This is a genomic window from Streptomyces sp. NPDC048604 (assembly GCF_043199435.1).
Lineage (GTDB): Bacteria > Actinomycetota > Actinomycetes > Streptomycetales > Streptomycetaceae > Streptomyces.
This window is the reverse complement of sequence record NZ_JBICVX010000023.1, coordinates 1-55,082: the sequence shown is the minus strand read 5'-3', so window position 1 is coordinate 55,082 and position 55,082 is coordinate 1. Positions and strand designations below refer to the sequence as shown.

The following is a 55,082-nucleotide window of genomic DNA, read 5'->3' as shown; positions in this document are numbered from 1 at the left end:
GCCACCACCCTAGGCAAGCGCTTCGCCACCGCCGCGGACGAGCTGCTCGTCGCGTACGGCCGCCTGGAGGACCTCCTCGGCCGCTACCCGCTGCGCGGCATCAAGGGCCCGGTCGGCACCGCGCAGGACATGCTGGACCTGCTCGGCGGCGATGCGGACAAGCTGGCGGACCTGGAGCAGCGGATCGCCGGTCACCTCGGCTTCGCGCACGCCTTCACCTCGGTCGGCCAGGTCTACCCGCGCTCGCTCGACTACGACGTGGTCAGCGCGCTGGTGCAGCTGGCGGCCGCGCCGTCCTCGGTCGCGAAGACCATCCGGCTGATGGCCGGTCACGAGCTGGTGACCGAGGGCTTCAAGCCCGGCCAGGTCGGCTCGTCCGCGATGCCGCACAAGATGAACACCCGCTCCTGCGAGCGCGTCAACGGCCTGATGGTCATCCTGCGCGGCTACGCGTCGATGACCGGTGAGCTGGCCGGCGACCAGTGGAACGAGGGCGACGTGTCCTGCTCGGTGGTCCGCCGGGTGGCGCTGCCGGACGCCTTCTTCGCGCTCGACGGTCTGCTGGAGACCTTCCTCACCGTGCTCGACGAGTTCGGCGCGTTCCCGGCCGTCGTCGCCCGCGAGCTCGACCGCTACCTGCCGTTCCTCGCCACGACCAAGGTCCTCATGGGCGCGGTGCGTGCCGGCGTCGGCCGCGAGGTCGCCCACGAGGCCATCAAGGAGAACGCCGTCGCCTCCGCCCTCGCCATGCGCGAGCAGGGCGCCGAGCGCAACGAGCTGCTCGACAAGCTGGCCGCCGACGAGCGCATCCCGCTGGACCGGGCGCAGCTCGACGCGCTGATGGCGGACAAGCTGTCCTTCACCGGCGCGGCCGCGGGCCAGGTGGCCGCGGTGGTCGCCCGGATCGAGGACCTCGTCAAGCAGCACCCGGAGGCCGCGGGCTACACCCCGGGCGCCATCCTCTGACCCGGTCACCCCGGCGGAGCTGAGAAGGCCGCTCGCGCATCGCGTCGTCCCGACGTGGTGGCGGGCGGCCTTAACGTGTCAGGGCGGATCGACCGTGGTGACCAGCAGGAGCAGTTCGAAGGGCAGCTCGTCGTCCCACTGGGAGATCCCGAGCCCTATCCAGCGGTCCCCCGCCCGCCACAGGTAGAGGTCGGGCGTGTGGTTGCTGACGGCGTGCCACGGCTCGGGTATGTCCTCGCCGTCCATGGCCCGCGACAGCACGGAGAAGAGCGAGACGTGCTGGTGCGCGCCCCAGCGCGAGGCGAGCAGCTCGCCCAGCGCGTCGCGTTCCGCCTCGTACTGCTCTTCCACCTCTAAGCGGCGGGTGCCGTCGTCCTCCCAGAAGTCCTCGCTGCGGGCGAGCGCGACGACGTGGAAGCCGGGGCCGCTGTCGCACGGCCCGGATCTGGCCGGCGTCTCGGGAAAGGGGCGGAGACAGAGCCGGTCGATCGTCGCGAGATGGCCTGCGCTGGTCATGGATCAAGTAAAGCGAAGCCCACTGACAGTCTGCCGCCGGCCGAGGGTCCGTCAGACGCGCACTCGCCTCGCCGTCCTGGAGAACCATTGAGTACCATCCGGCAGACACGCGCTGCGAGCTGGGAGGACACACTGTGGGGCGGCTGACCGGCGGGGACCCGTCGCTGCTGCGGCGGATCAATTCCGCAGTGGTGCTCCATGCGCTGCGCGGATCCGGCGCGCTGACGCTCACCGACCTCACCCGGGTCACCGGCCTGTCCCGGCCGACCGTCGAGGGCGTGACCGAGGGGCTGATGGCGACCGGTCTGGTCGTCGAGGCCGCGCCGGAGGAACGCGAGACGCGGCGGCAGGGCCGGCCGGCCCGGAGGTTCCGCTTCCGCGCCGAGGCCGGGCATCTGCTGGGCGTCGAGATCGGCCCGCACCGGGTCGCGGCGCTGCTGTCCGGGCTCGACGGCCGGATCATGATGGCCGGTTCACGTGAGGTGTCCGAGACCGCGTCGGCGGACGAGCGTCTGGAGCGGGTGCGCGCGGTGGTCGCGGACGTGCTGCGGCGGGCCGGGGTGCCGCGGAGCAATCTGCGCGCGGTCGGCGTCGGCACGCCCGGGATCGTCGAGGCGGACGGCACGGTCCGGCTGGGCACCGCGCTGCCGGGCTGGACGGGTCTGGCGCTGGGCGAGCGGCTGCGCCGCTCGTTCCGCTGCCCGGTGCTGGTGGAGAACGACGCCAACGCGGCGGCCGTCGCCGAGCACTGGAAGGGCGCCGCGACGGACTCGGACGACATCGTGTTCGTGCTCGCGGGTCTGAGCCCGGGCGCGGGCTCGCTGATCGGCGGGCGGCTGCACCGCGGTTACGGCGGCGCGGCCGGCGAGATCGGGGCGCTGCATCTGCTCGGCCGCGAGGCCACCCCGGAGACGCTACTGTCCACGACGGACGAGCCGCTGCACCCGCTCGACGAGCAGGCGGTGGCCGAGGTGTTCGCCCTGGCGCGGAGCGGGGACGCCCGGTCGCAGGCGGCGGTGGACCGGTTCATCCAGCGGCTCGTCCATGATGTGGCGGCGCTGGTCCTCGCGCTGGACCCGGAGTTGGTGGTGGTCGGCGGCTGGGCGGCCGGTCTGGACGGGGTGCTGCAGCCGCTGCGCGAGGAGCTTGCCCGGTTCTGTCTGCGACCGCCGAGGGTGGCGCTGTCCCTGCTGGGCGAGGCGGCGGTCGGGACGGGCGCGCTGCGCCTCGCGCTGGACCACGTCGAGGAGCAGTTGTTCGCCGTGGACGGGGCGGCGACGTCCCGGCGTTGAGCGGGACCCACGCGAACGGCCCCGGCGTTCGGTGAACGCCGGGGCCGTTTCGTGTAGTCGAAGCCGTTGGGGCCGCTGGGCTCGTCGGGACGTCAGGAGGCCATGACGAGGTCGCCCGAGTCGCCGAAGGTGAGGCGGCAGGTGTCGGCGCGGTAGGTGGCCACCGAGACGGCGGCGGTGCGGCCCTCGGAGAGGTAGCGGGTGGTGACGACGAGCACCGGCGCACCGGGCAGCCGGTCCAGCTCCTTGGCGTCGTCGGCGCGCGCGGAGCCCAGCTCCACGGAGCGGTCCTGGCCGTCGAGGACGAGGCGCTGCAGCTCGCGCAGGACGGCGCGGGCGCGGGCGGGGCCGGCCGAAGCGTCGGCGGCGGGCGGCTGGGGGACGCGGCCGGACGGCACGTACAGCAGCTCGGCGGCGACGGGCTGGCCCTGGCTGACGCGCAGTCGGCGCACCACGTGGACGGGCTCGTCGGGGCCGATGTCGAGCTGGCGGGCGACCGCGGCGGGCGGTACGTCGGTGGCGGAGTCGAGGGACTGCCAGACGTCCTCGCCGGCGCCGGGCCAGGCCTGCTGGGCGGTGGAGACGTCGACGCCCATACGGGGCGGGGCGACGGTCGTGCCGACGCCGCGGCGGCGCTGCAGCCGGCCCTCCAGCTCCAGCTGTTCCAGGGCCTGGCGGAGCGTGGCACGGGCGACGCCGAAACGGGCCGCGAGCTCGCGCTCGTTCGGCAGGATCTCGCCGACCGCGAAGTCCGAGTCCAGCGCCTCGCCGATCACGGTCTTGAGGTGCCAGTACTTCGGCTCCGGCACCGAATCCAGCTGCGTGGTCCCCACCCTGATCCTCCGCAAGATCCGTGTCCTCGGCGGCTTTTCCGCGCCCTTGTTTATTAAAGGTTCCTGCACTAACTCTGCGACCATAGGACGGCGCTTCTCCTTGGTCAAGACCAATCCTGCGTCGGGTCCGCTCAGTCCCGGCGTTCCGGCGGGGATGTTCACAGGACGTTCGCGCCGCCGTGAGCCCTGCGCAGCAAACCGCCCCGGGTCCGGGCGGACTCGGGGCGGCTCAGTAAGCAGCGGGGACGGGGATCAGGCGGGCACGGCCTGGAGTTTGTCCGGGTTACGCATGATATAGACGCATTGGATCGCGCCGTCGGCGCTCTCGATCTGGAAGACCACGTCGACCCGGCCGTCCACGGTTCCGACCAGCGCCGGAGCGCCGTTGATCTCGTCGATGCGGTACGTGTAGTCCGCGACCTCCGACTGCGCGACGGCGAACAGGAACCGGCCCACCTTGTCGGCGCTCTCCACGACCCGCAGCGGGCTCTTGGACTTGCCGCCGCTGTCGCCGACGAGCCGGACGTCCGGCGCGAGCAGCGCGAGCAGCTCCGCCAGGTCCCCGCCGGCCGCCGCCTCGAGGAACCGCTCGGTCAGCGCGCGCCGTTCGCCGGGGTCGACGTCGTACCGGGGCCGGCCCTCGTCGACGTGGCGGCGGGCGCGGCCGGCGAGCTGGCGCACGGCCGGCTCGGTGCGGTCGAGTACGCCGGCGATCTCGGCGTACGGGAAGCCGAAGGCCTCGCGCAGCACGAACACCGCGCGCTCCAGCGGGGAGAGCGATTCGAGGACCACGAGCACGGCGAGCGAGACGGACTCGGCGAGCACGGCCCGCTCGGCGGTGTCGGGCACGGCGGGGCCGAAGTCGGTGACCACGGGTTCGGGCAGCCAGGGGCCCACGTACGCCTCGCGGCGCGACTGGACCTGGCGCAGCCGGTCGACGGCGAGGCGGGTGGTGACCCGGACGAGATAGGCGCGGGGCTCGCGGACGTCGGCGACGTCGGCGGCGGACCAGCGCAGCCAGGCCTCCTGGACCACGTCCTCGGCGTCGGCCGCGCGGCCCAGCATCCGGTACGCGACGCCGGTCAGCAGCGCGCGGTGTTCTTCGAACAGATCGGTCGGGGTGTCGGTCGCCACTCCCCCATCCCAGCCCAGGGGCCCGGGCCGTGTCCAGTTTCACCCGCCTTCCCTTGAACTCGCCCCTACCGGTGGACAATTCTTCCTGACAGGGTGTCTAAGGACGATGGGACGTCCGAGACAGGGAGCACGCGCATGTCCGCACAGATCGAGTTCACGATCGACACGCCGCTGGGGCCGGGCGAGGTCTCGGTGACGTACGACCGGCGCGGCACCGGCGAGCCCCTGCTGCTGCTCCACGGCATCGGCCACCACTGGCAGGCCTGGGAGCCGGTGATCCCGGTCCTCGCCGCCGAGCGCGACGTCATCGCCGTGGACCTGCCGGGCTTCGGCGCGTCCGCCCCGCTGCCGGACGGCTGCGGATACGACCTGGCGACGGTCGTGCCGGTCCTGGGCGCGCTGTGCGAGGCCCTCGGGGTCGACCGGCCGCACGTCGCGGGCAACTCGCTCGGCGGGCTCCTCGCCCTCGAACTGGGCCGGCAGAAGCTGGTGCGCTCGGTGACCGCGCTCTCCCCCGCCGGCTTCTGGTCCGAGAGCGAGCGGCGGTACGCCTTCGGCACCCTGCGCGCGATGCACGCGGCCGCCGGCGCCATGCCGCTGCCGCTGATCGAGCGGCTGTCCCGCTCGGCGGCCGGCCGGGCCGTACTCACCGGCACCATCTACGCCCGGCCCGCGCGCCGTTCGCCCGAGGCGGCGTTCGCGGAGGCGCTCGCCCTGCGCGGGGCGACCGGCTTCCGGCGGACGCTGGAAGCGGGCCGCGGCATCGCGGTCACCGAGGACGTCGCCGGGCTGCCGGTCACCATCGCCTGGGGCAGCCAGGACCGGCTGCTGCTGCGCCGGCAGGGCGTCCGCGCCAAGCACGCGATCCCGGAGGCCCGGCTGGTCCGGCTGCCGGGCTGCGGCCACGTGCCGATGAACGACGACCCGGCGCTGGTCGCCCGCGTCATCCTCGACGGCAGCCGCTGACAGCCGCTGACGGCACGCCACCTCGCGGGCCCCGCAGCGTTGTTCACGCGGGGTTCGCGCGGTCGCCGCCGCCGGGCGTTAGGCATGGGTCGGCACACCGGCCCGCCCGACCCGCCTGGAGGCGACGATGTCGTACGGCACACCGAGTCCGAACCCCGCCCGGCGCAGCGTGCTGCGCGGCTCCCTGGCCGCGACGGCGGCGCTCTCGCTGGGCGGCGCCGCCCCCGCGCTCGCGCTGTCGGGACGGCCCCGCGCCGCCTGGGGCGTACAGGCCGGGGACGTCACCGCGACGTCGGGCCTGGTCTGGGTGCGGTCGGACCGGCCGGCCCGGATGCTGGTGGAGACCGCGGCGACCGAGTCGTTCCGCGGCGCGCGCCGCTGGTACGGGCCGCTGCTCGGCCCCGGCAGCGACTTCACCGGGACGAGCGCGCTGCGCGGACTGCCGCCGGGCGAGCAGATCCACTACCGGGTCACCCTGGCCGACCCGGACGACCCGCGCCGTACCGGCGAGACGGTGACCGGCACCTTCCGTACCGCTCCGGCGCGCCGCCGGGACGGCGTGCGGTTCCTGTGGTCGGGCGACATCGCCGGACAGGGCTGGGGCATCAACCCGGACATCGGCGGCTTCCGCGCCTTCGAGGAGATGCGCCGGCTGAACCCGGACTTCTTCCTGTGCAGCGGCGACACCGTGTACGCGGACGGCGTGCTCCAGCCGAGCGTGACGCTGCCGGACGGCCGGGTCTGGCGCAACCTCACGACGCCGGAGAAGTCGAAGGTCGCCGAGACCCTCGACGAGTACCGCGGCAACTTCCGCTACAACCTGCTCGACCACAACGTCCGGGCGTTCAACGCCCAGGTGCCGTCGGTCATGCAGTGGGACGACCACGAGGTGCGCAACAACTGGTACCCGGGCCAGATCCTCGACGACGCCCGCTACACCGAGAAGGACGTGGACGTGCTCTCCGCCCGCGCCGTGCAGGCGTTCGGCGAGTACTTCCCGGTCTCCACGCTCCAGCCGCGCGGCGCGGACCGGCGGATGCACCGCGTGGTCCGGTACGGCCCGCTCCTTGACGTGTTCGTCCTGGACATGCGCTCGTACCGGAACCCCAACTCGCCCGGCCGGCAGGCCGACGACACCACCGGCATCCTGGGCGCGGAGCAACTGGAGTGGCTGAAGCGGGAACTGAGCCGGTCACGCGCGGTGTGGAAGGTACTGGCCGCGGACATGCCGCTCGGCCTGGTCGTGCCGGACGGCGCGGCGAACATCGAGGCGATCGCCCAGGGCGACCCGGGCGCCCCGCTGGGCCGCGAGCTGCAGATCGCGGAGCTGCTGCGGTTCGTCAAGCACCGCCGGATCACCGGGACGCTGTGGCTGACGGCGGACGTGCACTACACCTCGGCGCAGCACTACGCCCCCGAACGGGCCGCCTTCCAGGACTTCGCGCCGTTCTGGGAGTTCGTCTCGGGCCCGCTCGCGGCGGGCGGCTTCCCGGCGAACGCGCTGGACGCGACCTTCGGCCCGGAGCGGGTCTTCGTGCGCGCACCGCAGCGCGCCAATCTGTCGCCGATGGAGTCGCCCCAGTACTTCGGCGAGGTCGACATCGACGGCGACAGCGGGGAACTGACGGTCCGTCTGCGTGTCGAGGGCGGTCTGGTCCTCTTCTCGAAGGCGCTGCGGCCGGGGCTGGTGGGCCAGTAGAACGCCGAACCCTCCCTTCCAACTTGCCCTCTCAGCAACGACTTGCCATAGTGGAAAGTAGTTGCTGGTCGACACAAGGGGGAGAGTCATGGCCGAATTCGCCGATGCGGCAGAGGCGTTGACGCGTTCGCGTGCGATGGAGGAGAAGGTGCGGGGGCGCAGCCGCTGGTACGTGCGGTACCTGGTGGTCTACGGGCTCGCGCAGGCGGTGCTGGTGCCCGCGGTCCTGCTGTGGCACGGGCCGGTGGCCGTCGCGGTCTCCACGACGCTGTTCGCGCTGTGCATCGCGGGGCTGAGCGCCTTCGCGGCCAGGCAGCGAGCGGTGCGACGGGGCTTCGGGACACGTCACGTGCTGATCATCGTGAGCTGGGGCGTGCTGTACGCCGCGGCGCTGCTGATCGGACCTCAGGTCGCGAGGGACAGCGTGCCGTTCGCCATCGGCGCGGCGCTGTGCTGCGCCGTGCCGATCGCGGTCGGCGTCCGCCTCGAACTGCGGGACGGGGCGGCCGCGTGAGCGACGGCGCGAAGGCCGGTTCCCATCCCCGGCACGATCTGGAGCCGCTGCTGACCTCGCCGGTGCGGCTGTCCGTCGTCGCGGCTCTCACGCCGCTGGACAAGGCCGAGTTCGCGTTCGTGCGCGACCTGGTGGAGGTGACCGACTCGGCGCTGTCCAAGCAGGTCGCGGCGCTGGAGGAGGCCGGCCTGGTCTCCGTGGACAAGGGCCGGGTCGGGCGGCGCACCCGGACCTGGCTCAAGCTCACGGAGGAGGGCCGGGCGGTGTACCGACGGCACCTGGAGGCCCTGCGGGCGATCGCGGGGGCGTGACGGGGGCTCACGCGTCGATTGTCAGTGCGAGGGCCTACGGTTTTCGGCATGACGCGATCCGTACAGGCGCTCGCCTACGCGCGCCCGTCCGCCCTGGAGTCGTCCGGGGGCGGCCGGGTGCTCGGCCTCGAGACCTCCGGGGGGCTCACGCCCCTCGGGGCCGAGGCGCATCCCCGTTTCTTCGCCGGGTTCCTCAGCTCGCCCCAGGTCGCCGCCCGGGGGCTGCTCGCGGTGGCGGACGTGGCGGTCGCGCGATACCACCGCAGACCGGGTCCGGGCTCGCTGGATCCGGTGGTGACGGGCAACGGCGACCGGCTGCGGTTCGAGTCGTTCTCGGGCTGCGGCGGCGTGTACGCCCGTCTGGACGTGCTGAGCGAGGGCCTGGACGGGGCCGGCACCGGGCATGGCACGACGAACGTCGACGTCAACAACCCGCTGCGGGAAGCTCTGTCCCGGATGACCGGGGAGGAACCGCTGCATCTGCGGGTCGGCCCGGAGGAGCTGGCGGTGACCACGCTCGGCGGGCGTGTGGTGGAGAAGAAGGTGCCCCTGCCGGACCGCTGGCTGCGCGGCTTCGCCGAGGCGCAGGTGGTCAGCGCCGGGTTCGACCTGCGGGCGGAGCTGCCGGGAGCGGAGGCGGTGCGGTTCCTGCGCGGACTGCCGCGGGCCGGGGGCCGGGGGCGAGGGCCGCTGTGGGTCGTGCCGGCCGGGCGGACGCTGCGGCCGACGACCCGGCCGGGCCCGGGCGCGGTCTGCCTGCCGGGGCCGGAGCGGCTGGTCGCCCTGGAGCGGGTGCTGCGGGCCGCGACGGCGCTGCGCGTGTACGGGCCGGCGCCCGACGGCGCCCCGACCGCGAGCGCCTGGGAGGTCGTCCTGCCGGGCATGCGGCTGACGCTCACGCTGTCGCCCGACGCCTCGCGCGGCTTCTCCGGCGAGGGCGGCGTGCTGGAGGCGCTGGCCGGCGAGGAGGCCGCGCAGGACGCGGAGCTGCTGGCCGTACTGCTCGCCTGGGAGCCGCGGATCGAACCGGCCGACCTGGCCGAGCGGTCCGGGCTCTCCGTGGCACGGGTGCGCGCGGCGCTGACCCGCCTCGGAACGGCCGGCCGCGTCGGGTACGACGTGGCGGACGCGGCGTACTTCCACCGCGAACTGCCCTACGACGCCGACCGCGCCGAGCGGCACAACCCGCGGCTGGTGGCGGCACGGGCGCTCGTGGCGGAGGGGGCGGTGACCTTCGACGGCGGGCCGGCGTCCGCGCTCCCGGCGGCCTCGATGGCCCCGGCCTCGGTGGTCTCGGGTGAACAGCGGTACCAGGTGCGGGAGTCGGGCGGGGCGCTGAGCTGCACCTGCTCCTGGTGGGCCGACTACCAGGGCCGGCGCGGCCCCTGCAAGCACGCGCTCGCGGTGCGCCTGGCGCGCCGCGACGGACAGACCGGAGACAGTCGATGATCCTCACACGCGATCCGGCCGAGCTGCTGCTGAAGACCGTCCGCAGGGGCGCGTCGGACGAGGTGCCGGCCCTCCTGAAGGCCCTGGACGCGGCCGAGCGCAAGGCCGTGCTGGTCGAGCTGAAGGAGCTGCGGACCGGGCTGCTGCGCGGCCGCCTGCGCTGGCGGGACTGGCGGCGCACGCTGTGGGCCCTCCGTGTCGCGGGCGCCGGCTGCCAGACGGGCGCGGCGGCCGTTGCGACCTGGCTCGCCGCGCGGGACACGGAGGACTGGAGCGGCGAGTCCCACGCGGCCACGCTGGAGGTCCTGGCGGACCGCGACCCGGCCTGGCTCGGCGACGTCGCGCGGCGGCTCGCGGACCGGCGGGCCTTCGTGGAGGCCGAGTTCCGGCTCGTCCAGGAGCTGGTGCTGCGCTCCGGCGGTGAGGTGCCCGCCACGGACGGGTACGTGGCCGGGTGGACGGAGTCCCTCGACCACACGAACCTGGCCGATGAGCTGCGGGCCCACCCCCACACCCGGCTGCTCGTGCGTCGGCTCTTCGAGCTGACGGAGACCCCCGGGCCGCTGAGTCGGAACACCGCCCGGTGGGACGTCGAGCCCGCCACCCACACGACCTGGCAGGAGGCCCTGGGCCTGCTGGCGACGGAGGGCGTACTCGACCGGCGGGACCTGCTGGAGGGCTGCCTGGCCCGGCTGGTGCGCGGGGGACGGGCGCACGACCTGCGGTTCCACCTTGCGCTGCTCCAGCGGCTCGCGCCGACACAGGAGGAACTGCGGGCGCACACCGCCGACCTGCTCGGCATGGCCGCCGACGGCCCGTCCACCGTGGCGGGCCACGCGCAGGAGGCGCTCGCCGTGCAGGCTCTCGCGGGCGAACTCCCGGACGCGCTGCTGGCGGAGATGTCCGGCGCGCTGCTGTTCCGTACCGAGAAGAAGCTGGTGCGGGCTCAGCTGACGCTGCTCGGCAAGGTCCTGAAGCAGCGGCCCGCGGCGGTCCCGGAGCTGTTGCCGGTGGTCGCGGAGGCGTTCGGTCACGCGGACAGCGACGTGCAGTTGCGGGCGCTGAGACTGGTGGGCGCGCATCTGTCCGCCGTGGACGGGGCGGTGCGGGAGGAGCTGGCCGCGGCGGCGGAACTGCTGAGTGCGGTCCACCGGCCGGCGGCCGTCGAGCTGTTCGGTGCGGCCCTGCCGACGGAACCCGGCCTGCCGTACGAGGAGTTCCTGCCTCCGGTGCCGGAGCGGCGCAGGCTCGCCCCCGCCCCGGGCACGCTGCCGGAGCTGCTCGAGGACCTGGTCCCGCTGGTCAAGGGACGCCGCAGGGCGGCGCCCGGGGCTCTGGACCGGGTGCTCGACGGTCTGGTCCGGCACGCGGCACGGGACCGGGAGGCCCTGGCGGAGGCGGTACGCGGACCGGTCGCCGACGCGTGGTGGCTGAGGGAGGGCGACCGCCGCAACGACAACTACTTCCGGCACTCCGCGCAGGGCATCGAGGTCGTGCTCGCGGCGCTGTTCGGCAGGGTGCCGCGGGAGTTCCTCGACGCCGGCCGGGCGCGGCGGCACGTCCACCCGGACTGCGTCCGGCACGTCCCGGAGGCCGTCCTCGAACAGCGGCTCTGGGAGATCGCGGATCTGATCGGCACGCCCGCGCTGCCGTTCCTGCTGGCGACACCCACCTGGCACACCGGCGCCCTCGACGCGGCCGAGCTGGTGGAGCGCCTGCGGCTGTACCGGGACGCGGGCCGCGAGCCCGCCCCGGCGGACTTCGCGCAGGCGCTGCTGCGGGTACGGACCTCCGGTCCGGAGGCCGCCGGCTCGGCCCGTGCGGCGCTGGCCCTGGGCACGGCGGCCGGCGACCGGCTCGCGGCCCGCCTGACCGACCCGGCGCCGCTCGCCCCCGTGCTGCGGCTGAAGGACCCGGTCCCGCCGCGGGCCAACGGGTACCTGTACTGGTCGGAGCGGATCGAGCTCACCGCCCGTGAACTCCCCCAGGGGCAGCCGGAATTCCCCGGTGCGTTCCAGTTCCTGGTCCGTACGCTCGACACGCAGCCGGGGCAGTGCCGGCTCTGGGGCAACGAGCGGGAGTCCCTGCCCCTGGTCCTGCCGGTGGACGGCGAGGCTCTGGCGTCCTGGCTGCTGCCCAGGCTCGCGTCGGGCGTCGAGTGGGGCGAGCGGGGCGCGACGTGGTGGCTGACGGCGCTCGCCGAGACGGAGGGCCGGCTCGGCGCGGCGGGGCGGCTCGCCCTGGCGTGCGGCATGACGAGCGCCCACGCGGCGGACCGGCTGACGGCGGTGGACGCGCTGCTGGTGCTCGCCGCCCGCGGGGAGCTGGACGCGGCCGGCGTCGGGACGGCGCTCGCCGGGCTGGTCCTGGACGGCTACGCCAAGCCCAACCGGGCAGCGGACGCGGCCCGTACGGCGGCGGTGACCGGCGCGTACGGCACCACCTGGTCGCTGCTCGCCGCGCTGCTGCCGCCGCTCCTTCAGGAGGCGAAGCCGGTACGCGGGCTCGGCGAGGTCCTCGCGGTGGCCGCGGACTGCGCCGAGCAATGCCGGCCCGGCGGTGCGCTGACGGGGCTCGACCGGGTGGCGGGGCGCGGGGGTTCGTCACAGCTCGTGGTGCAGGCGAAGCGCCTGGCGATCGCACTCGCACACGAAGCCGGTCAGGAGGTGTCGGAACCGGTGGAAAACCATCAGTAATCCACCAGATTGGGGTTTAACCCGTCAGTCACAAAGCGTTCGTGATCACGCAACACCGCTCGGCCACAGTGAGTGCATGACTGATGTGACTTCTGCGAAGAGTGCCCGCCGTCCCCATCACTGGCGGCGGGACCTCATCGAACTGGCCGCGCTGTTCACGGCCGTGGTGGTGGCCGACACGATCGCGAAGACCGTGGTGAAGGGTCCTGACGGACCGTACCTCCTGGTGGCCTCCGCGGTGGCGCTCGCCGCCACGACCGCGTTCCACACATGGTGGGCACGAAGGCACAGCCATGCGCCGCCCGCCGGCGATCCCGGCGGCGGCGGGACGTCCCCGCTGCCGCCGCAGCGCGCCGGCGCCCGGCCCGCCGGGTCCGCGACCGGGACCGGGACCGAGTCCGAGACCGTACTGTGGCGGATGCGGACCACGGTCCGGGACGCCCCGGGCAGCCTCGCCGCGCTCTGCACGGCCCTGGCCCGGCACGGCGTCGACATCCTCACCCTGCAGACCCACCCCCTCGCCGAGGGCACGGTCGACGAGTTCCTGCTGCGCGCCCCCGCCGGCCTCCAGGCCGACCGGCTCACCGGCGAGATCGCGGCGGCGGGCGGCCACAGCACCTGGATCGAGCGCGCCGACGCCCACGACCTCGTCGACACCCCCACCCGGCTACTCGGCCTCGCCACCCGCACCGCCCTCGACGCCGCCGAACTGCCGCTCGCGCTGCGCCAGCTCCTCGGCCGCTGCACCATCCACTCGCTGCCCGCCGTCTCCCCCACCGGCCGCCCCAACCGCGAGTCCGCGCCCGTCGAGGGCGTCCTGGAGGAGACGGTGATGCGGCTGCGCGACCCCAACGGCGGGGTGATCACCGTGGAGCGGCCGTACCTGCCGTTCACGCCCACCGAGTTCGCCCGAGCCCGGGCGCTCGTCGAGCTGGACGCCCGGCTCGGCCCGCGCGTCCCGCGCAGCCGGGACGTGCTCACCCTCCCCGAGGGGAACGAGATCACCGTCCGCCGGGCCGACCAGAGCGACCTCGTCGCGGCCCGCGCCATGCACGACCGCTGCTCCGACCGCACCCTGGGCCTGCGCTACCACGGCCCGGTGGCCGACGCCGACCGCTATCTGAACCACCTGCTCAGCCCCCGCTTCGGCCGCACCCTCGCGGTGCTGACCGCCTCCGGCCGTCTCGTCGCCCTCGGCCATCTGCTCTGGGACGGCGACGAGACGGAGGTCGCCCTGCTGGTGGAGGACGACTGGCAGCGCCGCGGCATCGGCTCGGAGCTGCTGCGCCGGCTGATCGCGCTCGCGGTGGAGGCCGGCTGCGGCAGCGTGTACGCGGTGACACAGTCGTCCAACACGGGCATGGTGGCGGCGATGCGGGCGCTGAACCTGCCCCTCGACTACCAGATCGAGGAGGGCACCCTGGTGATCACCGCACAGCTGGACGCGGCGCCGGCGCGCCGTCTGCTGCCGGACGAGGCGTACCGACGGCAGGAGCGCTGAGCGCCTGCGTCAGGTCCTGCCACAGGTCCTCGACGTCCTCCAGGCCCACCGACATCCGCAGCAGCCGGTCGCTGACGCCGGCCGCGCGGCGGTCCCCCTCGGCCACGATGCGGTGGCTGATGGAGGCGGGGTGCTGGATCAAGGTGTCCACGCTGCCGAGGCTGACGGCCGGGGTGATCAGCCGGACCCCGGCGGTCACGGCGTGCGGATCGCCGCACACCTCGAAGGCCACCATCGCGCCGCCGATGCGCGGATAGTGCACCCGGGCGATGCGGGGGTCGGCGGAGAGCCGCCGGACCAGTTCCGCCGCGGTCGCCGAGGCCGCCCTGACCCGTACCGGCAGCGTCGACAGGCCGCGCAGCAGCAGATAGCCGGCCAGCGGATGGAGCACGCCGCCGGTCGCGAACCGCACCTGGCGCAGCGCGCGGGCGAACTCCTCGTCGCAGGCCACCACGCCGCCGAGCACGTCGCCGTGGCCGCCGAGGTACTTGGTGGCGCTGTGCAGGACGATCCGCGCGCCGTGCCGCGCCGGCTGCTGCAGCACCGGGGTGGCGAAGGTGTTGTCGACCAGCAGCGGCACAGCACCGCAGGAATGCGCCAGTGCGTCGAGGTCGACCTCGGCCAGCGTCGGGTTGGCCGGGGTCTCCACCATGACCAGGCCGGTGTCGGGACGGATCGCGTCCGCGACGCCCGCCGGGTCGGTCCAGGTCACCTCGGTGCCGAGCAGCCCCGCGGTGAGCAGGTGGTCGCTGCAGCCGTACAGCGGCCGGACTGCGACCACGTGGCGCAGGCCGAGGCTCGCCCGGACCAGCAGGACGGCGGTCAGGGCCGCCATGCCGCTGGCGAAGGCGACGGCGCTGTCGGTCCCCTCCAGGCGGGCGAGGGCGTCCTCGAAGCGGGCGGTGGTGGGGTTGTCGAGGCGGGCGTAGACCGGCGGGCCGTCCGGGCGGGCGCCGGTGCCGGCGAACGCGTCGATGCGGGCGGCCTCGGCCCGGGTGTCGTACGAGGGGTAGGTCGTCGACAGGTCGAGCGGCGGGGCGTGCAGGCCGAGGGAGGCGAGGTCTTCGCGTCCGGCGTGCACGGCTTCGGTGGCGAGAGCTCTGGGGGTGGTGGCCGTAGCTCTGGGGGAGACGTCGTTGTCCATGGCGGCACCCTGAACGGATACCGGGGAGTAGCGAAAAACCGGCGTGTTACGTTCGCCGCATGGCCGAATCCGTCGTACTCGATCCGATCGATCTGCACATTCTTCGCCTCTTGCAGAACGACGCCCGGACCACGTACCGGGAACTCGCGGTCGAGGTCGGGGTGGCCCCGTCGACCTGCCTCGACCGGGTGGCCCGGCTGCGGCGCACCGGAGTGATCCTGGGCAACCGGCTACGACTGGATCCAGCCAAACTCGGCCGGGGTCTCGAGGCGCTGTTGTCGGTCCAGGTTCGGCCCCACCGTCGTGAACTGATCGGTCCGTTCGTCGAACGGATTCGCGCCCTGCCGGAGTCCCGGGCGCTGTTCCATCTGACCGGACCGGATGACTACCTGGTTCACGTGGCCGTTTCGGACACCGCTGACCTGCAGCGACTCGTCCTCGACGAGTTCACCTCACGGCGCGAGGTGGCGCGCGTGGAGACCCGGCTGATCTTCCAGCAGTGGGAGTGCGGCCCGATGCTGCCGCCCGGAGCCGGCGCTCATTTGTCAGCCGACTGAGTTCGGATGAGGGTGACGCGGGGGCGCCGGAGAGGCCAGGATGAGCCGCATGCCAGAGACTTCCAGCAGCCCGCTGCCCCGCCAGGTCGCCGACACCTACGTCGACGAACTCATCGCCCTCGACCCGATCACCGGTACCTACCTGGGAGTCAACGAGAGCGCCGGACGCCTTCCGGACTTCTCCCCCGCCGGACAGGAGCAGGTGGCCGAACTCGCCCGCCGCACGCTGGCCCTGCTCGACGAGGCCGAACGCCGTCCGGGTGCCGACAGCGACGCCGAACGCCGCTGCGGCCGGCTGCTGCGCGAGCGGCTCAACGCCGAACTCGCCGTGCACGAGGCCGAGGAGGGGCTCTGCGCGGTGAGCAATCTGCGCTCCCCCGCGCACAGCGTGCGGATCGTCTTCACCGTGATGCCGACGGAGACGCCCGAGGACTGGGCGGCGGTCGCCGAGCGGCTGCGCGCGGTGCCGGCCGCCTTCGAGGGGTACCGTGCCTCGCTCGAACTGGGCCTGGAGCGCAAGCTGTTCGCCGGCCCGCGGCCGACGGCCACGTTCGTCGGGCAGCTCACCGAGTGGGCGGGCGACGCAGCGGAGCGGGGCTGGTTCGAGGAGTTCGCCGCCGGCGGTCCGCAGGAGCTGCGCGCCGAACTGGACGAGGCGGCGCGCGGTGCGACGGCGGCGGTGGCGGCGCTGCGGGACTGGATGCGCGAGGTGTACGCGCCGGCCGTCGCCGACGCCCCGAACACCGTGGGCCGGGAGCGGTACCGGCGCTGGTCGCGGTACTTCAACGGCACGGACTTCGACCTGGACGAGGCGTACGCGTACGGCTGGGCCGAGTACCGCCGGCTGCGCGGCGAGATGCGGGCCGAGGCGGACAGGATCCTGCCGGGCTCGGACCCCTGGGAGGCGCTGGCCCACCTGGACGTGCACGGCACGCACATCGAGGGCGTGGAGGAGGTGCGGGTCTGGCTGCAGCAGCTGATGGACGAGGCGATCGAGGCGCTGGACGGCACGCACTTCGAACTCGCCGAGCGGGTGCGGACGGTGGAGTCGCGGATCGCCCCGCCGGGGGGCGCGGCGGCCCCGTACTACACCGGCCCGTCGGAGGACTTCTCCCGCCCCGGCCGCACCTGGCTGCCCGTGGACGGGGAGACCCGCTTCCCGGTCTACGACCTGGTGTCGACCTGGTACCACGAGGGCGTGCCGGGCCACCACCTGCAGATCGCGCAGTGGGCGCACGTCGCGGACACGCTCTCGCGCTACCAGGCCACCATCGGCAGCGTCTCCGCCAACTGCGAGGGCTGGGCCCTGTACGCGGAGCGGCTCATGGACGAACTGGGCTTCCTGCCCGACCCGGAGCGGCGGCTCGGCTACCTGGACGCGCAGATGATGCGCGCCTGCCGGGTGATCGTCGACATCGGCATGCACCTGGAGCTGGACATCCCGGCGGACTCGCCGTTCCACCCGGGCGAGCGGTGGACGCCGGAGCTGGCGCAGGAGTTCTTCCAGCAGCACAGCAGCCGTCCGGCGGCGTTCGTGGAGAGCGAGCTGACCCGCTACCTGTCGATGCCCGGGCAGGCGATCGGCTACAAGCTGGGCGAGCGGGCCTGGCTGCTGGGCCGCGCGAACGCGCAGGCCCGGCACGGTGACGCGTTCGACGCGAAGGCCTGGCACATGGCGGCGCTGTCCCAGGGCCCGCTCGGTCTGGACGACCTGGTGGACGAGATCTCGAAGCTCTGACCCACCCTGCGAGGATCCCCGGGCGCGGCTTGATCGCCCGGGGATTTCCCTGTTGTGTGACGCCCATGACGGGATACTCACCGGACGCCACCGACCGGCGCATCATCGAAGCCCTGCAGAACCAGGGCCGGGCCAGCTTCACCGAACTCGCCAAGTCGGTGTCCATGTCGGCCTCCGCGGTGACCGAGCGGGTCCGGCGTCTGGAGGAGGCCGGCGTGATCACCGGCTACACCGCCGTGATCGATCCCGAACGGCTCGGCCTGCCGATCCTCGCCTTCGTCCGGCTCCGCTACCCCAACGCGAACTACAAGCCGTTCCACGACCTCCTCGACACCACCCCGGAGATCCTGGAGGCCCACCACGTCACCGGGGACGACTGCTTCGTCCTCAAGGTCGCCGCCCGCTCGATGAAGCACCTGGAACAGGTCTCCGGCAAGGTCGGCGCACTCGGCTCCGTGACCACCAGCGTCGTGTACTCGTCACCGCTGTCCCGCCGCCCGATCAGCCAATGACAGGAGCCGATGCCCCATGTCCCCGCACCCGCTGCTGAACGCCGGATCCGTCGACGGCCTGGAGACATACCTGCAGGAGGTGGGCACCGTCTTCCGAGCCTTCCGGGAACAGGACTCGGGCTGTGTCTCCTTCGGGGTCGCCATCGCCGACGAGCGGTGGTTCGTGAAGGGCGCGACCACGACGCCGGCGACGACATCACTCAGCCGCGCCATCGCCGTGCACGACGCGGTACGGCACACGGCGATCGTGCCGCTGCGTCACCGCTTCCGGCTCCGGGACGGACTGGCGCTGGTGTACCCGTGGGCCGACGGCGAGGTCCTGTACCACCCGACCGCGGCCGGCCACGGCGGGCGGTCGGCTCCGGACAGTCCGACGGCCCGCTTCCGCGCTCTCCCGGTCCCCGAGATCCTGCGGGCCCTGGACCGGATCCTCGACGCGCACCTCGCGGTCGAGCAGGCCGGTTTCGTCGCCGTCGACCTGTACGACGGATGCTTCCTGTACGACTTCGCAGCGCGCCGCATGCAGCTGTGCGACCTGGACGAGTACCGCCCCGGACCGTTCGTACTGGAAGGCGACCGCCTGCCCGGCTCACGGCGCTACATGGCACCCGAGGAGTTCGTCGAAGGCTCCACCATCGACGCTCGCACGACCGTCCACGCACTGGGCCGGACCCTGCGCCTCCTCCTGGACGCCGGCGACGAGGAGCAGCAGTGGCGGGGCTCCGCCTCCCAGCTGGCAGTCGTCGAAGGCGCCACCGCCCCCGCCCCGCACCACCGCTTCCCCACCATCAAGGCCCTCGTCCAGGCATGGCACGCCGCAAGCGGGTTCTCCGCACCCCCCTCGTCGTGAGCCGCTAAATGCGCTGCCGCCGGTCCGGCCCCGTCGCTACGCTGACGACGGCCCGCCTACGAAATGGAGCATCCGAGAATGACTCGACACCTGGTGACCAGCGCGCTTCCCTACATCAACGGGATCAAGCACCTGGGCAACATGGTCGGGTCGATGCTTCCGGCGGACGTGTACTCCCGGTACCTCCGCCTGCGCGGTCACGACGTCCTCTACATCTGTGCCACCGACGAGCACGGCACGCCGGCCGAGCTGGCCGCCAAGGAGGCCGGGCTGACGGTCGCGGAGTTCTGCGCGAAGGCGCACGACGCGCAGAAGGCCGTGTACGAGGGGTTCGAGCTGGCCTTCGACCACTTCGGGCGCAGTTCCTCGCCGCAGAACGTCGAGACCACCCAGCACTTCGCGCGGAAGCTGAACGAGAACGGCTTCATCGAGGAGCGGGCGATCCGGCAGGTGTACTCGCCGGTCGACGGCCGCTTCCTGCCGGACCGGTACGTCGAGGGCACCTGCCCGCACTGCGACTACGACAAGGCCCGAGGCGACCAGTGCGAGAACTGCACCCGCGTCCTCGACCCGACCGACCTGATCGAGCCGCGCTCGGCGATCAGCGGTTCCACGGACCTGGAGGTCCGCGAGACCAAGCACCTCTTCCTGCTGCAGTCCAAACTCCAGCACGAGGTCGAGGAGTGGATCGCCGGCGTCAGCGCCGAGTGGCCGCACCTGTCCACGTCCATCGCCCGCAAGTGGCTGACCGAGGGCCTGAACGACCGCGCCATCACCCGCGACCTGGACTGGGGTGTGCCGGTGCCGGCCGACACCTGGCCTGAGCTGGCGGCCGAGGGCAAGGTCTTCTACGTCTGGTTCGACGCGCCGATCGAGTACATCGGCGCGACGAAGGAGTGGGCCGACGCGGCTTCCGACGGTGGGACCCGGGACTGGAAGTCGTGGTGGTACGAGGCCGACGACACGGTCCGCTACACGCAGTTCATGGCGAAGGACAACGTCCCCTTCCACACCGTGATGTTCCCGGCCACCGAACTCGGCGTGCGCGAGCCGTGGAAGAAGGTCGACGTCGTCAAGGGCTTCAACTGGCTGACGTACTACGGCGGCAAGTTCTCCACCTCCCAGAAGCGCGGCGTCTTCACCGACGCGGCCCTGGAGATCCTGCCCGGCGACTACTGGCGCTACTTCCTGATCGCCAACGCCCCCGAGTCCGACGACTCCTCGTTCACCTGGGAGCACTTCACGGCCACCGTCAACAAGGACCTCGCCGACACCCTCGGCAACTTCGTCAACCGCGTGCTGACCTTCTCCCGCAAGCGGTTCGGCGACGAGGCGCCGGCCGGCCGCGCCGCAGGAGAGGCGGAGACGAAGCTGGGCGAGGAGATCGCGCGACTGCTCGCCGAGTACGAGGAGCAGATGGAGGCGCTGCAGTTCCGCAAGGCCGCTGCCGCACTGCGCGCGCTGTGGTCCGCGGGCAACGCCTACCTGGGCGAGAAGGCCCCCTGGCAGGAGATCAAGACCGACCCCGAGGGCGCCGCGCTGACCCTGCGCACCGCGATGAGCCTGATCCACCTGTACGCGGTCGTGTCCGAGCCGTTCATCCCGGCCTCGGCCGCCGCCATGCGCGGGGCTTTCGCCCTGGAGAACGACACCGCGACGTGGGTGACCGCCGACCGGGCCAAGGCCCTGGACAGCGTCCCGGCCGGCACCGCGTTCACCGTTCCGCCCGTGCTCTTCGCGAAGCTCACGGAGAAGGACCTGGAGTCCTACCGCGCCCGCTTCGGCGGCGCGCCGGGCGCCTGAGCCGGCGGGTCAGGCGCCGGTCCCTCGCTGTCGCACGACCGATCCCGTCCGGGCCTTGAGGATCTCCAGTTGGGCGGGGATCCGGCGGCGGAGGTCGGGGACGTGGCTGACGATGCCCACGGTGCGGTCGCGTTCGCGGAGGGAGTCCAGGACGTCGAGGACCTCGTCGAGCGTCTGGTCGTCGAGGCTGCCGAAGCCCTCGTCGATGAAGAGGGTGTCGAGGCGGACGCCGCCGGCCTCGTCGGAGACGACGTCGGCGAGGCCGAGGGCCAGGGCGAGGGAGGCGAAGAACGTCTCGCCGCCGGAGAGTGTGGCGGTGTCCCGTTCGTTGCCGGTCCAGGCGTCGACGACGTGCAGGCCGAGTCCGGCGCGTTTGCCGCCGGTGCGGGCGTCGGAGTGGACCAGCGTGTAGCGGCCGGACGACATCCGCTGGAGGCGGGCGGTGGCGGCGGCCGCGACCTGCTCGAGGCGGGCGGCGAGCACGTACGACTCCAGGCGCATCTTGCGCTCGTTGTCGGCGGAGGTGCCGGCGGTGAGCCCGGCGAGCCGGGCCACCCGGTCGTACTCCTCGCGGAGCGGGCCGAGCCGGCGGACCTCGTCGTCCGCCTGGCGGGACAGCCGGTCGAGGGCGGCGCACCGGTCCCGTACGGCCGCCAGCGCGGCGTCGGCGGCGCGCAGCGCCCGCTCGGCCGCGGTGTGCGCGGTCTCGGCGGCGGCGGTGTCGGCGGGCGGGAGTGCGGCCGCGGCGCGGGTCTCCGCGTCGCGGAGCCGGTCGGCGACCGCGGCGTCCTCGGCCTGCCAGGCGTCGAGGCGGTGCTGCAGCTCGCGGTGGCGGGCGTCGTCGATGCGGGCGGCCGCGGCCGCGGCGGGCGTCTCGAAACCGGCCCGGAAGGCGGCGTCTGCGAGCCGGCCGTCGGCCTCCTTCAGGCGCTGGGCGGTCTGCTCGACGGCCCGTACGGACTCGGCGGCGGCGACCAGGATGGCGATGCGCTGTTCGAGCAGGGTCGCGTGCCGGGCGACGCTCGGCGACTCGCCGCGCCCGCGGGCGACCTCCTCGTCGAGCACCGCGCGCTCCCCCTCCAGGGTCTCCCGCCGAGAGCTCCGCCCGGCCGCCCGCCGTTCGGCCTGCTGCCGGGCCGTGAGCCGTTCGTCGTGTTCCCGTTCGGCCCGGGCCTTGGCCTCGCGCGCGGCGTGGGCCCCGGCCGCGAGGGCGCGGGCTTCGGCATGGTCCGCTTCCAACAGCCGTACTTCGGCGGTGAGTTCGCCCACCGTGGGTTCCGTCCCGGCCGACGTCGTGCCCACCTCGGCCGCGGCCGTCCGCCACGACTCCTCCGTGACCGCAAGGTCCCGTTCCGCCGTGGCGTGGGCCTGTTCCGCCTGCGTGTACACGGTGTACGCGGCGTCCTCCGTGGCGCGGTCGACGTGGTCGGCGCCGGTGCGGGCGGGGGCCGGGTGGGTGGCCGAGCCGCAGACCTGGCAGGGTGCGCCGTCGGTCAGCGCGGCGGCCAGCTCCGCGGCGATGCCCTGCAGGCGGCGGGACTTGACGTCGAGCCAGGTCTCCTTCGCCGTGTTCCGTTCCTCGCGCGCCTCCGTGACGCGGGCCTCGCCCTCGGTCACCCGCGCCGCGAGGTCGTCGCGCCGGCGAGCGGCGTCGAGGCGGTGGCGCGCCGGGCCGAGCCGGCCCGCGAGGTGTTCCGCGCGGGTCGCCGCGTCCTGCGCGGCGTCGATCCGCTCGTCGTGGGCGGCGCGGCGGGACTCCCAGCCGGCCAGCCAGGCGTCCGCGTCCAGGATGATCTCGTCGTCCGCCCGGGACTGCCGGTCCAGGGCGGCCAGTTCCTCGCCGAGCTCGGCGCTGCGGCGCTCCGCGCGGCGCGCGGAGTCGAGCCGGGCGAGCCGGTCCCGCAGCTCCTGCTCCAGTCGGCTCAGCGGCTCCGCGCCCGCGTCGGCGAGGTCGGGCGGCAGGTCGGCGCGGGACCGCTCGCGAGCCCCGGTCGCCTCGGCGTGCGCCCGTTCCGCGTCGTCGCGCAGATCGAGCGCGGGCGCGACGAGGTCGGCCTTGCGGGACCGGTCCAGGGCGGCCTGCCAGGCGTCGCGCTCGTCGCGCCGCGCGTCGAGGTCCGCCCGCCGGCGCAGCGCCTCGGCGTGCCGCTGCTGCCGGGCGGCGAGCTCCCGCTGGTCGTCGAGCCGCCGGCGGGCCGCGGCGCGGCGGCCTTCGGCGGCGAGCAGCGCCAGGTCGGCGACGTCGAGCGCCTCGCGTGCCTCGGAGCGGGCCACGGCGGCCCGTACCTGCACGGCTTCCGCGAGCCCGGGTTCGCCGGGCCGCTCCTCGACCGCGCCGCCCCCGGTCGGCCCGCCCCCGGTCGCGCCGCCCGCCGCGGCCTCGGCCATCCGCTGGGCGAGGCCGAGCAGTCGCTCGTCGCCCTCCCGGACCCGCTGTTCCGCGCCGCGCCGCAGTTCGGCGAGGCGTTCCTCGACGGCGGCGAACCGCCGGGTGTCGAAGAGCCGGCCGAGCAGTTTGCCGCGCGCCTCCGCGTCGGCGCGCAGGAAGCGGGCGAAGTCGCCCTGCGGCAGCAGCACGACCTGGCAGAACTGCTCGCGGCTCATGCCGAGGAGCTGGCTGAGTTCCTCGCCGATCTCCTGGTGGGAGCGGCTGAGCGCCTGCCAGGCCGCGGTCCCCGCGTCGTACTCGCGCAGCCAGCTCTGTGCCTTCTCGGTGGTGAAGCCGCCGCCGCGCTTCTTGGGGCGCTGTTGCGCGGGGCGTCGGGTGACCTCCAACCGCCGTTCGGCCACGGTGAGTTCGAGGATGACCTCGGTATACGTGCCGGCCGGCGCGTGGTCGCTGCGCAGCGAGGCGCCGGGGCTCTGCCGGGCGCCGGGCACCGCTCCGTACAGCGCGTAGCAGACGGCGTCGAGCACGGACGTCTTGCCCGCGCCGGTCGGCCCGTGCAGCAGGAAGAGCCCTGCGGAGGAGAGCGCGTCGAAGTCGATCTCCTGCGTGCCGCCGAAGGGGCCGAAGCCGGTGACGACGAGACGGTGCAGCCTCACCGGGCCACCTCGCGCTCCGCCGCGTCCACCCGGACCGCCTCGAACGCGCCGTGCAGCACCGTGCGTTCGGCGCCGTCGGGTCCGGCGCCGCGCACATGGGCCACGAAGTCCTCCGCGATCTGCTGGTCAGTGCGGTCCCGGAGCCGCCGGCCGTACGAGGCGTGCGGCGCGTCCTCGGTGCGCTCGGGCTCGAACACCAGGTTGAGGGTGTGCGGGAAGCGGGCGGCGAGCCGGGCCATGGGGTCGGCTGGCCGCACCGGGTCGGTGAGGGTCGCCTCGACCCACGCCTCTTCGTGCCGGGCGAGGGCCGGGTCGGCGAGCAGGTCGTCGAGCCGGCCCCGGATCCGCGCGAGCGGCCGCGGCACGGGGCAGTCGACGCGCTCGGCGGTCTCGATCGCGCCGTCGGCGCCGAGGTCGATCAGCCACATGGTCTTGCGGTGGTGCACTTCGGAGAAGGAGTACGCGAGCGGGGAGCCGGAGTAGCGGACCCGCTCGTCGACGGTCTGGCTGCCGTGCAGGTGGCCGAGGGCCACGTAGTCGACGCCGGTGAACACCCCGGCGGGCACGGCGGCGACGCCGCCGACGGTGATGTCCCGCTCGCTGTCGCTGGGTTCGCCGCCGGCGACGAAGGCGTGCGCGAGAACGACGGACCGGGTGCCCGCGGGCCGCGCGGCGAGGTCGGCACGGACCCGGTCCATGGCCGCGGACAGCACCGCCTCGTGCCCGGCCTTCGCGGCGCCGAGCTGCTCGCGGACGAGGGAGGGCTCCAGATAGGGCAGCCCGTACAGGGCGACGTCGCCGTGCGCGTCGGCGAGGACGACGGGGACTCCGGCGCCGGCCGGGTCGGTGCGCAGATGGATCCCGGCGCGCTCGATGAGCCCCGCGCCGACGCCGAGCCGGCGGGCGGAGTCGTGGTTGCCGGAGATCATGACGGTCGGCACACCGGCCTCGGCGAGCCGGTGCAGGGCGCGGTCGAACAGCTCGACGGCGGCCAGCGGGGGCACGGCCCGGTCGTACACGTCCCCGGCGACCAGCACCGCGTCCACCTCGCGGGCGCGCACCGTCGCGACGAGGTGGTCGAGGAAGGCCGCCTGGGCGTCGAGCAGGCTCACCCGGTGGAACGACCGTCCCAGGTGCCAGTCCGACGTGTGCAGGAGTCTCATGATCCAGGAGCGTATCGGCAGGCTCGGACAACGGCGGCGACTTCGGAGATACCGGACTCCGGGCGCACAGCGGGGCGCACAGCGCGGGGTACGAGTGTGGCGCGCTCAGGCATCGCCGTAGGCCTCGCCGCCCAGCTCGAACCCGGCGGTGCCGGCCGTCGCGTCGGCGAGCCAGGCCCGGAAGCCGTCGACGTCCGCGTCCGGCAGCCCGATCTCGATCGTCACCGCGTCCGCGTACCGCACGTCGCGCACCGCGCGTCCGGTCGCCCGCAGGTCGTTCTCCAGCTTGCCCGCGCGCTGGTGGTCGACGGTCACGGTGGCCAGCCGGAACCGCTGCCGGGTGATCGTGCCGAGCGCGTCGAGCGCCTCCCCGACCACGCCTCCGTACGCGCGGATCAGCCCGCCCGCGCCGAGCTTCACCCCGCCGTAGTAGCGCGTGACGACGGCGACCACGTACCGCACCTCGCGCCGCATCAGCATCTGCAGCATCGGCACCCCGGCGGTGCCGCCGGGTTCCCCGTCGTCGCCGGCCTTCTGCACGGAGGCGTCGGCCCCGACGACGTATGCGAAGCAGTTGTGCGTGGCGGTGGGGTGCTCCTTGCGGATGCGTGCGAGGAAGTCCTGCGCCTCCTGCTCGGTCGCGGCGGGCGCGAGCGCACAGATGAAGCGCGAACGGCTGATCTCGATCTCGTGCACGCCCTCCCGGGCCACCGTGCGGTACTGCTCCTTCATCCCGCTACCCTATGCCGCCCGGCGGGCCCGGGAATCCGGCGGGCCCGGGAATCCGGCGGGCCCGGCGCGGGTTCTTGCGGGGGACGAACGAACGCAGCGGTACGAGGCGCCGGAGGCAGCGCATGAGCATCGACACGGGCATCGAGCGGGACACGGTCCGCCGGATCCTGACCGAGAGCGGCGACACCTGGGCCGTGGTGGGCCTGTCCAACAACCGTTCGCGCGCCGCCTACGGAGTCGCGGCCGTCCTGCAGCGCTTCGGCAAGCGGATCGTGCCGGTTCATCCCAAGGCGGAGACGGTGCACGGCGAGCAGGGGTACGCCTCACTCGCGGACATCCCGTTCCCGGTCGACGTCGTGGACGTGTTCGTGAACAGCGAGCTCGCCGGTGCGGTCGCGGACGAGGCCGCCGCCGTCGGCGCCAGGGCCGTCTGGTTCCAGCTCGGCGTCGTCGACGAGGCGGCGTACGAGCGGACCCGCGCCGCCGGCCTCGACATGGTCATGGACCGCTGCCCCGCCATCGAGATCCCTCGACTGGGATAGCCCCCGGCCGTCAGGCGACGCCGAGGCCCTCCAGGACCACCGCGCCGGGGAGCTCGGCGAAGGCCTTGCCGGGGAGGATGAGCTTGCCGCGGCGGCGTCCGCTGCCGACGAGGACCCAGTCGGCGTCGACGACGGTCGCGTCGACGAGGACCGGCCAGCCGGCCGGGAGTCCCAGCGGGGTGATGCCGCCGTACTCCATGCCCGACCCGCCGGTCGCGGCGTCCATGTCGGCGAACCGCACCTTGCGCGCGCCGAGGTGCTTGCGGACGAGGCCGTTGACGTCGACCTTGGTCGCGGAGCGCACCACGCACGCGGCCAGGGTCGTCGTCTCGCCCCGCCGGCCCGCGACGATCACGCAGTTCGCCGACTGGTCCAGGAGCTGCGCCCCGTGGTGCTCGACGAAGACGGCGGTGTCGGCGATGGACGGGTCGGTGTCCACGTACACGAACTGTTCGGCGGGGACGGCGCCCTGCCAGGCGCGGACGGCGGCGGCCACCGGATCGATGAGCTCGTCGAGGCAGTCGGGGGCGGGCCTGGCGTGGTCGAAGTCACCGATGGGTGCGCGCATGCGCGCACGCTAACAGGGCGCGGACGGCGGCCGGTCGGACGTCTCAGCGTACGGGCGGGACGGAGACGGCCATCGTCAGCTCGACGGGGACGTCGCCGTCGTTGCGGTACTCGTGCGCCACGTGGGCCTCGAAGGAGGCCGAGGTGCCGGCCGGCACGGCGTGCGGCTGGCCGTCCACGACGAGGGTGAGCTCGCCGGCGGTGACGTGGAGGAGTTCCGTGGTGCCCTCGGGGTGCGGGTCGGAGGCGCTGCCGTCGCCGGGCATCAGCGTCCAGGACCACAGCTCCAGCGGGCCGCCGGACTCGCTGCCGACGAGCAGGGTGGTGTGGCTGCCGGCGTCGGTGGACCACATGCGGACGGCCTGCTCCGGCGGGACGAGCCGGACGTGGGGGCCCTGCTCGTAGTCGAGCAGCGTGGTGATCGAGACGCCGAGCGCGTCGGCGAGCTTCACCGTGGTGCCCACGCTGGGGTTGGTCCGGGCCTGCTCGATCTGGATGATCATGCCTCGGCTGACGCCGGAACGGGCGGCGAGCGCGTCCAGCGTGAAGCCGCGTTCGCCCCGCCACCGCTTCAGGTTGCGGGCGAGCGACTGCGTGAGCTGATCGAGGTCCGACACGTTCCGTCCATTATTGTGGATGACAGAGTTCAACAGACTGCACTATCGTCCGGTGCACCCCGATGTTCACCGCACTGTACTGCGAGGATTCGATGACAGCACTGCTCGCCCTGGCCACCGCCCTCCTCTGGGGGCTGGCCGACTTCGGCGGCGGGCTGCTCACCCGGCGCATGCCCGCGCTGACCGTGGTGGTCTCCTCGCAGATCATCGCGGTGGTCGTGCTCGGCGCGGTCGTCGTGGCGACCGGCGGCTGGACGGAGGCCGGACCGAAGCTCTGGTACGCGGTGGCGGCCGGCGTCGTCGGCCCGGCGGCGATGCTCTGCTTCTACAAGGCCCTCGCCCTGGGCCCGATGGGCGTCGTCTCGCCGCTCGGCTCGCTCGGGGTGCTCGTCCCGGTGTCGATCGGGCTGCTGCTCGGCGACCGGCCGGGGCTGCTGCAGTTCGCCGGCATCGGCGTGGCGATCGTGGGCGTGCTCCTCGCAGGCGGCCCGGAGCTGAAGGGCGCTCCGGTCCAGCGGCAGGCCGTCCTGCTGACCCTGGTCGCGGCCTTCGGCTTCGGTTCGGTGATGGCGCTGATCGCCGAGGCGTCCACCACGCTGACCGGGCTGTTCCTGGCGCTCTTCGTCCAGCGCGTCACCAACGTGGCCGTCGGCGGCGTGGCCCTGTACGCCTCCGTCAAGCGCGGCGGCCGCGCACTGCCCGAGGAGGGCGGCCTGAAAGTCATCACGGCCGCGCTCCCGGCGCTGGCGTTCGTCGGCCTCGCCGACGTGGCCGCCAACGGCACGTACGCGCTGGCCGCGCAGAACGGGCCCGTGACGGTGGCGGCGGTGCTCGCCAACCTGTACCCGGTGGTCACCGCGCTCGCCGCGCGCGGGGTGCTCAAGGAACGACTGCGGGCGGTGCAGGCGGCGGGCGCGGGGCTCGCGCTGATCGGCACGGTCCTGCTCGCATCGGGCTGAGGACGGTGGCGCTGCTCGCGCCGGGCCGAGGCCCGGGCTTTCAGCCGTCCTGGAGGTCCAGTTCCGCCAGGGCGGCCAGCTGTTCCGGGGTGATCCCGTCCGGGATCGGCAGCGGCGCGGGCGTGCGCAGCGGCGGCTGCCAGCCGAGCTCCGGGTCCCAGCGGCGCACCACCTTCGCCGGGGCGCCGGCCACCACCGCGTGGTCGGGCACCTCGCCCCGTACGACCGCGCCGGCCGCGACCACCACGTTCCGGCCGAGCTTCGCGCCGGGCAGGATCACCGCGCCGGTTCCCAGCCAGCAGCCCGGGCCGATCTCCACCGGATCGGTGCGCGGCCACTGCCGGCCGACCGGCTCGTGCGGGTCGTCGTAGCTGTGGTTGGTCGAGGTGATGTACACGTACGGCCCGCAGAACGTGTCGGAGCCGATGGTGATCCGGGTGTCGGCGATGACATGGCTGCCGCGGCCGAGGACGACCCCGTTGCCCAGCGTCAGGATGGGGTCCGGGCCGAGGTCGAGGCCCGGCATCATGCCGGCGGTGAGCGTCACCTGCTCGGCGATGATGCAGCACTCCCCCAGCTCGATCCACTGCTCGCCGAAGACGGTGCCCTGGGGGAACGCCAGCCGGGTGCCCGCCCCGAGCCTGCGGAACCGCAGCCGTCCCGGCGTCTCGGCCGAGACCGCGCCCGCCTGCTGCACCCACCGCCAACCGCCCTGCAGAGCGCGGGCGACCAGGCGCCGCCGCCAGGCGGTGAAGGACGAGAACGTGTTTCTGTTCTTGGGCACCCGGCCACGGTAGTCGGCCGTGTCCTCGCTGATCACTGCGGTGCGCTGTGATGTCCGTCATGAGCATCTCGTAGGGTGCCGGTGGCGCGACCGACAGCGAGGAAAGGCGGAACGGACGATGACGGAGCGGGCGTTGATCATGGGTGTGGGCGGCAAGGAGCCGCAGGTCGATCCGTCGGCGTTCGCCGCGCCGACCTCCGTGGTGATCGGGGACGTGACGATGGCCGCGGGCTCGAACGTCTGGTACCACGCGGTGCTGCGCGCCGACTGCGGGCCGATCGTGCTCGGCGCGGACTCCAACATCCAGGACAACTGCACGGTGCACGTCGACCCGGGCTTCCCGGTGACCATCGGCGAGCGGGTCACCGTCGGCCACAACGCGACCGTGCACGGCTGCACGATCGAGGACGACGTGCTGGTCGGCATGGGCGCCACCGTCCTCAACGGCGCGCACATCGGCGCGGGTTCGCTGATCGCGGCCCAGGCGCTGGTCCCGCAGGGCATGGTCGTCCCGCCCGGCTCGCTGGTGGCGGGCGTCCCGGCGAAGGTGCGCCGGGAGCTGACGGACGAGGAGCGCGAGGGCATCAAGCTCAACGCGGAGATGTACCTGCACCTGGCGAAGGCGCACCGCGAGGCCCACGCGGAGGGCTGACGCGCCCGTACACCCGGGTGCGCGTACACCCGGGTGCCCGTACACCCCGGGTTCCCGTACACCGCGTGCCCGTACGCCGAAGGGCCCGGCGCTCCACCGAGCGCCGGGCCCTTCCGTCTGCCTGTTCGCAGCGTCAGTCGGCCGCCGCCGCGACCGGCTCCGGCTGCGGCTCCGCGTTCTGCTCGGCCTTGGCCGCCGCCTTCTTGGCCCGGCTCTTAATGACCAGCATCGAGGTGACGCCGAAGGCCACCGCGAGCACCAGGCCCAGCCAGGAGAACCGCTTCAGCCAGGCCTCGGCCACGATGCCGACCGAGTAGATGACCGCCGTGGTGCCGCCGGCCCAGAGGATGCCGCCGAAGACATTGGCGATGGCGAACTTCCAGTACGGCATCTTCAGGACGCCCGCGAGCGGCCCCGCGAAGATCCGGAGCAGCGCGACGAAGCGGCCGAAGAAGACCGCCCACATGCCCCACTTCTCGAACGACCGCTCCGCGAGGGCGATCTGGTCCGCACCGAAGTGTTTCGGGAACTTCCCGCCGAGCCAGGCGAGCAGCGGCCGGCCGCCCTTGCGGCCGATCGCGTAGCCGATCGAGTCGCCGATGATCGCGCCGGCGATGGCGCAGGCGCCGAGCACCCACGGGTTGATGTCGCCGTGCTGGGAGGCCAGCAGGGCCGAGCTCACGAGGACAATCTCGCCGGGCAGCGGGATGCCCAGGCTCTCGAGGCCGATGACCACGCCGACCAGGGCGTAGACGGCGACCGCCGGGATCGTCTCCAGCCATTCCTGGACGTGCAACGCGGTTCCTCCCGTTAGGCGTGGCGTGGCTTGGTGCGGCGTGCGCCGCGTCGCGCACGCCGTGGCAGCCTACCGGGTCACCGCGCGCGGATCTCCGCCCGCGCGGTGAGACGAAGGTCCCGCGAGGAGGCCCCGACGCGGACGTCCCGGACCCCGGTGCCGAGTACCCAGCCGCCCGCTGCCGGGTCGAAGGACGACAGCGTGCGGGCCGCGACGCGCACGGTGACCCGCCGCCGCTCCCCCGCCGCGAGCTCCAGCCGCCGGTAGCCGGCCAGGAACTGCATCGGCTGGTCGAGGCGCAGGTCGGGCGAGGGACCGGCGTAGATCTGGGCGACCTCGACGCCGGCCCGGCGGCCGGTGTTCCGCACGGCGAAGGAGACGTCCAGAGCGCCGTCGGGGCGCGCCGTGAGCCGCAGGCTCTCGTACGCGAACGTGGTGTACGACCGTCCGTGCCCGAACGGGAAGAGCGGCGCGACGCCCTGGGCGTCGTACCAGCGGTGGCCGACGTGGACGCCTTCCGAGTACTCCTCGGTGCCGTCCTTGCCGGGGTACCGGTGCGGGTCGCCGGCCGTCGGGTGGGCGTCCTCGGAGGCCGGGAAGCTCTGGGTGAGCCGGCCGCCGGGGTCGGCGTCCCCGAACAGCACGGCGGCGGTCGCGGCCGCGCCCTCCTGGCCGGGGTAGTACATCTGCAGCAGGGCCGCGGTCCGGTCGAGCCAGGGCATGGTGACCGCGGAGGAGGTGTTGAGCACCACGACCGTGCGCGGGTTGGCGGCGGTGACCGCCCGGATCAGTTCCTCCTGGCGGCCGGGCAGGGCGAGGGAGGTGCGGTCGCGGCCCTCGGTGGCGTCCTCGTACGCGAAGAGCACGACCGTGTGCGCGGCGCGGGCGGCGGCGACCGCCTCGGCGAGGTCGGCGGCCCGGCCGGCCGAGGTGACGGCCCGCAGCGAGAAGCGCTGGCCCGTGGTCCCGCCCTTGGCGGTCACCGTGATCCGGTGCTCGCCGGCGGTGAGCGCGACGTCGGCGCGGCGGACGTGCAGGCCGTCGGGGGCGCTGCCGAGCAGCCCGCCGGCGAAGTACTCGGCGACGCCCTGGCGGACGGGGAACAGTTCCGTCCCGTCCACGGCGATCACCGGGCGCGTACCGCTGTAGTGGACGACGAAGGTCCAGGTGTCGCCCTCGGGGACGCTGAAGGCCGCGTCGTGCGTCCAGGTCCCGCCGGCGGCCACGCCCCGGTCCTCCAGGGAGGCGGCGGGAGTCAGCGGGGGCAGCGGCTTGCCGTAGAGGTCCTCGCCGACCGCGTACGCGACCTCCGCGTCGGCGCCGGCGCGGGCGCGCAGGGCGTCGATGGGGCTCGCGGCGGCGTCCGGGACGACGTGGGCGCTGCCGCCGCCGCTGACGAAGGGCACCGCGCCGGTGGGTCCGACGACGGCGAGGGAGCGGGCGGCGGGCCCGGTCAGCGGCAGGGCGCCGTGCTCGTTGCGGAGCAGGGTGGCTCCGGCGGTGGCGACCCGCAGGGCCAGGCGCGCGCCGTCGGCGGCGTCGCGGGCGGGGCGCGGGGAGGCGTCCGGGCCGAGCAGACCGAAGCGCTCGCGGACGGCGAGGATACGGCGGACGGCCCGGTCGACGGCGGCCTCGGGGACCGTGCCCTCGGCGACGGCGGTCTTGAGCGGCTCGCCGAAGCGGGCGCCGGAGGGCATCTCCATGTCGAGGCCGGCGGTGAGCGCGGCGGCGGTGCTGTGGGTGGCGTCCCAGTCGCTCATCACCCAGCCGCCGAAGCCCCAGCGGTCGCGCAGGACCCCGGTCAGCAGGGCGGCGTTCTCGCCCGCGTGGACGCCGTTGACCTTGTTGTACGCGGCCATGATCGCGCCGGTCCCGGCGGCTACGGCGGCCTCGAAGCCGCGCAGTTCGGTCTCGTGCAGGGTCCGTTCGCCCGCCCGGGCGTCGACCGAGGTGCGGTCCTTCTCCTGGTTGTTGAGGGCGAAGTGCTTCACCGTGGCGATCAGGCCCTCGGCCTGGATGCCGCGGATCTCCTCCGCGACCAGGTCGGCGGAGAGCAGCGGGTCCTCGGAGAAGGTCTCGAAGTTGCGGCCCGCGTAGGGGGTGCGGATCAGGTTGACCATCGGGGAGAGCAGGACGTCCTGCCCGAGGGCGCGGCCCTCGCGGCCGATGACCCGGCCGTACGCGTGGGCGAGGGCGGGGTCGAAGGCGGCGGCGAGCATGACGGGCGCGGGCAGGGCGGTGGCGTTCGCGCGGACGCGCACCCCGGCGGGGCCGTCGGCGAGCCGGAGTTCGGGGATGCCGAGGCGCGGGACGCCGGGCAGGTAGCCGGCCTGGCCGAGGCTCTTCGGGTCGCGGGCGCCGTGCAGCAGGGAGAGTTTCTCGTCGAGGGTGAGCCGGGCGAGGAGTTCCTCGGCCCGCCGGCCGGGCGCCTTGGCAGGGCTGGGCGCCTTGGCGCGGGCGTGCCCGGCCGGGGCCGTGGTGGCGGCGAGCGCGACGGCCGCGCCGAGCAGTCCGAGGGCGGTGCGCCGGGTCACGCCGCGTACGGCGGCCTGCTCCTGGGGTACGTCGGCGGTCATGGCGGCGGCTCCTTCACGCGGCGGTTCGTGTCGAACGCACTATGCGTGACGGTTCGTCCGTTTCCGGGGCGCCGCCCCCGGAACGCCGCCGCCCCCGCACCCATTCGGGGTGCGGAGGCGGGGGTCCGGGCTTCCGGCCGGCTCGTGGGGGCCGGTCAGCTGTTGGGGCGCAGGGTCCAGACGACGGTCATCTCACCGGTGACCGCGCCGTCCTCGCGCGTGATGTCGATCCGGACCGGGAACTCGGGGCGCTGCCCGGCGTCCAGTTCGGCGACGACCTCGGCGGCCGGGCGGCCGAGGGTGGCGGTCGCGGTGACGACGCCCATGGCGAGCTTCTTGTAGCCGATCTCGGCGCTGACCGCGAGCGGCACGGCGCGGCTCAGCTGGTCGCCGAAGGCGGCGAGGACGATGGCGCCACTGGCGGACTCGGCCAGGGTGAACATCGCGCCGGCGTGCGGGCCGCCGACGTGGTTGTGGTAGTCGGCCTGGTCGGGCAGGCGCACCACGGCACGCTCGGGAGTGGTCTCCAGGAACTCCAGCTTCAGGGTCCTGGCCATCGGCACCGTGGCGGCGAGCAGCTCGCCGACGGACATCTGGTCTGCGCTCATGACCGCGATGTTACCCACGAGTAGTACGCCTTGGCCATCCCCGTACTCCGGCGCTCCCTGATGACCTCTATGGTTACTGGCCATGTGGCCAGGACAGCAGCCGCCCGGGGGCGAGCAGAACCCGCAGGACCAGAGTCAGAACCCGTACCAGCAGCCGGGATACGGGCAGCCGAACCCGTACCAGCAGCCGACGGCACCACAGCCGGCGTACCAGCAGCCGGGCTATCCCCCGCAGGGACAGCCGCCGCAGCAGGGGTACGGGCAGCCGAACCCGTACCAGCAGCCGACCGTGCCGCAGTACGCGGTGCCGGGCCCGCCGCAGCCGTCCGGCCCGGGCGGGCAGAAGAACAACACGACGCTGGTCGCGATCGTGGCGGCGCTCGCGGTCGTGGTGGCCGCCGGTGTCACCGGCTTCCTGGTACTGAACAAGGACGCCGAGGACCCGAAGGCCGGCGGCGACCCGAAGCCGTCCGTCAGCGCCTCCACGCCTTCCGGCAGCGCGTCGCCGCCGATCGACAACCCACGCGGCGGCACCGATGCCAAGCCGTCCATCCCGGGCTGGAAGCCGGTGCTCAACCCGCGGCACGGGACGATCTTCGACGTCCCCCCCACGTGGGAGGTGGCCGGCAGCGGCGTCATGATGATCATCGAGGACCACAAGAAGGACGACGGCTCGGCGTACATCGTCATGTCGGCGCCGGCCGAGTACAAGTCCAAGTGGTGCAGCGAGGACACCGACAAGGACGGGTCGAAGGAGGACAGCAACCTGGCCGCCACCGGCACCCGCGGCGGCCAGGGCGCCACCAACACCTCGGACAACGCGCGCAACGAGGCGGGCGCGTGGGTCTTCGGTCCGTTCGCGCAGGACGAGCCCGGGGACAAGGGCAAGGACAAGATCAAGGTCAGCCCGGCCGAGGCGTACACCGCGAAGTCCGGACTGAGCGGCCATGTCGCCACGGCCAAGTCCACCGGCCTGACCAAGAAGAACAAGTGCGACACCGACGGCAAGTCGATCGCGTTCAGCTTCAAGAACTCGAAGGGCGACTTCGCCACCTGGGTTCTGTACTCGAACGCGGGCGTCAAGGACGAGGTCCCGGACGCGACGATGCGGCAGATCCTGAGCACGGTCCGGCTGGCGCCCGGCGGCCCGACGGGCTCCTGACGACTTGCCGGTGAAAATGTTGGCCGTTTAACGGTTTGGCAGACAGGTGCGTCGGCGGGGATAGTCCTGAGGTGAGTACTCCCCCCGCCGCGCCCTCCCGCCGGTTCACGCCCGCGTGGGCCGGGCGCAACTACACCCTGCTGACCGCCGCGGCCATCGTCACCAACCTGGGCGCGCACGGCGCCCTGATCGCCACCACCTGGGCGGTGTTCGACGCCGGCGGCGACGCGGGGGACGTGGGTCTGGTGGCGGCGGCCCGGATCGTTCCGCTGGTCCTCTTCCTGCTCATAGGCGGCGCGGTCGCCGACCGGGTGCCCCGGCACCGCGTGATGGTCGCGGCCAACGCGCTCAACTGCGTCTCGCAGGCGGTCTTCGCCGTGCTCGTCCTCGCCGGCGAGCCGCAGATCTGGCAGATGATGCTCCTGACCGCGCTCTGCGGCACGGGCCAGGCGTTCTTCAACCCCGCCGCCGAGGGCATGCTGATGTCCAGCGTGACCGGCGAACAGGCCGCCCGGGCCTTCGCCCTGTTCCGGATGACGATGAGCGGCGCGGCCCTCGGCGGCGCCGCGCTCGGCGGCGTCCTCGTCGCGGCGGTCGGTCCCGGCTGGGTGCTCGCCGTCGACGCGGTCGCCTTCGCCGTCGCGGGCAGCCTGCGGGCCTTCCTCGACGTGAGCCACGTCGCCGAGCGCGCACCCGGGGGCGGACTCCTCGCCGATCTGCGCGACGGCTGGCACGAGTTCATCGGCCGGCCGTGGCTGTGGTCGATCGTGGCGCAGTTCTCGATCGTCGTGGCGCTGGTCGGCGCCGTCGAGTCCGTGTACGGGCCTCTGGTCGCCCGCGACGAACTGGGCGGCGCCCGCCCCTGGGGCCTGGCGCTGGCCGCGTTCGGCGTCGGCACGCTGGGCGGTGCGCTGCTGATGATGCGGTGGAAGCCGCGGCGGATGCTGCTGGTCGGCACGCTCGGCGTGTTCCCGCTCGCGCTGCCGTCGGCGGCGCTCGCGGTGCCGCTGGACACGGTCGGGCTGGCCGCGGCGATGTTCGTCAGCGGTGTCTGCATCGAGATGTTCGGCGTGGCCTGGATGACCACGCTGCACCAGGAGATCCCGGAGGAGAAGCTCTCCCGGGTCTCCGCCTACGACTGGTTCGGCTCGACGGCCATGCTCCCCGTCTCCACGGCCCTGGCGGGCCCCGCGGAGAGCGTCCTCGGCCGCACCAACGCGCTGTGGGGCTCGGCGACGCTGATCGTGGTCGTCACGGCGCTGGTCCTGCTGGTGCCGGACGTGCGGAACCTGACGCGGCGCACGGAGACGAAGCCGGTGGCGGGCGGCGGGGAGCCCGCCCCGGCGACGGAACGCGCCGAGGCCGTCTGAGGGCCGTTCGCGCCCAAGCCGTCTGAAGGCCGTTCGCGCCCAAGCCGTCTGAAGGCCGTGCGCAGCGAGGGCGGGCGTCAGCCGACCGTGAACGTGCCGCCCGGCGGCACCGGCGAGGGGACCGCGTCCTCGTCCCCGACCGGGCGGGCGTCGCCGATGAAACGCCTCAGGGACGCGCCCTCCTCGACCCGCGCCGGGAAGGGGTCGGCGGCCGCACGCCGGGCCAGGTAGGCGGTGTCGAGCGGGGCGTCGGAGGCGACGAGCACCGCGTTGCCGAAGCGCCGCCCGCGCAGTACCGCCGGCTCGGCGACCAGCGCCAGCTCGGGGAACACTTCGGCGAAGGTGGCCAGTTGGGAGCGGAGGAAGGCGAACGGCGCCCCGTCCGCCAGATTGGCGAGGTACCCGCCGCCGGGCCGCAGCGCCCGCCGCACGGCCCGTGCGTACGCGCTCGACGTCAGATGCGCGGGCACCCGCGAGCCGCCGAAGACATCGCCGACGATCAGGTCGAAGGACGCGGCGGGCGCGGCCTCCAGCCAGGCGCGGGCGTCCGCCCCGTGCACGGTGACGCCCGAGCCCTCGGGCAGCGGCAGGTGCTCGGCGACCAGGGCGAGCAGTCCGCGGTCGGCCTCCACGACGTCCTGCCGGGAGCCGGGACGGGTGGCCGCCACGTACCGGGGCAGGGTCAGCGCCCCGCCGCCCAGGTGCAGGACGTCGAGCGGGGCGCCCTCCTCGGCGGCCCGGTCGACGACGTGGGCGAGCCGGCGCGCGTACTCGAACTCGAGGTGCGTCGGCTCGTCCAGGTCGACGTACGACTGGGGGGCGTCGTCCACGGTGAGCAGCCAGGCCCGCTCCCGGTCCACGTCCGGAAGCAGGCGGGCGGTGCCGCCGTCGACGTCCCGGATCACGGGAATCTGCTCGTTCACATGCCTATTCTGCCCAGAGCGCGGTGACCGCCGGCGCGTGGGCGGCGGCCTGGGCCCGGCCGGCGCGGGCGGCGGGTGCGCGACGCGACGGGTCGAGCGGGTTGCGCCCGAAGGCCGCCTTGGACGCCTTGTCGGGGGTGATGACCTCGACGCGCCGGCCGGCGGCGGCGAGGTCCGCGCCCTGCCGGGCCGGAGAGTGGATCACCCTGCTGCCCACGGTGCTGGGCGCGACGATCACGACGCGCTCGTACCCGGCGGCGAGATGGGCGTTGGCGGTCGAGTGCAGCCCGCCGTCGATCAGGCGGCGGCCGTTCACGGTGGCGGGCGGCCAGAGGCCGGGGATGGCGCAGCTCGCGGTGACGGCGTCCACGAGGGGTGCGCCGGCGTCCTTGTCCAGGGCGGTCAGCTCCCCGGTCAGCGCGTCGACCGCGGTGATCAGGAGCCGGCGCTCGGGCCAGTCGGCGACGGGGCCGAGCCGGCGGGCGATCACGGCCCGCCGCTCCGCCTCGTCGACAGTTGCGGCCCGGAGCGCGAGGCGGCCGAGCTTGCGTCCGTACGCCTCGGGGGTGCGGGACGTGAGCAGGGCGAGCGCGTACCGCAGGATGTTCCCGGTGCCGAGCCGGGCGGCGGGCTCGGCGGGTGCGCTGCCGTCGACCTCGCCCGCGTACAGCTCGGCGAGCGTGGTCGTCCCGGCGGCGAGCCGCGCCGCGACGACCGCGCCGGCGGAGCTGCCGAGGATCAGGTCCGCGGCGGACAGGTCCGCGCCGGCCTCCGCGAGACCGTGGAGCACGCCCAACTCCCAGGCTCCGCCGACGAGTCCACCCGCGCCCAGAACCAGTGCCGTCCGTCGTGTCTGCGTCATGATCCGAGTCTGACGCACCCGCGGGAGGCCCGCGTCCCGTGGGGTACGGAACGCAGGCCTCCGCCGTTGCGGGCTCAGCAGACCTCGGTCACCGTGCCGGCGCCGACCGTGCGGCCGCCCTCGCGGATGGCGAAGCCGAGTCCGGGCTCCAGGGGCACGGCGCGGCCGAGCTCGACGGTCATGGTGACCGTCTCGCCGGGCCGGGCGAGGCCCACGGGCCCGAGGTCGACGTCGCCGACGACGTCCGCGGTGCGGATGTAGAACTGCGGCCGGTAGCCGGTCGACAGCGGCTTGCTGCGGCCGCCCTCGCGGCCGGAGAGCACGTACACCTGCGCGGTGAAGCGGCTGCGCGGCTCGACGCTGCCGGGCGCGGCGACCACATGGCCGCGGCGCACCGCGTCGCGTGGCACGCCGCGCAGCAGCAGGGCCACGTTGTCGCCGGCCTGCGCGGACTCCATCGGCTTGCCGAAGGTCTCCACGCCGGTGACGACGGTCTCGGTCTCGGCGCCCAGGACCTGGACGCGGTCGCCGACCCGTACCGTGCCGCGCTCGACCGCTCCGGTCACGACGGTGCCGCGCCCGGTGATGGTGAGCACGTTCTCCACCGGCATCAGGAACGGCGCGTCCACGTAGCGCACCGGCATCGGCACGTACGTGTCCACCGCGTCGAGCAGGGCCTCGACGGCGGCGGTCCACCGCGGGTCGCCCTCCAGGGCCCGGAGCCCGGAGACCCGTACGACGGGCACCGTGTCGCCGCCGTAGCCGTGCGCGCTCAGCAGCTCGCGGACCTCAAGCTCGACCAGGTCGGTCAGCTCGTCGTCGCCCGCGTCGGCCTTGTTGAGCGCCACGACGATGTGGTCGACGCCGACCTGCCGGGCGAGGAGCACGTGCTCGGAGGTCTGCGGCATGATCCCGTCGAGCGCGGAGACGACGAGGATCGCCCCGTCGAGCTGCGCCGCCCCGGTGACCATGTTCTTGACGTAGTCCGCGTGCCCGGGCATGTCGACGTGCGCGTAGTGACGGGTGTCGGTCTCGTACTCGACGTGGGCGATGTTGATGGTGATGCCGCGCTGCGCCTCCTCGGGCGCCCGGTCGATCCGGTCGAACGGCACGAACACGCCGGTCCCGCGCTCGCTGAGGACCTTGGTGATGGCGGCGGTCAGAGTGGTCTTGCCGTGGTCGACGTGACCCATGGTGCCGATGTTGAGGTGCGGCTTGGTGCGCACGTACGCGGTCTTGGACATGACGGGTTCGGTTCCTTCCCGGAACTCGATGCTGAATCTCTCCTTCGCGGAGGGGGACCCCTGGGAGCCGTACCGACCCTCCCCCTGCGGGGTCCGCCGGACGTTCCGGGGAGAGTCAGCTTCGTGCGCCGTCGAAGGGCGCTGCGGCGACGGCCACGACCGCGCCTGCGGCGAGGACGGCAGCCTTCGGCGCGTCCGCTACTGCGGACGTCGCTGCGAGGAAGGCGTGCCGGAACATGTCGACGATCCTCGCGCACCGGGCGGCGCGCGTCGAACGAATTACGGTGCGGTCAGAGGTTCTTGAGCGCTTCGCGCACCGACAGGGGCGCGAGGTCGGTCTCGTGGTCGGCGACGAAGGAGCGGACCTCGGCGGGCGCCGTCTTGGCGTACTCGCGCAGGGCCCAGCCGATGGCCTTGCGGATGAAGAAGTCGGGGTGTGCGGCCCGGCGCAGGCAGTACGCGAACAGGCGCTCGGCGTCGGTGGCGTCCTTGAAGCGGAGCTGGTGGAGCAGCGCGGTGCGGGCGACCCACAGGTCGTCGTCCTCGATCCACGCGTCCATCCGCTCCGCGAGCGCCGGGTCGGCGGCGACGAGCGGGCCGACGACGTGGGCGGCGAGGTGGTCGACGGTGTCCCACCAGGACTCCGTGGTGACCAGTGCGCGGGCGACGGGCAGGAAGCCGGAGGAGCAGCGGGAGACGTACCGGCGCAGGTAGTCGACGGCGAAGTAGTGGTACTCGCGCTCCGGCAGGGCGAAGCAGCGCAGCGCCACGGCCGTGCAGTCGGCCTCGTGCGGCCGCGGCAGGCCCTCCAGGACGGTACGGGACACGGCGCGCCGCTCGGGGGTGCGGATGCCGAGGAAGGGGGCGACGCCCTTCATGTACGCGACCATCTCCCGCGCCCGGAAGGGGTCGCCGGCCTCGGGGTACCGCGCGGTGAGGCGGGCCAGCACGGTGTCGGCGAGGGCGCTGTCGGGCACGGCGGGCGTCATGCGCTCACCCTACGCAGGCCGTGGCGGGTGGGGCCCAGCCCCGGGCATGACCCGGTGGCCGCCGTCCGCGGCGCCGGGGTCAGGTGACGGAGCCCGGGTCCCGGCCCCGTGAGGGCGCCGCCGCGTCCCGCCCCATGACGGAGCCGGCGGAGTTCCCTCTGGCGGAGCCGCCGTGGTCCGGCCCCGTGACGGAGCCGCCGGGGTTCCGTCTGACGGAGCCGCCGGGGTCCCGCCCCGTGACGGAACTGACGGCGATCACATGCCTCCTTCGGTTAGTCTCCCCGCGTGCTCGACCCCGTCACCCGGCCGCCGGGCTCCTTCCTCCACCGCTGCACCCGGGCGCTGTGCTCGCCTTGGGTGCGGCTTTCCGTGCTGGTCGCGCTGCTGGCCGGTGCGGTGACCCTGGTCCTGCTCTTCCAGCCGCACAAGCTGCTGTCCGAGGGCTGGCCCGCGCAGCTGTCCGGCGCGGGCGCGGTGGTGCTGTTCGGGGTGGCGTACGGGCTGTGCACGGCCGCCTTCGTGCCGCGGCCGATCCTGAACCTGGCGGCGGGCGCCCTGTTCGGCTCGCAGGCCGGGATCGTCGCGGCCGTGGCGGGCACGGTCCTGGGCGCGGGCATCGCCTTCGCGCTCGGCCGGGTGCTGGGGCAGGACGCGCTGCGGCCGCTGCTGCGCGGGCGCTGGCTGAAGGCGGCGGACGGGCAGCTGAGCCGGCACGGCTTCCGCTCGACGCTGGCGATCCGGCTCTTCCCCGGGGTGCCGTTCGCCGCCGCCAACTACTGCGCGGCGGTCTCGACCATGGGGTACGCGCCGTTCCTGCTGGGAACGGCGCTCGGCTCGCTGCCGAACACGGCCGCGTACGTGATCGCCGGCAGCGAGGCCGCGTCGCCGTCGTCGCCCGCGTTCCTGATCTCGACGGGGTTCATCGTGGTGACAGGGCTGGCGGGGGCGCTTGTCGCCTGGCGCAAGCGGCACCGGCTGCGCCCCGCGGGCGCGGACGCCGTCCTGGAGGCGCCGGCCGGCGACGTCCGCGCGAAGGAGCCGGCCTCCGCCGTCTGACGGGCGTCCGGCAGGGGTGAATCAGAGCGCCTCGACGATCATCGCGTTCGCCAGGCCGCCCGCCTCGCACATGGCCTGCAGCCCGTACCGGGCCCCGCGGGCCCGCAGCGCGTGCACCAGGGTCGTCGTGAGCCGGGTTCCGCTCGCGCCGAGCGGGTGGCCGAGGGCGATCGCGCCGCCGTGCACGTTGACCTTCGCGGGGTCTGCTCCGGTCTCCTGCTGCCAGGCGAGGACGACGCTGGCGAAGGCCTCGTTGATCTCGAAGAGGTCGATGTCGGCGAGCCCGAGCCCGGACCGCTTCAGCACCTTCTCGGTCGCGGGGATGACGCCGGTCAGCATGAGCAGCGGGTCGGAGCCGGTGACGGCGAAGCCGTGCAGCCGGGCGAGCGGGCGCAGCCCCAGCCGTTCCGCGGTCTCGGCGGCCATGATCAGGACGGCCGAGGCGCCGTCGTTGACGGGGCTGCTGTTGCCGGCCGTCACCGACCACTCGATCTGCGGGAACCGCTCGGCGAAGACCGGGTCCTCGAACGCGGGGCGCAGCCCGGCGAGGATCTCGGTCGTGGTGGCGGGCCGCACCGACTCGTCGCGGCGGACGTCCCCGTACGGCGCGACCTCGGCGTCGAAGAGCCCGGCGGCCCAGCTCCGCGCCGCCTTGGCGTGCGAGGCGGCGGCGAACTCGTCCATCCCCTCGCGCCCGATCGACCACTTCGCGGCGATCAGCTCGGCGCTGATGCCCTGCGGGACGAGGCCCTCGGGGTAGCGGGCGGCGACGCCGGGGCCGAAGGGGTCCGCGCCGGGCGGCACGTTGGACCACATCGGGACGCGGCTCATGGACTCGACGCCGCAGGCCACGACGACGTCGTACGCGCCGGAGAGCACGCCCTGCGCGGCGAAGTGGACGGCCTGCTGCGAGGAGCCGCACTGCCGGTCGACGGTGGTGGCGGGCACCGACTCGGGGAATCCGGCGCCGAGCCAGGCGTAGCGGGTGGTGTTCATGGCCTGCTCGCCGACCTGGTCGACGGTGCCGCCGATCACGTCGTCGACGAGGGCGGGGTCGATGCCGCTGCGCTCGATCAGGGCGCGCAGGGTGTGGGAGAGCAGGGCGACGGGGTGGACGTCGGCCAGGGTTCCGTTGGCCTTGCCGCGTCCGACCGGAGTCCGGACGGCTTCGACGATGACGGCGTCACGCATGTTCGTGGCTCCTGAGTCTGGTCTGAGTCTGGTCTCGATGAGTTGGAAAACTGGATCGACCCTCAGGGAGAACGTAGCGCGGTGAGTCCAGTTTTCCAACCCTCTCCGGGAGCTGCCTTAGGCTTGACCCCATGAAGGCCGCGCCCCGCCCCTGCTCGATCGCCGACACCCTGGCCCTGGTCGGCGAGAAGTACTCGCTGCTCGTGCTGCGCGAAGTACTGCTCGGCGTGCACCGGTTCGACCGCATCGCCCGCAACACCGGCGCCCCGCGCGACATCCTGACCGCGCGGCTGCGCCGGCTCGTGGAGGCCGGGGTCCTCGAGAAGGTCCCGTACAGCGAGCGACCGCAGCGCTACGAGTACCGCGCCACCGCCGCCGGCGAGGAACTCCAGCCGGTGCTCATCGCGTTGCAGGCCTGGGGCGACCGGCACCTCAACGAAGTGCCGCCCGTGGTGCTGCACCACAGCTGCGGCGCCGATCTGCGGCCGAAGGTCGTCTGCACCGCCTGCGGCGGGGACGCGGACCGGCCGAGCCTGACCGCCCGTGTGAACGCGCCGGGTTGGACGACGGCGGGCCCGGTCACGGACTGAGGGCCTGGTGACGGACTGAGGGCCGGTGACGGACTGAGGGCCGGTGACGACTGAGGGCCCGGTCGTTCGCCCAGGGCGGGCATCAAGGCATTCACCCGAGGGCGGTACGCTGCGGGGCGACCGGCGGTCGATCATCGACCGCCTCGCCCATGACCGCACGCGCACACTCGGGACGGCCCTAGCCCCATGAGTTGGTTCGAATCATTCATCCTCGGGCTCGTCCAGGGACTGACCGAGTTCCTCCCCATCTCCTCCAGCGCGCACCTGCGCCTGACCGCGGCGTTCGCGGGCTGGGAGGACCCGGGCGCGGCGTTCACCGCGATCACGCAGATCGGCACCGAGACGGCCGTGCTGATCTACTTCCGCAAGGACATCATGCGGATCATCTCCGCCTGGTTCCGCTCGCTCACCGACAAGGCCATGCGCTCCGACCACGACGCCCAGATGGGCTGGCTGGTCATCGTCGGCTCGATCCCGATCGGCGTCCTCGGCGTCACGTTCAAGGACCAGATCGAAGGCCCGTTCCGCGACCTCCGGCTGATCGCCACCACGCTGATCGTGATGGGCATCGTGCTCGGTATCGCCGACCGGCTGGCCGCGCGCGACGAGGCCGGCGGGCGGCACCGCGCCATCCGGGAGCGTAAGACGCTCCAGCAGCTGAACGTGAAGGACGGCCTGATCTTCGGCATCTGCCAGGCCATGGCCCTGATCCCCGGCGTCTCCCGTTCCGGCGCGACGATCTCCGGCGGTCTGCTGATGGGCTACACCCGCGAGGCGGCGGCCCGTTACTCGTTCCTGCTCGCGATCCCCGCGGTGCTGGCGTCCGGCGTCTTCGAGCTGAAGGACGCGGGCGAGGGGCACGTGTCCTGGGGGCCGACGGTCTTCGCGACGATCATCGCCTTCGCCGTGGGCTACGCGGTCATCGCCTGGTTCATGAAGTTCATCACGACCAAGAGCTTCATGCCCTTCGTGATCTACCGGATCATCCTCGGCATCGTCCTGTTCGTGCTGGTCGGCACGGACGTCCTGTCCCCCCACGCCGGCGAGTCCGCGGGCTGACGCACCGCGCGCCCGGTCACGGCACCGAGGGGTCCCCGCCGGCGGCGGGGACCCCTCGCGCATGTCGTGGTGCACGGTACTTGGCCCCGGCCGCCCCGTCGCCCCACACTGAGGCGATGACGCTGCGCGTGGAGCTCGCGACCCTGATGGACCGGCTGGCCGTCGACGACCTCGTCACCGGGTACGCCGCAGCCGTGGACGACGCCGACTGGGCGGCGTACCGGGCGCTCTTCACCCCGGACGGCCGCGCCGACTACCGGGGCTCGGGCGGGATCGAGGGCCCGGCCGCCGAGGTCGCCGACTGGCTCGCCGAGACGATGCGGCTGTTCCCGGTACGCCAGCACTTCGTCGTGAACCGGCTGATCCGCCTCCAGGACCTCGGCGGCTACCCCGGCGACACCGCCGAGGTACGGGCCGACTACCTCAACCCGATGCGGCTCGAGTCCGGCGAGGACTTCGTCTGCGGCGGCCGGTACTCCTTCGGTCTGGCCCGCACGGACGCGGGCTGGCGGCTGCGCTCGGTGGTGGTGCACGAGAAGTGGCGCAGGCTGCCGTCGGGCTGAAGCCGGTCGCCCCGTGATGCGGTCGACCGAGTCCGGCCACCGCCTGATGCCGTCCGGCTGAACGCGCGCCCCGCCGCGCGCCCCCCGGCCGCGCCCTCTGTCCCCCTCCGCGCCCGGCGCGCACACTGGAGGCGACACCGCTCCCCGGCGGTCGGCGGACGGCAGTCGGCATGAGGAGGCGTCGCGTACATGCAGATCCCGGTGGCGGCCCGTACGAACGCCCGCGATCGAGCCGGCGGGGCGGCCCGCGCCGCGCTCGCCTCGCCCTGGTGGCGCGCGCTGCTCGCGGCGGCGGCCGGGGCGCTGCCGGCGCTGGCCTTCCCCGAGCCGTCTCTGTGGTGGTTCGCGTACGTGGCGCTGGTGCCGTGGCTGCTGCTGATCCGCTCGGCGGGCTCCGCGGGCCGGGCCGCCCTGGACGGCTGGCTGGGCGGGATCGGGTTCGTGCTGGCGGTGCACCACTGGCTGATGCCGAACCTGCACGTCTTCATCCTGCTCGTGGCCGCGCTGCTGGGACTGCTGTGGCTGCCGTGGGGCTGGGTGGTGCGGGCGATGCTGAGCGGCGCGCAGTCGCCGGGGCGCGCGCTCGCCGCTGTCGTGGTGGTGCCCTCGGGCTGGCTGATGGTCGAGCTGGTGCGGTCCTGGGAGGGACTCGGCGGCCCGTGGGGGCTGCTCGGCGCGAGCCAGTGGGAGTTCGCCCCGGCGCTGCGGCTCGCTTCGGTCGGCGGGGTCTGGCTGGTGACCCTGCTGGTGGTGGCGGTGAACACGGCGGTGGCCCAGCTGGTGTCGGCGGCCGCCGTACGCGTGCCGGCCCTGGTGGGGCTGCTGGTGTGCGCGCTCACCACGACTCTGGTCTGGGTGTGGGCGGAGCCGCCGCGTCCGGCGGGTGCCGTGAAGGTCGCGGTCGTGCAGCCGGGCGTCTACAACGGCTCGGGCGGCGTGGACCGCCGGTTCGACGAGGGCGAGAAGCTGACCCGCACGCTGGCCGGGCAGGACGTGGACCTGGTGGTGTGGGGCGAGAGCAGCGTGGGCCGGGACCTGGCCGGGCGCCCCGACCTCGCGGACCGGGTCGCCGCGCTGTCGCGGGTGGTCGGCGCGCCGATCCTGGTCAACGTGGACGCGCGCCGCTCGGACGAGCCCGGCATCTACAAGAGCAGCGTGCTGATCGGCCCGGACGGCCCCACGGGCGAGCGGTACGACAAGATGCGCCTGGTCCCGTTCGGCGAGTACGTGCCGGCCCGCTCGGTGCTGGGCTGGGCGACGTCGGTGGGCCGGGCGGCCGGGGAGGACCGGCGGCGCGGCGAGGCCCAGGTGGTGATGACGCTGCCGGGCCGGGACGGGCTGCGGATCGGGCCGCTGGTCTGCTTCGAGACGGCGTTCCCGGACATGACCCGGCGCCTGGTCAGGGACGGCGCGCAGCTGGTGGTGGCGCAGTCCGCGACGTCCACGTTCCAGGCGAGCTGGGCCCCGGAGCAGCACGCCTCGCTGGCGGCGCTGCGGGCGGCGGAGTCCGGCCGTCCGGTGGTGCACGCGACGCTGACCGGCGTGAGCGCCGTGTACGGGCCCGACGGCGCCCGCGTCGGCGAGCCGCTGGGCACGGACGACCGCGGCACGGCCGTGTACGCCGTACCGCTGTCCCAGGCGACGACGGCGTACGTGCGGTACGGCGACTGGGCCGTGTACGCGGCGTTCGCGGTGCTCGCGGTGCTGTGCGCGGGCTCGTTCAGGCGTTCTGCGCGAGGCACTCGCGCACCACGTGCTCGCAGAGCTCGTGGGTGAGCAGGGCGTCGCGGGCATCGGGCGTACGTCCCTCACGCAGGTCGTCGAGGAAGAGGTGGACGGCCTGCTCGATGCCGCGCTGCCGGGCGACCGGCACCCAGTCCCCGCGCCGCCGGACCGTGGGCTGGCCCTTGTGGTCGACGACCTCCGCGAGGTTGAGGACCTGGCGCTTGGTGTCCTGTCCCGACACCTCCAGGATCTCCTCGGCCGAGCCGCTGCGCCGGTTCATCACGCCGATGGCGGTGAAGCCGTCGCCGGACAGCTGGAGCACCACGTGGTGCAGCAGGCCGTCGTGGATCCGGGCCCGCACGTCGGTGTGCTCGACGGGGCCGGGCAGCAGGAAGCGCAGGGTGTCGACGACGTGGATGAAGTCGTCGAGGACGAAGGTGCGCGGGTCCTCGGGAAGCCCGATCCGGTTCTTCTGCATGAGGATCAGTTCGCGCGGGTGGTCGAGGCATTGGGCGTAGCCGGGGGCGAGCCGCCGGTTGAAGCCCACGGCGAGCCCGGTGCCGCGTTCCTCGGCGAGCTCCACGAGCCTGCGGGAGTCGGCGAGTTCGTAGGCGAGCGGCTTGTCCACGTAGGTCGGCACACCCGCTTCGAGCAGCCGGGCGACGATCGCGGGGTGGGCGTCGGTGGGCGCGTGGACGAAGGCGGCGTCGAGTCCGGCGGAGAGCAACGCGTCGAGGTCGCCGTGCCGTTGTGTGCCGGGGACGTGGTGCGCGTCGCCGACCCTGCGGAGGGTCTCGGGGCTGCGGGTCTGCAGGTGGAGTTCGACGCCGGGGAGGGTGGACAGCACGGGCAGGTAAGCCTTCTGCGCGATGTCGCCGAGCCCGATGCAGCCGATCCTCACGGTCCACTCCCTGGTTGCTGGTCGTCCGCGGCCCCCGTCGTTCCCGCAGGTCCCGCCTGTCGGCAGCATACGGCGACCGGTAATGCACTGGCGCGGCCGCCCGGCCTCCGGCGACGATGCCCGTCATGACCGTCGAACGCACTGATCCCCCGACCCTGGCCGGCGAGCGCGAGACCCTCGAGTCCTGGCTCGAGTTCCATCGCGCCACCCTGGCGATCAAGGCCGAAGGCCTGGACGACGCCCAGCTGCGCAACGCCTCCGCTCCCCCGTCCGGCATGACGCTGTTCGGCCTCGTACGCCACATGGCGGAGGTGGAGCGCCACTGGTTCCGGCGGATCCTCGCCGACGAGGACGCCGGCCCGCTCTACTACACCGAGGAGGACCGGGACAAGGACTTCCATCCGGCGCCCGAGGACACCTTCGAGGAGGCGCACGCGACCTGGCAGGCGGAGATCGCGCGGGCCCGTGAGCTGGCGGCCGGCCGCGAGCTCGACGACGTCGGCGTGGGCAAGCACCGCTCGGGGCGGCAGTACAACCTGCGCTGGATCTATGTGCACATGATCGAGGAGTACGCGCGGCACAACGGCCACGCGGACCTGGTCCGCGAGGCGGTCGACGGCGTCACCGGGGACTGATCCCGGCCCGCCCGTACGGCCGGGAACCCGCGTCGCGAAGATCACTCGTGCGGGGCATTCCCGGCCGGTAGGGGCGCGAAGGCACGGCGCGACCTGCAAGGTTGCGCGGGTGCATCGAACGAGAACCACTACGAAGGTCCTGGCCGGGATGGCCGGGGTGGTCGGGGTGACCGTCGCGGCGGTCACCGGCTGCGTGTCCGTGGAGCCACCGGCCGCGCCGCCGGTCCCGGCGCCCGCCGGGGTCGAGCTGCCTGCCGGACCGGCGGAACCCCAGGTCGTCGTCGAGGCGCCGGCGCGGGAGGCCCTGGAGTCCGTCGACCCGCCGGAGCGGGCCGTCGCCCCGCCGCCGCGGCGGAAGGCCGCCGAGCGGGACCGGGGCGGCTCGCAGGAGCACGAGGCGGACCGGCCGCGCAGACTGCCGCACCAGCGGGACTGGACGCCCGGCGGCAGACCGCCCGTCGTCCTCCCGCCGGTGCTGCCGAAGCTGCCGGTCCGTCCGCCGCGGTCCCGGGGCCAGGTCTGCGACATGGGCGAGAAGTACGGCGGCTGGGGCCGCGGCAGCGACCAGTCCCGCATCTGCCGCGACACGTACGGCGACGGAGGCAACTGAACCGAGGGCCCGCCCGCCCCCGGCTCACCGCCCCGCGACGCTCACCGCCCCGCGCTCACTCCCCCGACCCCAGCCGGCTCTCCAGGCGGCCGATCGCGGCCCGTACGCCGTTGCCGTACCCGTCGTCGTAGAGGACCTCCGACGCGGCGCGGGCCCGGTCGAGGTGGGCGCGGGCCGCGTCGGGCCGGCGCAGCTTGACGTAGTCGGCGGCCAGATTGAGATGGAGCGAGGGGTACAGGGAGCGGAGCGCGACCGCCGAGTCGTGCCGGGCCACCCGCTCCTCGCTCAGCTCCTGCGCCGCGCTGAGCGCCCGAAGGTCCCAGGCGAGCTCGGTGTCCGGGTCGTCCTGGGTGTCGGCCATGTAGTGCGCGAGGGTGCAGCGGTGCAGGGGGTCGCCGTCGGCCCCGAGCTCCTCCCACAGCGCCCCGAAGCGGTTGCGGGCCTCTTCCCGGTCCCCGCCGTGGAGCAGCATCGTCGCCTGCCCGATCCGGGTCATGACGGGGTCCTCCGAGGGGTCCTGGTCGCCCACTCCGGCCTCCTAGGGTGCGGTCCGGCGGCTCCGCGCGGTGCGTCGCCGGACCGACGCTAGCCCGCACCGCGCCGGATCCCGGTCAGGCGCGGGCGGGGGCCCGCGCCTGTGTCGTGAGCGGGGTCAGCCCAGGTTCGGGATCCGCCAGTCGACGGCCTCGTGGCCCTGGGCCGCGATCGCCTCGTCGATCTGGGTGAAGGGCTGGGAGCCGAAGAACTTCTTCGCGGAGAGCGGCGAGGGGTGGGCGCCCTTCACCACGGCGTGCCGCTCCTGGTCGATGAGCGGGAGCTTCTTCTGCGCGTACGCGCCCCAGAGCACGAAGACCGCCGGGTCGGGCCGCGAGGCCACGGCCGTGATCACCGCGTCGGTGAACTTCTCCCACCCCTGGTTCTTGTGCGAGTTGGCCTCGCCGGCGCGGACCGTGAGCACCGCGTTGAGCAGCAGCACGCCCTGCTCGGCCCACGGCATCAGATAGCCGTTGTCCGGGATCGGGTGGCCGAGCTCCGCGTGCATCTCCTTGTAGATGTTGCGCAGCGAGGGAGGCGTCTTGACGCCGGGCCGCACCGAGAAGCACAGGCCGTGGCCCTGGCCCTCGCCGTGGTACGGGTCCTGGCCGAGGACCAGGACCTTGACCTTGTCGTACGGAGTGGCGGCGAGGGCGGCGAAGACCTCTTCGCGCGGCGGGTAGACCGGCCCCTTGGCCCGCTCCTCCTCGACGAACTCGGTGAGCTGCTTGAAGTAGGGCTTCTGCAGTTCCTCGCCGAGGACGCCGCGCCAGGACTCGGGCAGCATGTCGGTGTCGGTCACGTCAACAACCTCCGGTAGGCGATCACTTCTGGATCAGAACCTACCGGGGGCCACTGACAACGCCCGCCGCGGGCCTGCCGCCGCCCCCGCCGGCCGGTGCTACCAGCTGGTCTTCTTGCCCAGCTCCCACATCTGCATGACCGTCTGCGGGTCCAGGGCGCTCTCGCCGCCGGAGACGTCCTCGCTGGCCGCCACGTACAGCTTGCCCTGCCACAGCGGCAGCAGCTGAACGTCGCTCGCCATGATCTCCTGGGCGCTCTCGAAGTCCTTGGTGACCGCGCTGCGGTCGCTCTGCTTGCGGGACTGCGGCAGCAGCGTCTCGGTGATCCGCGGGCTCACGTACGGGGTGCGGAGCACGTTCTCCTTGCCGACGAACGGGGCCACGAAGTTGTCCGGGTCCGGGAAGTCGGGGAACCAGCCACGGCCGAAGACCTGGTACTCGCCGTTCTGGTAGCCCTTCTGGAAGTCCTCCCACTTCTTGCCCTTGACCGTGATCTTGAACAGTCCGGACTCGTCGAGCTGCCGCTTGATCTCGGCGAACTCGGCGGCGGTGCCGGAACCGTACCGGTCGGTGGCGTACCAGAAGGTCAGCTCGACCGGCTCGTCGATCCCGGCCTGGCGCAGCAGCTTGCGGGCCTTGCCGACGTCCGGGTCGCCGTAGCGGTCGAAGAACATGGTGGTGTGGCCGGCGATGCCCTTCGGGACCATCGAGTACAGCGGCTCGGCGGTGCCCTGGTAGACCTTGCCGACCAGCTCGTCGCGGTCGATCAGCTGGGCGATCGCCTTGCGGACCGGCGTCTTGCGGGCGACCGGGTCGGCGGAGTTGAAGACCAGGTAACGGATGTCGGCGCCGGTCGTCTCGATCAGCTGGAGGTGCTCGTTCTCCTTGCCCTTCTCCTGGAGCTCGATGACCTCCTCCGCGGTCAGACCGCGGTAGATCGCGTCGATCTCCTTCTTCTTCAGGGCCGTGACCATCGGCTCGGACTCGCCGAAGTACTTGATCGTCACGCCGCCGTTCTTGCGGTCGGCGAAGCCCTTGTAGGAGGGGTTCTTGGAGAGGACCGCCTCCTTCTGCTGGGTGTAGGAGTCGAGGACGTACGGGCCGGAGCCGGTCAGCTTCCCGTCCTTGCGGAGCTGGTCCATCGGGTATTCGGCCGGGTCGACCAGGGACATGGCGGGAGTGGCGAGAACGAACGGGAAGGTCGCGTCCGACTCCTTCAGCTTGAACACCACGGTGTTCTTGCCGACGGTTTCGATCTTGTCGAGCGAGCCGAGCAATCCATTCGGACCGCCCTTCTGGTCGATCTTCCGGATGCGCTCAATGGAGTGCGCTACGGCCTTGGCGTCGAGTGCGTGCCCATTGGAGAACTTCAGACCGTCACGAAGCGTGCACTCGAAGACACGACTCGAGGTATCGGTGAATTTGCAGTCGGCGGCGTCCGGCTGCGGGGTGGTGCTGCCGGTCGGAAAGGCGACCAGGGTCTGGAAGACGTTCCGGTACAGCTCCCACGAGTTGTCCCAGGCAGCGGCGGGGTCCAGGCTGGTCGGAGAGCTTGTCGTGCCCACGACGAGCTTCTTTTCGCCCTCTTCCTCGTCGCTCGCGAAGAGGCTGCAGCCACTCACCAGGGATATGGACGCAAGGGCTGCAGTGATCTGCAGACTGGTCCGGTTGAACACGTGCACGCTCCTCGTTCAGCCATGGGTCGGCCGACCATACCGCAGTGCCCCGCCAGGTCAATGTGGAGCCCTGGCGGGGCACTTGAGGCATTCAGCGCACAACCGGGAACAAACCGGTCAGTCGGAGGCCCAGAATTCGGTCACACAAAGGTCACGCCATAGAGGCGTCACGGTCACGCCACTCCGGCGTTGAGGAACAGACCGCCGTCCACGACCAGGGTCTGGCCGGTAATCCAGTCCGCCTGCGAGGAGGTGAGAAAAGCGGCGGTGCCGCCGATGTCCTCCGGGAGGCCGAGCCGGCCGAGAGGATACGCGGACGCCGCCTCCGCCTCCCGGCCCTCGTACAGCGCCTGCGCGAACTTCGTCTTGACCACGGCCGGCGCGATCGCGTTGACCCGGACCAGCGGGGCGTACTCGTGCGCCAGCTGCAGGGTCAGGTTGATCATGGCGGCCTTGCTCATGCCGTACGCGCCGATGAACGGCGAGGCGGAGACGCCGGCGATCGACGCGATGTTCACGATCGCGCCGCCGTTCTCCTTCTGCCAGGCCTTCCAGGTCTGCTGGGCGAACCCGAGCGCCGAGACGACGTTCGTCTCGAAGACCTTGCGCGCCACGTTCAGGTCGAGCTCGGCGATCGGCCCGAAGACCGGGTTGGTGCCCGCGTTGTTCACCAGATAGTCGACGCGGCCGAAGGCGGCCATCGCCGCCTCCACGGCGGCGGCCTGGTGGGCCTCGTCGTGTGCCTTTCCGGCCACCGCGATCACCCGGTCGGAGCCGAGCCGCTCGACGGCCTCCTTGAGCGCCTCCTCGCCGCGCCCGGTGATGCACACCCGGTCGCCGCGGGCGACCAGCGCCTCGGCGACCCCGTAGCCGATGCCCCGGCTCGCGCCGGTGACCAGCGCGGCCTTTCCGGAGAGCGGAGGAAGTTCCTGTGCGGTCATGTCGGTGCCCCTTCTCGCTGTCGTCGTCCTCGAGTCCCGTGCCGGGTCAGTTGAGCGGGCCGCCGGCCACGTACATGACCTGGCCGGAAATGAAGCCGGCGTCGTCGCCCGTGAAGAAGGCGATGGCGTTGGCGACGTCCTCGGGGCGGCCGACGCGCGCCACCGGGATCTGGGTCGCGGCGGCGGCCTGGAACTCCTCGAAGCCCATGCCGACGCGGGCGGCCGTCTGGGCGGTCATCTCGGTGACGATGAAGCCGGGGGCGACGGCGTTGGCGGTGACGCCGAACTTGCCGAGCTCCTTGGCCAGGGTCTTGGTGAAGCCCTGCAGGCCGGCCTTGACGGCGGAGTAGTTCGCCTGGCCCCGGTTGCCGAGGGCGGAGGACGAGGAGAGCGAGACGATCCGGCCGAAACCGGCGTCGACCATGTGCTTCTGGCAGGCCTTGGCCATCAGGAACGCACCCTTGAGGTGCACGTTCATCACGAGGTCCCAGTCGGACTCGCTCATCTTGAAGAGCAGGTTGTCGCGCAGCACGCCGGCGTTGTTGACCAGGATCGTCGGCGCGCCGAGCTCGGCGGCGACCCGCGCCACTGCGGCCTCGACCTGGGCGCCGTCGGAGACGTCGCAGCCGACCGCGAGGGCCCGGCCGCCCGCGGCGGTGATCTTCTCGACGGTGTCCTTGCACGCCGCCTCGTCGAGGTCGAGTACGGCGACGGCCCGGCCCTCCGCGGCCAGCCGGACGGCGGTGGCCGCTCCGATGCCCCGTGCCGCACCGGTGACGACGGCTACGCGCTGCTCGGTGGTCATGCTGGTTCTCCTCGCCCTTGGATGGTCCCTGGATGGCGGAACCCGCGGCCCGCACGTGGAGTGAGCGACCGCTTAGTACCTTCCGCAGACGAGACGCTAGAAGCCCTGGCACCCGGTGTCAACGGCCCACCGGGTGCACCCGCTCACGCCGTCGTGACGACCGTCACGATCACCGAACCAGCAGTTCGAGCAGTCTTTCGACCTCGGCTTCCGGATCGGTGGTCAGACCGGTGTGCACCGGCCCCGGCTGGACGACGGTGGAGCGGGGCGCGATCAGCCACCGGAACCGCCGCCCGGCGTCGTCCCCGGCCGCCTGGCCGGCGTCCTCGCCGCCCAGGCACAACCCCTCCACGGCATGCAGGGCCGCCCGTACGCCCACCACGTCGGCGGCCGGGTCGAGCACGGCCAGCTTGGCCTCGTTCAGATGCGTACGGGCGGCCACGAAGGACCTGGCCCGGCAGTACACGACCACGCCGGCGTTGAAGCACTCGCCGCGCTCGACGCGGGGCACCACGCGCAGCAGCGCGTACTCGAAGACATCGCGGTCGGTCACGTGGTGCTGTCCTTCTCCTGGGCGTGCCGGGGGGCGAGGCGGGCGGCGAGCCAGCCGGGCGGCTGCTCGGCCCGGCGCTCGGTGCGCGGTCCGAGGGTGATCCGCTCGTGGATGCTCGCGGCGCGCGGCAGCAGCGCCTCGACGTACGCGCGGCGCAGCGCGTCCGGGCCGTCGAACCCGGGCTCGTCGACCAGCCACGCGTCGGGCACGTCGGCGGCCACCTCGGTCAGCAGCTCCTCGGTCACCCGTGGGGCCAGCTCGGCCGCCGCGGCCGCGACGTCCGGCGAGAACGGCGCGAGCGCGTGGTCGGAGGCGTCGTAGGGCTTCGCGGCGGACGCCTGGGCGCCCGGCCAGTTGTGGTGCCAGATCATGGTGGCCCCGTGGTCGATCAGCCACACCTGGCCGTGCCAGACGAGCATGTTGGGATTGCGCCACGACCGGTCGACATTGTTGATCACCGCGTCGAACCACACGACCTTCCCGGCCTCCACGGGATCCACCTCGTACGCCAGCGGGTCGAAGCCCAGCGAACCGGGCAGGAAGTCCATCCCCAGATTGAGGCCGCCGCTCGCCTTGAGGAGCTCCTGCACCTCCTGGTCGGGCTCGGAGAGCCCGATGACCGGATCGAGCTGAATCGTCACCAGCTCGGGCACCCGCAGCCCCAGCCGCCGCGCGAGCTGCCCGCAGATCACCTCGGCGACGAGGGTCTTCCGCCCCTGCCCGGCGCCGGTGAACTTCATGACGTACGTGCCGAGGTCGTCGGCCTCGACGATCCCGGGGAGCGAACCGCCCTCACGCAGGGGCGTGACATAGCGGGTCGCTGTCACTTCTGTAAGCATTTCCCCAGGTTATCCAGCCGGCGACCCCGGGGTCACGCTCACCCGCTGCGCGTTCGCCACGGCCTTTCAAATGCCCGAATTGCGAAGACGATTGACAGCTCGTCAGCCGGGTGACTAGAAATCCCACGCTCTGACAGGCGCACTGCGCGCACGAGGCCGTTTCCGCGACATGGTGACGGCCTGGTTCCGCGTGCCCTCAGCACAGATGGCACCTGGTCAGCACAGGTATGCCAAGGAAAGGAACGGCGTGAGAATGAAACACGGGCGGGCGATAGCCTGCCTTGTGGTCTCGGCTATTGCCGGGACCATGCTGCCACAAGTCGCCTATGCCGCACCGGTTTCGGTCGAAGACGGCGAGGGTACGGGCGGATTCTTCGACGGCTGGTTCTCGGACGACGAGAACGGCCTGCCGGAAGCGCCTCGCACCGGTGGAACGCCGACGCTTCCGGTACGGGAGAAGCTCCCGAAGGGCAAGGCGGCTCCGAAGGCGAAGCGGGTCGCGGAGCTGACGGGTCGGCGTACGGCCAAC

Annotated in this window: 54 protein-coding genes (1 of these 54 running past the window's edge); 27 read left to right on the top strand and 27 right to left on the bottom strand. The window is 73.3% G+C overall.

All coding sequences use genetic code 11. The annotated features are described in order from the left end of the window. Positions 1–966, top strand: the 3' portion of a protein-coding gene (purB, locus tag ACGFMM_RS33345) for an adenylosuccinate lyase (RefSeq protein ID WP_393650236.1). The gene continues 468 nt to the left of window position 1, outside the view; only the last 966 of its 1,434 coding nucleotides appear in the window; its start codon lies off the left edge, out of view; the stop codon is at positions 964–966. Between the two features lie 78 nt (positions 967–1,044). Here purB and ACGFMM_RS33340 read toward each other — a convergent pair whose 3' ends face one another. Further along, positions 1,045–1,482 carry a hypothetical protein gene (locus ACGFMM_RS33340; protein ID WP_393650235.1) on the bottom strand — a complete coding sequence of 146 codons (438 nt, stop codon included), beginning with the start codon at positions 1,480–1,482 and terminating at the stop codon, positions 1,045–1,047. Positions 1,483–1,616: 134 nt separating this feature from the next. On the opposite strand from ACGFMM_RS33340, the gene ACGFMM_RS33335 reads away from it, so the two are divergent. Beyond that, entirely contained in the window at positions 1,617–2,774 is a 1,158-nt protein-coding gene (locus ACGFMM_RS33335; protein WP_393650234.1) for an ROK family protein, read from the top strand. Positions 2,775–2,866: 92 nt separating this feature from the next. Here ACGFMM_RS33335 and ACGFMM_RS33330 read toward each other — a convergent pair whose 3' ends face one another. Both ACGFMM_RS33330 and ACGFMM_RS33325 read right to left on the bottom strand, forming a co-directional pair. Continuing rightward, positions 2,867–3,607 carry a GntR family transcriptional regulator gene (locus tag ACGFMM_RS33330; RefSeq protein WP_393650233.1) on the bottom strand — a complete coding sequence of 247 codons (741 nt, stop codon included), beginning with the start codon at positions 3,605–3,607 and terminating at the stop codon, positions 2,867–2,869. Positions 3,608–3,859: 252 nt separating this feature from the next. Beyond that, positions 3,860–4,741 carry an RNA polymerase sigma-70 factor gene (locus tag ACGFMM_RS33325; protein ID WP_393650232.1) on the bottom strand — a complete coding sequence of 294 codons (882 nt, stop codon included), beginning with the start codon at positions 4,739–4,741 and terminating at the stop codon, positions 3,860–3,862. A 135-nt stretch (positions 4,742–4,876) separates the two neighbouring features. Here ACGFMM_RS33325 and ACGFMM_RS33320 point away from each other — a divergent pair, with 135 nt between their 5' ends. The 7 genes from ACGFMM_RS33320 to ACGFMM_RS33290 all read left to right on the top strand — a co-directional run bounded on the left by ACGFMM_RS33320 (position 4,877) and on the right by ACGFMM_RS33290 (position 13,877). After that, positions 4,877–5,707 (top strand): alpha/beta fold hydrolase, encoded by an 831-nt coding sequence (locus ACGFMM_RS33320; protein WP_393650231.1) that lies wholly within the window; start codon positions 4,877–4,879, stop codon positions 5,705–5,707. Positions 5,708–5,834: 127 nt separating this feature from the next. Further along, on the top strand, positions 5,835–7,406 hold the full coding sequence (locus ACGFMM_RS33315) for an alkaline phosphatase D family protein (protein ID WP_393650230.1): 1,572 nt from the start codon (positions 5,835–5,837) through the stop codon (positions 7,404–7,406). Positions 7,407–7,494: 88 nt separating this feature from the next. Continuing rightward, the gene (locus ACGFMM_RS33310) at positions 7,495–7,920 is read left to right on the top strand and encodes a hypothetical protein (protein ID WP_393650229.1); all 426 of its coding nucleotides are present in this window, start codon (positions 7,495–7,497) and stop codon (positions 7,918–7,920) included. Continuing rightward, positions 7,917–8,231, top strand: coding sequence for a winged helix-turn-helix domain-containing protein (locus ACGFMM_RS33305; protein ID WP_393650228.1), 315 nt, complete (start codon positions 7,917–7,919; stop codon positions 8,229–8,231). Before ACGFMM_RS33310 ends, ACGFMM_RS33305 begins: the two co-directional genes overlap by 4 nt. 48 nt (positions 8,232–8,279) lie before the next feature. Then, the gene (locus tag ACGFMM_RS33300; RefSeq protein WP_393650227.1) at positions 8,280–9,680 is read left to right on the top strand and encodes a winged helix-turn-helix transcriptional regulator; all 1,401 of its coding nucleotides are present in this window, start codon (positions 8,280–8,282) and stop codon (positions 9,678–9,680) included. Further along, complete coding sequence (locus tag ACGFMM_RS33295; RefSeq protein WP_393650226.1) at positions 9,677–12,376, top strand: DUF6493 family protein; 2,700 nt, start codon at positions 9,677–9,679, stop codon at positions 12,374–12,376. The genes ACGFMM_RS33300 and ACGFMM_RS33295 overlap by 4 nt, the downstream gene beginning before the upstream one ends. 76 nt (positions 12,377–12,452) lie before the next feature. Further along, entirely contained in the window at positions 12,453–13,877 is a 1,425-nt protein-coding gene (locus tag ACGFMM_RS33290) for a GNAT family N-acetyltransferase (protein ID WP_393650225.1), read from the top strand. Here the strand turns inward: ACGFMM_RS33290 and ACGFMM_RS33285 are convergent. Further along, a complete protein-coding gene (locus ACGFMM_RS33285; protein ID WP_393650224.1) occupies positions 13,804–15,021 on the bottom strand; it encodes a trans-sulfuration enzyme family protein in 1,218 nt (405 codons plus the stop codon). The genes ACGFMM_RS33290 and ACGFMM_RS33285 overlap by 74 nt on opposite strands. 59 nt (positions 15,022–15,080) lie before the next feature. Between ACGFMM_RS33285 and ACGFMM_RS33280 the strand changes: the two genes are divergently transcribed. The 5 genes from ACGFMM_RS33280 to metG all read left to right on the top strand — a co-directional run bounded on the left by ACGFMM_RS33280 (position 15,081) and on the right by metG (position 20,481). Further along, positions 15,081–15,578 (top strand): Lrp/AsnC family transcriptional regulator, encoded by a 498-nt coding sequence (locus ACGFMM_RS33280; RefSeq protein ID WP_393650223.1) that lies wholly within the window; start codon positions 15,081–15,083, stop codon positions 15,576–15,578. 49 nt (positions 15,579–15,627) lie between these two features. Beyond that, complete coding sequence (locus ACGFMM_RS33275) at positions 15,628–17,316, top strand: DUF885 domain-containing protein (RefSeq protein WP_393650222.1); 1,689 nt, start codon at positions 15,628–15,630, stop codon at positions 17,314–17,316. A 65-nt stretch (positions 17,317–17,381) separates the two neighbouring features. After that, entirely contained in the window at positions 17,382–17,828 is a 447-nt protein-coding gene (locus ACGFMM_RS33270) for an Lrp/AsnC family transcriptional regulator (protein WP_393650221.1), read from the top strand. Positions 17,829–17,844: 16 nt separating this feature from the next. Continuing rightward, the gene (locus ACGFMM_RS33265) at positions 17,845–18,678 is read left to right on the top strand and encodes a serine/threonine protein kinase (RefSeq protein WP_393650220.1); all 834 of its coding nucleotides are present in this window, start codon (positions 17,845–17,847) and stop codon (positions 18,676–18,678) included. A 78-nt stretch (positions 18,679–18,756) separates the two neighbouring features. Continuing rightward, positions 18,757–20,481, top strand: coding sequence for a methionine--tRNA ligase (gene metG, locus ACGFMM_RS33260; RefSeq protein WP_393650219.1), 1,725 nt, complete (start codon positions 18,757–18,759; stop codon positions 20,479–20,481). 9 nt (positions 20,482–20,490) lie between these two features. Here the strand turns inward: metG and ACGFMM_RS33255 are convergent, their stop codons facing one another. The 3 genes from ACGFMM_RS33255 to ACGFMM_RS33245 form a co-directional block, all read right to left on the bottom strand. Continuing rightward, the gene (locus ACGFMM_RS33255; RefSeq protein WP_393650218.1) at positions 20,491–23,526 is read right to left on the bottom strand and encodes an AAA family ATPase; all 3,036 of its coding nucleotides are present in this window, start codon (positions 23,524–23,526) and stop codon (positions 20,491–20,493) included. Further along, the gene (locus ACGFMM_RS33250) at positions 23,523–24,689 is read right to left on the bottom strand and encodes an exonuclease SbcCD subunit D (RefSeq protein WP_393650217.1); all 1,167 of its coding nucleotides are present in this window, start codon (positions 24,687–24,689) and stop codon (positions 23,523–23,525) included. The genes ACGFMM_RS33255 and ACGFMM_RS33250 overlap by 4 nt, the downstream gene beginning before the upstream one ends. A gap of 105 nt (positions 24,690–24,794) precedes the next feature. Then, positions 24,795–25,421, bottom strand: coding sequence for a YigZ family protein (locus ACGFMM_RS33245; RefSeq protein ID WP_393650216.1), 627 nt, complete (start codon positions 25,419–25,421; stop codon positions 24,795–24,797). 122 nt (positions 25,422–25,543) lie between these two features. Here ACGFMM_RS33245 and ACGFMM_RS33240 point away from each other — a divergent pair, with 122 nt between their 5' ends. Next, entirely contained in the window at positions 25,544–25,963 is a 420-nt protein-coding gene (locus ACGFMM_RS33240) for a CoA-binding protein (RefSeq protein WP_393650215.1), read from the top strand. Between the two features lie 10 nt (positions 25,964–25,973). On the opposite strand, the gene ACGFMM_RS33235 is transcribed toward ACGFMM_RS33240, so the two are convergent. Together ACGFMM_RS33235 and ACGFMM_RS33230 are read right to left on the bottom strand one after the other, a co-directional pair. After that, a complete protein-coding gene (locus tag ACGFMM_RS33235) occupies positions 25,974–26,531 on the bottom strand; it encodes a YbaK/EbsC family protein (RefSeq protein ID WP_393650214.1) in 558 nt (185 codons plus the stop codon). Between the two features lie 43 nt (positions 26,532–26,574). After that, positions 26,575–27,147, bottom strand: a complete 573-nt coding sequence (locus ACGFMM_RS33230) for a helix-turn-helix domain-containing protein (RefSeq protein ID WP_393650213.1) — start codon at positions 27,145–27,147, stop codon at positions 26,575–26,577. Positions 27,148–27,239: 92 nt separating this feature from the next. Here ACGFMM_RS33230 and ACGFMM_RS33225 point away from each other — a divergent pair, with 92 nt between their 5' ends. After that, positions 27,240–28,106: an EamA family transporter gene (locus tag ACGFMM_RS33225; protein WP_393650212.1), complete on the top strand. Its 867-nt coding sequence runs from the start codon at positions 27,240–27,242 to the stop codon at positions 28,104–28,106. Positions 28,107–28,146: 40 nt separating this feature from the next. Here the strand turns inward: ACGFMM_RS33225 and ACGFMM_RS33220 are convergent, their stop codons facing one another. After that, complete coding sequence (locus ACGFMM_RS33220; RefSeq protein ID WP_393650211.1) at positions 28,147–28,890, bottom strand: acyltransferase; 744 nt, start codon at positions 28,888–28,890, stop codon at positions 28,147–28,149. Between the two features lie 118 nt (positions 28,891–29,008). Here ACGFMM_RS33220 and ACGFMM_RS33215 point away from each other — a divergent pair, with 118 nt between their 5' ends. Continuing rightward, positions 29,009–29,542 carry a gamma carbonic anhydrase family protein gene (locus ACGFMM_RS33215; protein WP_393650210.1) on the top strand — a complete coding sequence of 178 codons (534 nt, stop codon included), beginning with the start codon at positions 29,009–29,011 and terminating at the stop codon, positions 29,540–29,542. Between the two features lie 133 nt (positions 29,543–29,675). On the opposite strand, the gene ACGFMM_RS33210 is transcribed toward ACGFMM_RS33215, so the two are convergent. The 3 genes from ACGFMM_RS33210 to ACGFMM_RS33200 all read right to left on the bottom strand — a co-directional run bounded on the left by ACGFMM_RS33210 (position 29,676) and on the right by ACGFMM_RS33200 (position 33,507). Further along, on the bottom strand, positions 29,676–30,338 hold the full coding sequence (locus tag ACGFMM_RS33210) for a DedA family protein (protein WP_393650209.1): 663 nt from the start codon (positions 30,336–30,338) through the stop codon (positions 29,676–29,678). 77 nt (positions 30,339–30,415) lie between these two features. After that, entirely contained in the window at positions 30,416–32,914 is a 2,499-nt protein-coding gene (locus ACGFMM_RS33205) for a beta-glucosidase (RefSeq protein WP_393650208.1), read from the bottom strand. Positions 32,915–33,069: 155 nt separating this feature from the next. Next, on the bottom strand, positions 33,070–33,507 hold the full coding sequence (locus ACGFMM_RS33200) for a DUF4442 domain-containing protein (RefSeq protein WP_393650277.1): 438 nt from the start codon (positions 33,505–33,507) through the stop codon (positions 33,070–33,072). 97 nt (positions 33,508–33,604) lie between these two features. Between ACGFMM_RS33200 and ACGFMM_RS33195 the strand changes: the two genes are divergently transcribed. After that, positions 33,605–34,684, top strand: coding sequence for a hypothetical protein (locus tag ACGFMM_RS33195; RefSeq protein ID WP_393650207.1), 1,080 nt, complete (start codon positions 33,605–33,607; stop codon positions 34,682–34,684). A 71-nt stretch (positions 34,685–34,755) separates the two neighbouring features. Next, positions 34,756–36,054 (top strand): MFS transporter, encoded by a 1,299-nt coding sequence (locus tag ACGFMM_RS33190; protein WP_393650206.1) that lies wholly within the window; start codon positions 34,756–34,758, stop codon positions 36,052–36,054. Positions 36,055–36,131: 77 nt separating this feature from the next. Here the strand turns inward: ACGFMM_RS33190 and ACGFMM_RS33185 are convergent, their stop codons facing one another. The 5 genes from ACGFMM_RS33185 to ACGFMM_RS33165 all read right to left on the bottom strand — a co-directional run bounded on the left by ACGFMM_RS33185 (position 36,132) and on the right by ACGFMM_RS33165 (position 40,072). Beyond that, a complete protein-coding gene (locus ACGFMM_RS33185) occupies positions 36,132–36,977 on the bottom strand; it encodes a spermidine synthase (protein ID WP_393650205.1) in 846 nt (281 codons plus the stop codon). A 4-nt stretch (positions 36,978–36,981) separates the two neighbouring features. Continuing rightward, positions 36,982–37,839 carry a patatin-like phospholipase family protein gene (locus ACGFMM_RS33180; RefSeq protein ID WP_393650204.1) on the bottom strand — a complete coding sequence of 286 codons (858 nt, stop codon included), beginning with the start codon at positions 37,837–37,839 and terminating at the stop codon, positions 36,982–36,984. Between the two features lie 74 nt (positions 37,840–37,913). After that, the gene (tuf, locus tag ACGFMM_RS33175; protein ID WP_393650203.1) at positions 37,914–39,083 is read right to left on the bottom strand and encodes an elongation factor Tu; all 1,170 of its coding nucleotides are present in this window, start codon (positions 39,081–39,083) and stop codon (positions 37,914–37,916) included. A 115-nt stretch (positions 39,084–39,198) separates the two neighbouring features. Continuing rightward, entirely contained in the window at positions 39,199–39,321 is a 123-nt protein-coding gene (locus tag ACGFMM_RS33170; protein ID WP_393650202.1) for a hypothetical protein, read from the bottom strand. A 52-nt stretch (positions 39,322–39,373) separates the two neighbouring features. Next, positions 39,374–40,072, bottom strand: coding sequence for a DNA alkylation repair protein (locus tag ACGFMM_RS33165; protein ID WP_393650201.1), 699 nt, complete (start codon positions 40,070–40,072; stop codon positions 39,374–39,376). 285 nt (positions 40,073–40,357) lie between these two features. Between ACGFMM_RS33165 and ACGFMM_RS33160 the strand changes: the two genes are divergently transcribed. Continuing rightward, complete coding sequence (locus ACGFMM_RS33160; RefSeq protein WP_393650200.1) at positions 40,358–41,128, top strand: TVP38/TMEM64 family protein; 771 nt, start codon at positions 40,358–40,360, stop codon at positions 41,126–41,128. Between the two features lie 21 nt (positions 41,129–41,149). Here ACGFMM_RS33160 and ACGFMM_RS33155 read toward each other — a convergent pair whose 3' ends face one another. Next, positions 41,150–42,319, bottom strand: coding sequence for a thiolase family protein (locus tag ACGFMM_RS33155; protein ID WP_393650199.1), 1,170 nt, complete (start codon positions 42,317–42,319; stop codon positions 41,150–41,152). A gap of 131 nt (positions 42,320–42,450) precedes the next feature. On the opposite strand from ACGFMM_RS33155, the gene ACGFMM_RS33150 reads away from it, so the two are divergent. The 4 genes from ACGFMM_RS33150 to lnt all read left to right on the top strand — a co-directional run bounded on the left by ACGFMM_RS33150 (position 42,451) and on the right by lnt (position 46,307). Further along, the gene (locus ACGFMM_RS33150) at positions 42,451–42,909 is read left to right on the top strand and encodes a winged helix-turn-helix transcriptional regulator (RefSeq protein WP_393650198.1); all 459 of its coding nucleotides are present in this window, start codon (positions 42,451–42,453) and stop codon (positions 42,907–42,909) included. Positions 42,910–43,095: 186 nt separating this feature from the next. Next, a complete protein-coding gene (locus tag ACGFMM_RS33145; RefSeq protein ID WP_393650197.1) occupies positions 43,096–43,968 on the top strand; it encodes an undecaprenyl-diphosphate phosphatase in 873 nt (290 codons plus the stop codon). A gap of 116 nt (positions 43,969–44,084) precedes the next feature. Then, positions 44,085–44,531 carry a nuclear transport factor 2 family protein gene (locus tag ACGFMM_RS33140; protein ID WP_393650196.1) on the top strand — a complete coding sequence of 149 codons (447 nt, stop codon included), beginning with the start codon at positions 44,085–44,087 and terminating at the stop codon, positions 44,529–44,531. A 189-nt stretch (positions 44,532–44,720) separates the two neighbouring features. After that, positions 44,721–46,307: an apolipoprotein N-acyltransferase gene (lnt, locus tag ACGFMM_RS33135; RefSeq protein ID WP_393650195.1), complete on the top strand. Its 1,587-nt coding sequence runs from the start codon at positions 44,721–44,723 to the stop codon at positions 46,305–46,307. Here the strand turns inward: lnt and ACGFMM_RS33130 are convergent. Further along, complete coding sequence (locus tag ACGFMM_RS33130) at positions 46,252–47,157, bottom strand: Gfo/Idh/MocA family protein (RefSeq protein WP_393650194.1); 906 nt, start codon at positions 47,155–47,157, stop codon at positions 46,252–46,254. The two genes, lnt and ACGFMM_RS33130, sit on opposite strands and share 56 nt — an antisense overlap. A 125-nt stretch (positions 47,158–47,282) precedes the next feature. On the opposite strand from ACGFMM_RS33130, the gene ACGFMM_RS33125 reads away from it, so the two are divergent. Both ACGFMM_RS33125 and ACGFMM_RS33120 read left to right on the top strand, forming a co-directional pair. Beyond that, entirely contained in the window at positions 47,283–47,792 is a 510-nt protein-coding gene (locus tag ACGFMM_RS33125) for a DinB family protein (protein ID WP_393650193.1), read from the top strand. 109 nt (positions 47,793–47,901) lie between these two features. Then, a complete protein-coding gene (locus ACGFMM_RS33120) occupies positions 47,902–48,402 on the top strand; it encodes a hypothetical protein (protein WP_393650192.1) in 501 nt (166 codons plus the stop codon). 55 nt (positions 48,403–48,457) lie between these two features. Here the strand turns inward: ACGFMM_RS33120 and ACGFMM_RS33115 are convergent, their stop codons facing one another. The 7 genes from ACGFMM_RS33115 to ACGFMM_RS33085 all read right to left on the bottom strand — a co-directional run bounded on the left by ACGFMM_RS33115 (position 48,458) and on the right by ACGFMM_RS33085 (position 54,553). Continuing rightward, entirely contained in the window at positions 48,458–48,898 is a 441-nt protein-coding gene (locus ACGFMM_RS33115) for a hypothetical protein (RefSeq protein ID WP_393650276.1), read from the bottom strand. Positions 48,899–49,054: 156 nt separating this feature from the next. Next, on the bottom strand, positions 49,055–49,723 hold the full coding sequence (gene ung, locus ACGFMM_RS33110; RefSeq protein ID WP_393650275.1) for a uracil-DNA glycosylase: 669 nt from the start codon (positions 49,721–49,723) through the stop codon (positions 49,055–49,057). A 114-nt stretch (positions 49,724–49,837) separates the two neighbouring features. Beyond that, positions 49,838–51,415 (bottom strand): ABC transporter substrate-binding protein, encoded by a 1,578-nt coding sequence (locus tag ACGFMM_RS33105; RefSeq protein ID WP_393650191.1) that lies wholly within the window; start codon positions 51,413–51,415, stop codon positions 49,838–49,840. 173 nt (positions 51,416–51,588) lie between these two features. Continuing rightward, positions 51,589–52,356, bottom strand: a complete 768-nt coding sequence (locus ACGFMM_RS33100) for an SDR family oxidoreductase (protein ID WP_393650190.1) — start codon at positions 52,354–52,356, stop codon at positions 51,589–51,591. Between the two features lie 46 nt (positions 52,357–52,402). Continuing rightward, positions 52,403–53,161 (bottom strand): 3-oxoacyl-ACP reductase FabG, encoded by a 759-nt coding sequence (fabG, locus tag ACGFMM_RS33095; RefSeq protein WP_393650189.1) that lies wholly within the window; start codon positions 53,159–53,161, stop codon positions 52,403–52,405. 169 nt (positions 53,162–53,330) lie between these two features. Beyond that, the gene (locus tag ACGFMM_RS33090) at positions 53,331–53,714 is read right to left on the bottom strand and encodes a DUF3037 domain-containing protein (protein WP_393650188.1); all 384 of its coding nucleotides are present in this window, start codon (positions 53,712–53,714) and stop codon (positions 53,331–53,333) included. Continuing rightward, entirely contained in the window at positions 53,711–54,553 is an 843-nt protein-coding gene (locus tag ACGFMM_RS33085) for a HipA family kinase (RefSeq protein ID WP_393650187.1), read from the bottom strand. Before ACGFMM_RS33085 ends, ACGFMM_RS33090 begins: the two co-directional genes overlap by 4 nt. A gap of 253 nt (positions 54,554–54,806) precedes the next feature. Here ACGFMM_RS33085 and ACGFMM_RS33080 point away from each other — a divergent pair. Further along, the coding region (locus ACGFMM_RS33080; RefSeq protein ID WP_393650186.1) for a hypothetical protein at positions 54,807–55,082 on the top strand (276 nt) is incomplete at its 3' end.

Coding starts and splice junctions, on each gene's coding strand:
- ACGFMM_RS33340 (WP_393650235.1), bottom strand. CDS start 1,482: ATGACCAGCGCAGGCCATCTCGCGACGATCGACCGGCTCTGTCTCCGC.
- ACGFMM_RS33320 (WP_393650231.1), top strand. CDS start 4,877: ATGTCCGCACAGATCGAGTTCACGATCGACACGCCGCTGGGGCCGGGC.
- ACGFMM_RS33315 (WP_393650230.1), top strand. CDS start 5,835: ATGTCGTACGGCACACCGAGTCCGAACCCCGCCCGGCGCAGCGTGCTG.
- ACGFMM_RS33310 (WP_393650229.1), top strand. CDS start 7,495: ATGGCCGAATTCGCCGATGCGGCAGAGGCGTTGACGCGTTCGCGTGCG.
- ACGFMM_RS33300 (WP_393650227.1), top strand. CDS start 8,280: ATGACGCGATCCGTACAGGCGCTCGCCTACGCGCGCCCGTCCGCCCTG.
- ACGFMM_RS33295 (WP_393650226.1), top strand. CDS start 9,677: ATGATCCTCACACGCGATCCGGCCGAGCTGCTGCTGAAGACCGTCCGC.
- ACGFMM_RS33290 (WP_393650225.1), top strand. CDS start 12,453: ATGACTGATGTGACTTCTGCGAAGAGTGCCCGCCGTCCCCATCACTGG.
- ACGFMM_RS33285 (WP_393650224.1), bottom strand. CDS start 15,021: ATGGACAACGACGTCTCCCCCAGAGCTACGGCCACCACCCCCAGAGCT.
- ACGFMM_RS33280 (WP_393650223.1), top strand. CDS start 15,081: ATGGCCGAATCCGTCGTACTCGATCCGATCGATCTGCACATTCTTCGC.
- ACGFMM_RS33275 (WP_393650222.1), top strand. CDS start 15,628: ATGCCAGAGACTTCCAGCAGCCCGCTGCCCCGCCAGGTCGCCGACACC.
- ACGFMM_RS33270 (WP_393650221.1), top strand. CDS start 17,382: ATGACGGGATACTCACCGGACGCCACCGACCGGCGCATCATCGAAGCC.
- ACGFMM_RS33265 (WP_393650220.1), top strand. CDS start 17,845: ATGTCCCCGCACCCGCTGCTGAACGCCGGATCCGTCGACGGCCTGGAG.
- metG (WP_393650219.1), top strand. CDS start 18,757: ATGACTCGACACCTGGTGACCAGCGCGCTTCCCTACATCAACGGGATC.
- ACGFMM_RS33250 (WP_393650217.1), bottom strand. CDS start 24,689: ATGAGACTCCTGCACACGTCGGACTGGCACCTGGGACGGTCGTTCCAC.
- ACGFMM_RS33245 (WP_393650216.1), bottom strand. CDS start 25,421: ATGAAGGAGCAGTACCGCACGGTGGCCCGGGAGGGCGTGCACGAGATC.
- ACGFMM_RS33240 (WP_393650215.1), top strand. CDS start 25,544: ATGAGCATCGACACGGGCATCGAGCGGGACACGGTCCGCCGGATCCTG.
- ACGFMM_RS33235 (WP_393650214.1), bottom strand. CDS start 26,531: ATGCGCGCACCCATCGGTGACTTCGACCACGCCAGGCCCGCCCCCGAC.
- ACGFMM_RS33225 (WP_393650212.1), top strand. CDS start 27,240: ATGACAGCACTGCTCGCCCTGGCCACCGCCCTCCTCTGGGGGCTGGCC.
- ACGFMM_RS33215 (WP_393650210.1), top strand. CDS start 29,009: ATGACGGAGCGGGCGTTGATCATGGGTGTGGGCGGCAAGGAGCCGCAG.
- ACGFMM_RS33205 (WP_393650208.1), bottom strand. CDS start 32,914: ATGACCGCCGACGTACCCCAGGAGCAGGCCGCCGTACGCGGCGTGACC.
- ACGFMM_RS33200 (WP_393650277.1), bottom strand. CDS start 33,507: ATGTCCGTCGGCGAGCTGCTCGCCGCCACGGTGCCGATGGCCAGGACC.
- ACGFMM_RS33195 (WP_393650207.1), top strand. CDS start 33,605: ATGTGGCCAGGACAGCAGCCGCCCGGGGGCGAGCAGAACCCGCAGGAC.
- ACGFMM_RS33180 (WP_393650204.1), bottom strand. CDS start 37,839: ATGACGCAGACACGACGGACGGCACTGGTTCTGGGCGCGGGTGGACTC.
- tuf (WP_393650203.1), bottom strand. CDS start 39,083: ATGTCCAAGACCGCGTACGTGCGCACCAAGCCGCACCTCAACATCGGC.
- ACGFMM_RS33170 (WP_393650202.1), bottom strand. CDS start 39,321: ATGTTCCGGCACGCCTTCCTCGCAGCGACGTCCGCAGTAGCGGACGCG.
- ACGFMM_RS33165 (WP_393650201.1), bottom strand. CDS start 40,072: ATGACGCCCGCCGTGCCCGACAGCGCCCTCGCCGACACCGTGCTGGCC.
- ACGFMM_RS33155 (WP_393650199.1), bottom strand. CDS start 42,319: ATGCGTGACGCCGTCATCGTCGAAGCCGTCCGGACTCCGGTCGGACGC.
- ACGFMM_RS33150 (WP_393650198.1), top strand. CDS start 42,451: ATGAAGGCCGCGCCCCGCCCCTGCTCGATCGCCGACACCCTGGCCCTG.
- ACGFMM_RS33145 (WP_393650197.1), top strand. CDS start 43,096: ATGAGTTGGTTCGAATCATTCATCCTCGGGCTCGTCCAGGGACTGACC.
- ACGFMM_RS33140 (WP_393650196.1), top strand. CDS start 44,085: ATGACGCTGCGCGTGGAGCTCGCGACCCTGATGGACCGGCTGGCCGTC.
- lnt (WP_393650195.1), top strand. CDS start 44,721: ATGCAGATCCCGGTGGCGGCCCGTACGAACGCCCGCGATCGAGCCGGC.
- ACGFMM_RS33125 (WP_393650193.1), top strand. CDS start 47,283: ATGACCGTCGAACGCACTGATCCCCCGACCCTGGCCGGCGAGCGCGAG.
- ACGFMM_RS33115 (WP_393650276.1), bottom strand. CDS start 48,898: ATGACCCGGATCGGGCAGGCGACGATGCTGCTCCACGGCGGGGACCGG.
- ung (WP_393650275.1), bottom strand. CDS start 49,723: ATGCTGCCCGAGTCCTGGCGCGGCGTCCTCGGCGAGGAACTGCAGAAG.
- ACGFMM_RS33100 (WP_393650190.1), bottom strand. CDS start 52,356: ATGACCGCACAGGAACTTCCTCCGCTCTCCGGAAAGGCCGCGCTGGTC.
- fabG (WP_393650189.1), bottom strand. CDS start 53,161: ATGACCACCGAGCAGCGCGTAGCCGTCGTCACCGGTGCGGCACGGGGC.
- ACGFMM_RS33085 (WP_393650187.1), bottom strand. CDS start 54,553: ATGCTTACAGAAGTGACAGCGACCCGCTATGTCACGCCCCTGCGTGAG.